Here is a 56,145-nt window from a genome sequence, read left to right as displayed (position 1 = left end):
CGACGATGGTGCGGGCGCTGCTGCTCGAATCCGCCCGTGATGCCACGGGATGGGAACAAGCCCTCGCTGAGGCCATGGATGTGGCCGCAGCGACGTGTCGGGCGGAGGGTGCGCTGCTGCGCCTACCTCGCGCGAACGAGGGTGATGAGGCGCACCGCATCGATACCTGAGACCCGCTCCTGATCTGCCGATTTTTGGTCGGGCCGATGGTCCGGTAGTATCAATACTCGCGCCTCTGGTCGGCTGTACAAGTTGGTCGGGTGCGCACCTGGCGGGTTTCCCAAGCGGCCAAAGGGATCTGACTGTAAATCAGACGCGTAAGCTACGGGGGTTCGAATCCCTCACCCGCCACCAGATTGAAAAATGCCCCGAGACCGGGGCATTTTTTGTTTCCGATGTTGGTGTGAGGCGTTCGCGAGAACTGTTGCTCCTCCAGATCACATCGCTGGGCCAAAGGCTCGCGCCGAGCGGCGGCCTCGCATTGAATAGGTTGCGGCAGGCCCCCACATCAAACCAAGGGCCATGTGTCCGCGGGAGGTGCGACTGCTTGCGATGACAGGCCAGACCCGTCTCTCTTGCGGTACTCACCGTCGAGCCGCGGCGCCGGTGCGATGGTCGGTGTGTGTGTCCGGAGCCCTCAGAGCATCGTCGCGACGCGGGCGTACTCCGATCCGCTTCGCGTTCGCTCGAGCTCGCCGTAGTCGACGAGATACCGTCTCAGCACGGCCACGTCGGGAGAGAATCGCTCGAGCCTCTCGTTGAGCTCCGCCTCCGAGAGCACCTCATCCTCGCGCATGCAGGTCCGAGCGACGAGCGCAAGCAGCTCACCGCGCTCTGTGAGGTTCGCAGGGTAGGTGGCGATGGCACCGTCGGCCGTCAGGAATCGCTCGATGCCCGTCCGAGCGGGCGGAGTCGCCGCGGCACGCAGCGCGCGCGTGAACGCCGCAGGTTCGACGTGCATTTGCCCGTCGCTGTCCTCGCGCACCATCCCGGCGCTGAGAAGTGCCGAGCGCACGTGATTCGCTCGCGACGGGGAGAGCGATTCCAGAAACTCGACCGCACCTGTGTGGCCGTGAAGCACGACATGTGCGAACAGCTCGCGGGCGGCATCATTGGCCATCGCCGCCAGGATAGGGCGCCAGGCGTTCGCGGAATCGTCACTCATCGCTGCTCTCCTTCATGTCGGAGTTCGATCAGTCTGCCATTGACCTGAACGGCCCTCCGACGACTGGCCTTGCGCTATGGGGAAACTGTCGTCTGAGTCGCCGGCCGCTGACCGGGTCGCGGGCGGTGGGACCCCGTTTAGGCTGGCGGCATGAGCGTTGACCTTCGTGACCTGGCTGTTGACATCGCGCACGAAGCCGGCGAGCTTGCCGCCCGCCGACGCGCGGAGGGGGTGCGCATCGCGGCGACGAAGTCCACGCTGGCCGACATCGTCACGGAGGCCGACCGTGAGGTCGAACGGCTCATCCGTGACCGGCTCGCGAGGGAGCGGCCCGCGGACGGCATCATCGGCGAGGAGTACGACCCCGTTCCCGCTGAGGGACTGACCTGGATCGTCGACCCGATCGACGGTACCGTCAACTATGCCCAGGGCCTGCCGTTCTGGGCCGTGAGTATCGCCGTGGTGTCCGGCCCCGCGCGCGTGGGTGAATGGACCGCTCAGGCGGGCGCGGTCTTCGCTCCAGCGACCAACGAGATGTTCAGCGCGGCGCTCGGTGCGGGAGCGCGATTGGACGTGGGGGACGGCACGAGTGTTGCCCTGCAGGTTGCGGAGCCGAGTGCCGCGGGCGAGCTGGTGGCCACAGGCTTCGGATACGACCGGTCGACGCATGCGGCGGATCTCGCGGAGATTGCGCGACTCCTGCCGTTCGCCCGCGATCTGCGTCGCTTCGGTGCCGCATCGCTCGACCTGGCATCGGTGGCTGCGGGGCGTATCGACGCCTATTCCGAACGTGATCTGAAGGCGTGGGATCACGCGGCAGGAGCTCTGTTGGTGACCGAGGCTGGGGGAGCGGTGTCGTTCCTCGACACCATGGGAGCGCGCCCACGAATCGTCGCCGGGTCTCGGCCGGCCCATGATCGAGTGGTCGCCGCGCTGAGGGAGTGAGGCGCTGGATCCTGAACGGGGTTCACCCTTCGGATGGCTTTTTCAGCGGAACGGGGGTAGCCTTTACCTGATCGTTACTTTTGCTGACCCGCAGTTGAAATCGATCCGCCCCCTGAATCTGTACGCGTCGCGGTTGTGCGGCCAACCTGAGGTAACGAGTTCTTGTCGATAGATCACACCCGAGCCGGTGACGGCGTTGTGTCTGAAGCTGACCGCGACGAATCCGCTCCCACCAACTCTGGTGCGCACCTGACGCGCCGTGAACTGCGAGCTCGCGCCGCCGCTGTCACCCTGGCAGCGGCCGCTATCGCTCCCGACGACAACGCTGTCGCGCCGATCGAGCCCACTGTCGAAACCGATCAGCCCACGCTCTCCCACGCTGGGCGACGCGGCGATGCGCGTCGTGCTCAGAAGGCTCGTCCAGCCGGCACGACCGCCACACCGACGGTTCCCCCCGCGCACACGTTCGATGTCATTGCCGATCCCGATGGTGATGCATTCGCCGAGGCATCGCGAGTCTTCGCTGAGGCCGGGCACACCCAGGTGACGTCGATCATCGAGGAGTCGAGCGCCGCCGACACCACGGTTTCGGACCTTCCGGCTTATCTGCACGTTGCGCCGCGTAAGCGTCGGAACGTTCGCCGCATTGCGACAGCTGGCGCCTCGATCGGTGTTATGGGTGCCGCAGCCGCTCTCGTGGTCGCAATGGCGCTGCCGCCGTCGATCGGGGAAAGCTCGGCTGTCGCCTCGGTGGCCAGCTCCGGCCCGACCACCGCGAAGAGCGATATCCAGGCATTCGTCGCCTCGGGTGATGCGCTCACCGATGATCTGGCGCGCAGCGAGAACTACTCCACGATCTCGGGAGCTGAGCTCGCTCAGGAGAGCGGCATACGCAACTATTCGTCGTCGGTCTTCGTGAACAACGTCTCCGCGCCGATTCAGTGGCCCTTCGCCGTCGGCGTTCCTGTGGGAGACGGTTTTGGCATGCGCGATGGGCGTATGCACGAGGGCGCCGACTTCCAGCCGGGTGACGGATCGCCGGTCCAGGCGATCGCCGACGGCACCGTGCGCATCGCCACCGAGAACGGCGGCGCGTACGGCGTGAACGTCTACATCGACCACGAGATCGATGGCGAGATTGTCACGAGCCACTACGCGCACATGCAGTACGGCTCGCTGCGCGTGAAGGCCGGCGACCAGGTCACCGTGGGCACCGTGCTGGGCCTCACGGGCAACACCGGTCGGTCCTTTGGTGCACACATGCACTTCGAGATCATCATCGACGGAAAGACCATCGATCCGATCGCTTGGCTGCGCTCTCACACGGAGTGAGTGTTCAATCGCCGCCTCGATCATCTGGTACGCTGGATGAGTTGCCCCGGTGAGGGTGACAGCGCCCCGATAGCTCAGTGGCAGAGCACTTCCATGGTAAGGAAGGGGTCGTCAGTTCAATCCTGACTCGGGGCTCAAGGCATGAAAATGCCGTGCGGCAGGGTAGCTCAGTTGGTGAGAGCGCACGACTCATAATCGTGAGGTCGCGGGTTCAAGCCCCGCTCCTGCTACAGAAACCCCCGATCAATCGGGGGTTTTCTTGCGTTCGGGCTCCTGTCGTGTCGCTCAACCCCGCATAAACCCCGCACATTCAACGCGAGCCGAGAACGCCATCCAGTGCGGTAGATGCGCGAGTGCCGCCGACCGTCTTCGACATGTAGACACCCATGGTCAGCGATGGGTCAGCGTGCCCCAGGTACTCGGCAACGTCGCGAGGCGAGAGGCCGGCCTGGTCGAGAGCTGTGGCCACGGTCTTGCGGAAGCTGTGGAACGTGTAGTCCGCGATCCCGAGTCGCTTTCGAGCGTCGGCCCAGTCTCGCGCGGTGTTGCGTGGATCGCGGATGTTGCCGAGCGCGGTCGGGAAGACCAAGTTGTGCGTGTTGGGACCGGTGTGCAGCCGTCGATCGCCCAGGACGCCGATGAGCACGCTCGGAAGCGTGATCGTGCGCGTGCCTGCTTCAGTCTTCGAGTGATCCTGCCGGATGACCCCCTTGCCCTTGGCTCGGACCACGTTGGCGCAGATCGTGACCGTTCCAGCGGCTATGTCCACATCGTCCCACGCGAGGGCGACGGCTTCACTGATGCGGGTTCCAGTTCCCGCCACAAACTCCACGAGATCGATCATGTCTAGTTCGCGCAAGCGCTCGTCCGATCGAACCTTCTCAAGAATCGGCCCCAGTTCGTTCAGGGGGATCGGCGTGGCCCCAGTGGCCTTCTTGGTGATGCGTTCGAGTTCGCGCACGGGGTTCTGTTGGATCGCGTCTGAGCGCGTCGCAAGCCCCATCATGCCGGAGAGCACGGCGCGGGCAGTCTTGGCAGTCCCCGCGCCTTTCTCAACACGTACAGCATCGAGGAACCGTTGCAGCCGGTCAGGCGTCGCTTCCCCGATGGTGATGTCTCCGATGCGGGGCTTAATGACGGTGTCGATGCTGTGGGCGTATGCCTCAACCGTGCGAGGGGCGCGGTCGGCTTTCGACGTAAGGAAACGGTCAGCGAGATCCTGCAGGCGCGTTTCGCGCTTCGTGTCGGACCCGCTGGAGGCCTTTATCGTCGTGAGCGCAGACTTCAGCGCGTGTTCCGCAGCGGCCTTGCTGGTCCCCATTCGCTCTACCTGGCGGAGACGCCCATCATCGAAACGGTGCCGGGAACGGGCGCGCCAGAGCGGGTGTTTCCGCGGTGGGTCATCGATGACGATGAGGCGGCGGCGCGCTCCGGCTTCGCCATCCACGTATGCGACGGCTTGTACAAGAATCGAGCCGTGGCTACTGATCGGGGTTCTGGGGCGAGCCATCTCCACCCCCCAGCACGTTCTCGACCCACACCGCATCGAGAAGAGACCGGGGAACCACGCCTTGGTCTTCAAGCGCCATGTGCTCCTGTACGGTCACGAGCGAGGGCTCAATTGCGGCGAGGATAGCGGCGCGCACCCCATCAATGTCGTCATCGGCTGAGTAGATCGCAAAGCGATCCTGCGAGACGCGCTCCCTTTTCAGGTCCCAATACCTCGACCGGAGCAACCGTGAGTACCATGCCGGAACTTCGCGTCCAGTCGCGGGGGCTCCAGCGTCGCCATCCTTCAAAAGGTTCAGCTGCTCTGGAGCGCCTTCGATGAGGTTGGAGAGGCGGAAAATTGACTGGGCGAACTTCGAAGCGGCCTGCGCAAGTTCAGTGGTGCGCATTCCAATCTGGTCGTAGGCCGCGTACACACGCTCCTGTATCGTGCCGGGTTCTTGCAGCAGGTCTGTGAGATCTACCCCAAGGGCAGTAGCTACCGTCGTCGCCTCGGTAAGACGCAACGAACGCTGGCCCTTCTCAATCCGCGATACGGCCGGCGCGTCTACCTTCATCCCGAGCTGAGCCAGCGCTGACGACAGCTCCTTCTGGCTCATCCCGCGTAGTGTCCGGGCCTTGGCGACGGAGGCACCGAACGACTCATCAACAGTTGTCATGAGAAACATCCTATGCCCAGGAGCGCAACCCGTGCTACGCTTGCTTCTGTCAGCATGCAATGCTGATCAGAACAAGTCTCTAGGAGTAGACGGAATGCAGAATACGACGCTTGAACACCTCCCCGACCTCAGCACACGGAAGGAGATCGCGGAGGTCACGCAGTTTTCCATCCCGACGCTGGCCCGGTGGTCCGTCGAAGGCAAGGGGCCGAGGTCCGTCCGAATCGGCCGAGCAATTCGCTATCGAAAGCAGGATGTTCTCGAATGGCTGGACTCCCTCGCGGGATGACGGGCACAACGTCCCTAGCTCGCCTAACTGGAAACAGTGGCGAGGTCCCTGAAACACTGTCGGGCACGCTTCCGTACGCTGACCCCGTTGGAAACGAGGTCGTGCGGCGCATCCTCGCAAGCGTCCGCGGTCGTGACTTCACGGTTAAGGACGCGACCGGCGCGACTGTCTTCACCGTCAATGCGAAGGCACTACTCGATGTGATCGGCCCTGAGTTTCACTTCACGAAGTCTCAGAGCGGGCGTACGATCCGCGCTCACAAAAATGCCCTGCCGCTGGCTGCAACCGGCGGACAGGGCGAATGAATCCATCAAGCTAACGAAGGAATCAACATGAACGATTCTACGTCCACCACCCTCACCGCGTCCAGCACGGAGCGCTGGATCACACCCAACGGTGACATCCGGGATCTCGACCTGAACCAGCCGGCCAGCGCGCTCGATGTGCTGCGTGAGCACTTCACCGCGGCGGGATGGGTCCGTGAGGAACCGGAGGAGCCGGAGACTACACGCATGAGCGCATCGGTAGTCAGTGAAGCAGCGAACGCATGGCTCGACCTGCACCCTGCCGTGCGTGACCTGATCCCGTCCTGGGCGGAGGTCACAGAGACAGAGTTCGAGGACGACATGCTGTACCTCTCGCCAAGGATCATCCGCGGTGAGGTAGAGGTCGAGGCCGGGATCATCGCCTACCCGGACGGCACCGTGAAGGCGGACAGACCCGTGGTGTTCATGCCCGGTGACACTGCAGGGTGGCACAGCTTGACGCCGAGCGAACTCGTGCAGCGCATTCGTGACCTCGGAGCCAGCCTGACAGAGATCGCGGACCTCATGGATAAGGGGATTCCGTCAGGGGCTGCCGCGGACGAGGAGGTGCATGCATGAGCGAGTACGCTGTCTGCTCCCGCTGCTCCGTAGCCGTCCCGGTCACCGTTGAGGACTACCTGGAGGTCCTGGCGGCATGGCTCATCCGATTCGCGAACGGACGCATCGTGGAACTCCTCTGCGATGTGTGCAAGGACGAACCTGCCGAGCCTCATCCCCTTCTGCGCGGAGGTGGCGCGTGAGTATCGGACGCCTCACCACGTGTGTGGAGATCGATCTTCGACAGCGGGAGGCGGGGCAGGCTCGCCAGGTCATGGCCGCGCTCGACGGGCTGGAGCCTGGTGGGGTCGTGAAGCTGCTCGTCAGCCGCTTCTCTGACCCGTGCGCTCTCTCTCACGTGAACCTCGCTGACGCGTACGTGCAGCTCACTGCCGACACGGTGGGCCACCAAACAGGTCTGGGCGGATCTGCTCAGCAACTGACATGAGCGGGAGGGCGGGGAAGCAACTGACGCTTCCTCGCCCTCCGGTATTCACAAGTACATACAGACGGAGGTCGAATGACCGAAACAAGAACCATGCCCGCCACGGCGTCCGGCAAGGGCTACACGCCGAAGCTGTACACCGACGTGGCAGAGCTGATAGCTCGCGGGCCGATCGAGCCGCCTGCACCGACGTGCGGACTGCGACGAGACGGCGTGGGGTTGATCTACCGAGGGCACGTCAACTCCTTCGTGGGCGACCCTGAGTCGGGTAAGACGCTGCTTGCACAGGCGATCGCGGCCGACGAGATGTTCGTCGGAGGGTCAGTACTACTCGTTGATCTCGACCACAACGGCGCTGAAGCCACGATCTCTCGAATGCTGTCGTTCGGCATTAAGCCCGAAGTGCTTTCCGACCCAGCACGCTTCCGGTACACCGAGCCCGAAGATCCGACAGAGATAGCGGGCATCATCGAAGACGCGAAGATCTGGCAGCCCTCGTTCGTGCTCATCGACTCAGTGGGCGAGCTTCTGCCGATCTACGCGGCCAACTCGAACAACCCGGACGACTTCACGCGGGTGCACGCCGCCGCGATCAAGCCGTTTGCCATGGCCGGCGCATGTGTCGTCATCATCGACCACCTCGCGAAAGGGTTGCAATCGCGCAGCTACGGAGCGACCGGGACCGGTGCGAAGAAGCGGGCAATCTCCGGCACGATGCTTCGCATTACGGTCGATGAGGCGTTCACCCCGGGGGCGGGCGGCAAGTCGGAGATCGTGATACTGAAGGACCGGCACGGTGGACTACGAGCGAACTCCCCACGAGGGAAGGAACCGCTCGCAGCACGCTTCCGGCTCGTTGATCGCGAAGGTGCCCTCACCTGGTATCTCGATGCCCCCGGCGAGAACGAGCAGCCGCGGGTCAGTGGCAACACGGGCGGTGAGGACGTGACAGAACTCGTGAGGATCCTGTCTGAACTGACCCCGCCCCCGGCATCGGTTCGGGACGTGAAAGGCCGGTGTAAGTGGGGGACGGAGAAGGCTTCACTCGCGTGGGCCGCATGGCAGACAGCACGGAGCAACGCCGGGATGGAGGTCGCAGCATGAGCGCGTTCCCCGTTCCTCACACAGGGGGTCAGGAACAGGTACAGGCCAAGGATCGGCGTTCCGGGAACGTTCCCGGAACGGGCGCGTTGGGTGTTCCTCGTTCCCGTCCCCCTATCTCAGGAACAGAGGAACGCATCACGGCACTCGCATCCATCGCCCGCTGCCCGGACTGCTCCAGCGAATCCCGCACCGTCGAGATCGCACCCGGCGTCTACGCGATCCAGGTCTTCCACGACGACACCTGCCCGATACTGCACGCCAAAACGCGCACCTAACAACCATCCACCCACCGCCGAAACAGGGCCGGTCACCATCCACGGTGACCGGCCCTCACCATTCCACCGAGAGGAACCACATGACGATGCTCGGACTCGTCGCCTGCGACAAATGCATGCGCACACTCCCACAGCAATACGACGAACAACGCCTCGATCTCATCGACCGAGCCGAACACACCGGATGGGTCAGCATCCGCCGACACGGGCAATGGTCCAACCTCTGCCCCGACTGCGCCACCCCCGACCGAAAGGACAACTCATGACCAACGAAACCACCATCGAGATCCCCAGCTTCACCCTCAACGGATGCGCGCACTGCAACTCCACCATCACCATCCACTACCCTCGCCCCAACCACGTCACCCTCGATGTGATCCACACCGCGGACTGCCCATCCCCGTCACCGGACGAACTGTCGGTATCCAGCAGCGATGCGGAGGTGGCTTGATGGTGAACCGTAAGCGACTAGGGGAAGCGCCGGAGAAGGCCACTGAGCGTCGGTTGCGTCGGGTGGAGTCCGCTGCACCGATCGGGTACTCATCGGTCACTCGTGGCGGCCTGCGTATCGCATCCGCGCAGGGACTCACCGCTCAGTCTGTGCCCGGTGGCGCACCCGCCATCGACGTGACCGGGCGGCAACGAGTGAGCGGCTTGCTCGACGGAGACGGCACCTTCGACTGGGATGGTCCCGCGTTCTTCCGCGACACGCTGGACGTTTCCGCGGAGACCACGCTTCGATCGCTCGTCACATTGATGGCAGATCTCGTGCTCAGCACCGGGGGCAAGATCACATCCGGGAACGTCGTGATCGACCCGTCAGATTCGGGTGGTGTGATCAAGGTCGGGAACCTGAAGATCGTAGTCACAGGCACAGGTGTGAACCTCAGCGCCCACGGTCACCAGATCGTGTTCAACACATCAGGGATCAGCATCGTCACCGCGGGCGGCAAGAGCATCATTATGCAGAACTCACCCGGTGCATTCCAGTTCGGTGGACTCCCCACGATCCCGCGGGCGAACGCCAACAACGCCACGGTGGGCACTGTCTACTCGGACGGCTCGGGAAACCTCAGCCGAGTAGTCCTGTGAGCTAGGAACCGATGAGCTCCCGGCAGTAGAAGTTCAATGCGCCGGTCACTATCGATCCGGAATCTGCGAAGTACCCGCTTGGTTGCGGTTCTTCGCCTTCAACCAGTCGCAAGTCCCCAGCGGCGGCTCCCGCCCAGATCTGATCACAAGCATCATGCCCCGCTGCAATGAGCTGCTCATCTGTCGCGTTTCGGATGCCGGTATTCGGGACCAGGTCGCCACGCACAAAGGCAAGGTAGTCGGCATCCGCGGTGGCGGCACTGGGCGTCTCAGCTACGAGCGGAGGAACCGTCTCCGTTGCGGTGGAGGCTTCTGTTGTCGGCTCTGCGATGGTGATGGGTGTTGCGTCTGCGGTGCCTGCGTTGGCTTCTGGCTCCGTGCCGCCACTGCATGCGGTGAGTGCGAGGACGAGCGCCCCGACCGCCGTCATGTATCCGAGCTTGTGCATGGCCACAAGCATGCCAGCCGGACGGTTGCCGGGGCGAACCATTCTTCTCCCCCCGGCAACCGTTCGCGGCTACGTCCCCACAGTCGCGATCACATCTGCACAACGCACCACTACCCGCAGAACCCGAACAGCGAACTCCACGAGCTTCAGCACACGCCAACAAACCGATTGACCATTCACGGTCGTTCCTTTCTGACGCCTCCTCGAATGAGGCGTCGAAATGTAGACCGCCTCGCCAACACCAACCGCCCAGACGAGAAGGGAGAGAACACATGACGCGCCGCATCGCGAACGCCGTCATCCTCGACGGCCCCGCGGCAGCAATGCTCAGCCAAGCCGCGAACCTCGACCAGCTACGCATCAACGCCCGAGGCAAATCCGAACGCCTCTACCAACTCCTCATGGACATCCAACTCACCCGCATGGCGTACCTCAGTACCTCAGCCGGACAGAGCCCCGAGGAAACACCGGAAACCCGAAAACCTGAGATAGCGGGATACGTGACCACAAAGACCCTCGCGAAACGCGCAGGAGTGGACCCACACACCATCCGCAACCACATCAACAGCAACCTCCTCCAAGCGCAGAAACACGACCGCGCATGGCTCATCCGAACCGAGGACGCAGAACAGTACCTCGCCGGCAGACGCCCGGCCTGACACGAGAGGTGACCACATGGCCCTTCACGTACGACTCGATGACAACTTCACCATCCGCGAGAACGACTCCCCCGACCTCCTCGACGTGGCATCCAAGATCCTCGTCAACCGGGAGAACGCCAAGCGCACCAACCAGCGGTACGCGAACATCGCCGCTGAGATCGACGCGGACCCCGACCTCAGCGACCGTGGCCGTGCGAACCAGCACGCAGAGAACAACGAGAACAAGAAAGCCGCGATGAAGACCCTCCGCGACCAGGAGACCCAGATCATCCGCGACGCAATCGCCAAGCTCGAAGTCCGACTCGACGGGTTTCGTGGCTTCGGCCCAGAGAACCTGATCGTGTTCCGCGACGCACAAGACCGTGCAGAAGCCATCACCACCGCGGACCGGGCCAACGAAGTCATGACCCGCGCACTCCGCAACAACGACCACACCCTTGCGTCCGCAGTGTTCCGCAAGGCTCACCGCAACAACTGGACCGAAGCAGTCCGAGCATTCCAGGCCGCTCGCCCCTCCGAAGCACAGGTCGCCAACGATCTCGACAAGCTCCGCACCATCCGCGACCAGTTCGGCCGCGGGCTCAACTACTTCGCGTGACGAAAGGACAACACATGACCGACACCACGAACACCACCACCGACGCCCCCGACCCGCTCAGCACCATCGAAGAGTGGAAGGGACACGCACGCAAGTGGGAAGACCGAGCGAAGGAAGCGAACGCACGCCTCGCTGACCTTCAGAACAACAGCACGAGCCACGACGACGGCAGCACCAGCTCCCGCATCACGGACCTCGAAGCACAGCTCGCCCACGCCCAGCACCAGCTCCTCGTCCAGCGCATCCAGCACGCACACGGCCTCTCAGACGAAGACGCACAGGTGCTCCTGACCGGAACCGACGAAGCCACCCTCACCGCCCAGGCAACACGCCTCGCAGGGGTCACCATCAACGGCAACGTCGCGACACGTGAAGGCGACGCCCGCACCACCGGCAAGCCCAAGGACAGCGACGTGCGCGAGTTCGCAGCATCACTCTTCACCGACACACTCTGACCCCCTGGGGGGAGAAGGGTCAGCATCCACCCCGGAAAGACCTCCGGGTTTTGCGCTCATCTCTCCCCGACATTTTTTTCCAAACGGCCCGACCGCAGCACGTCACGTGTTGGTCGGGCCGTTTGGTTTTGAAAGGAGGCTCCATGAGCCGAATCGAATCACTCATCGCAGAGGTGAAGAAGGCCCAGTCAGAAGCTCAGGCGGTTGCCGTTGAGCCGCCCGCGGAGAAGACAGAGTCGGCGCGCATTCGCGGTCTGATCGAGGCGCAACGAAAGGCCGTGAAGGCCGCGGGTACTGAGGTTCCTGTGCTGCTCGGTGGTGAAGAGATCGTGGTTGCGTTCTCAGCGCTCACGGGCGAGGACTGGTGCGACATTGTCGATCACCACCCGCCGCGAGCCAACGTCGTCCGCGATGAGACGGCCGGCTTCAACCGCGCCACCCTTCCGCGCGACTTCCCCACGGACCATGTGCTGGTCGGCGGCGAGGAAGTCAGCTCGGACCTGTGGGTGGAGATGCTTGGCGTCCTGGACGGCAAGGGGCGCGAGCTGATCTCCACGGCTCTGTGGGGAATGCAGGTGCTTGAACCGACGCGCGCACTGGATCGCGCGAGGAAGGAACGAAACGATGGCTGAACGAATCACGAAAGTGCGTCTGACCGCACAAGTCGCGGACTACATCAAGAGCATGGATGAAGCCGCCTCGAAGACCAGTGAAGTCGGTGAGGCGCTGAGCAAGCTCGACGCTCAGAAGAAGGTCTTCGACACGCTCGGGAAGGCCGGCATCGCGGCAGGTGGTGGCATCGCTGCTATCGCAACCATCGCGGTTGCGAAGGCGTCGGACTTCAACCAGGCGATGTCGTTTGTGAAGGCGACGGGTGCGGATGCGGTGGAGAACTTCACCGATCTGCGTCAGGCGGCACTGGATGCGGGCGCTGCGACGGTGTTCTCTGCTACGGAGTCCGCGAACGCTATCGAGGAGATGGCGAAGGCCGGTGTTGACGCGAAGGACATCCTCGGCGGTGGCCTTGACGGTGCCCTCGACCTCGCCGCTGCGGGTGGTCTTGGTGTTGCTGACGCTGCGGGTATCGCGGCGGTCGCGTTGAAGACGTTCAAGCTTGAAGGATCCGACATGGCGCATGTCGCTGACCTTCTCGCCGCGGGTGCGGGCAAGGCGATGGGTGACGTTTCGGACCTGTCACAGGCGCTCGCCCAGGGCGGTCAGGTTGCAGCGGCCACAGGGCTGTCGATCGAGGAGACGACCGCGGCACTGTCTGCGTTCGCGTCTCAGGGTCTCCTGGGCTCGGATGCGGGTACGTCGTTGAAGACGATGCTTCAGCGCCTCACTCCGCAGTCGAAGGAGGCAGCGGACAAGTTCAAGGAACTCGGCATCTCCGCGTATGACGCGAACGGCCAGTTTGTAGGGCTCGCGAACTTCTCCGGCCAGTTGAAGGAGCGGATGAAGGATCTGACCCCGGAGGCGCGTAACGCGGCCATGGCGGTCATGTTCGGGTCTGACGCGGTGCGTGGTGCCAATGTCCTCTACAGCGAGGGCGAGAAGGGCATGCTCGCGTGGATCAAGCGCCTCAACGAGCAGGGGTACGCGACGGAGACTGCCCGGACTCGCCTCGACAATCTGAAGGGTGATTGGGAGGCGTTCACGGGCGCTCTGGACACTGCTTTCATCGTCATGGGTGACGGCGTGGACGGCCCGCTCCGCGAGTTCGTGCAGGGCCTCACGGGTCTCGTGGACGGGTACAACGAGCTGCCTCAGTGGGCGCAGCAGCTCATCCAGGTATCGGGTGCCGCGGTCGGCCTGATCGCGGGCGTCGGTGGAGCGAGCTTGCTCGCGATTCCGAAGATCGTGGAGTTCCGGCAGGCGCTGACGGCGATGAACACGAGCTTCAGCCGCGTCACGCTCGTGGGTGGTGGGATCACCGTCGCACTTGCCGCGGTCGCTGGGGTTGTGCTCAGCCTCGCCAACGCGCAGGCCGAGGGGCGTCAGAAGGCTGAGGACTACATGGCGACGCTGGAGGACGGCACCCGTCGTGTCACCTCCGCGACGCGTGACCAGGTGAAGGCCGCACTCGCCGCCCAGTCTGCCCTGGGCTCCTACGGTGGGAAGTCCGCCTACGACGCCGCCGAGAAGCTCGGTCTCGGGCTGGATCTCGTCACCGAGGCGGCACTGGGCAACGCTGACGCTATCGCTCAGGTGCAGGCCGCGACAGAGGAGTACATGGCGTACTCGGGCAGCAAGAGCCCGCAGCGACGGGAACAGCTTCTCGCCGCTCAGCAGATCCGTGACGGTGTGAAGGGTGAAGCTGACTCCATCGAGGAAGCGAAGCGGATGGCTGAGCAGAAGGCTGCCGCTGACGCCAAGCTCACAGAGGCAACCGGCGAAGCCACCGATGCATCCAAGTCCGCCGCTCAGGCGTACATCGATGAGTCCGACGCGGCGAGTGCGCTCAGCTCGGAACTCAACAACCTGCTCGACACGCTCAACAAGGCGAACGGTGTGGGCCAGGACGCGATCTCGCAGAACATCAAGTATCAGGACGCGCTGCGTGGCGTTGAAGAGCGCATGCAACAGGTACATGACGGGGCTGAGGGGTACGGGTACGGGCTGGACGCGAGCACGGATGCCGGGGCGAGGAACATGGAGATGCTGGTCGATCTGGCGCGCACCTCATGGGATGCGGCGGGCGCTCAGTACCAGCTCGACGGCAGCACTGATGGGCTGCGGCAGCGCATGGAAGAGGGCCGTCAGAAGCTCATCGACTACGCCACCGAACTCACCGGGTCCGCAGAGGAGGCCGCGAAGCTCGCGGATGAGATCTACGGCATCCCGGGTGAGAAGGAGTTCGAGCTGATCGCTCAGACCGAACAGGCCCGGTGGACGCTGGACGACTTCATTGCGAACTACGGCACCCTCGCCGGAGTGATCAACTACCGTGCCACCCTCCCCGACCTGAACGGCGACACGTCAGGTAGCGGACGCATGGGCACCTTCTACGACGGTGGAATCCTTGAAGCGTTCGCTGATGGCGGGTTCCCGTCTGGCGTTTACAAGGGCGTCCAGGGTGGCATTCATAAGTTCGCTGAGGCGGAGATGGGTGTTCCGTGGGAGGCGTACATCTCGGGTCGTCCGTCGTCTCGGGACCGGAACGTGGGTGTGTGGATGGATGCGGGGCAGAAGCTCGGTGTCCTCGGCCCCAGTGGCGAGACCAAGAACGTCTCAGTCAGCCAGACCTTCGTACTCCCGCAAGGCATTACACCCGGAGATGTCGAACGCATCTCCGCTGAACGCGCTGCAACCGCCGTGCGGAGCGCGTAACCCCACGCCCCACGAGAGGCCGCGTTTGAAACGCGGCCTCTCGCTTCACGCCGACCTCGGCAACCACAGCACAACCTACGAAGCAGTAAGGAACAACTCAATGGCTACCAAGCACACCATCAACCTCCGCTCCCCGAAGTCGGACGCAGCAACAACCGCCGCCGCCGAACTCGCAGAACTCGAAGCGAACACAGACGCCATCGCAAGCGCAGCACTCGCAGGCAACCTCAGCGCGGACGGACTCGCGAACCACACGAACAACGTCAACCTCGCCCGACTCCGAGCAGACGCCAGCCGAACAGCCGCGGAAGCCGAACTCAACGCGCTCGCACCCGCAAACACCATCGCAGACGCCATCGCAGAACTCCTCGAAGACCCCGACCTCGCCACCACCGGCCTCACAACAGCAGCCGCAGAACTCGCACAGGCCATCATCCGATTCCGAGCAGAGAACGACCGACGCAACACCGCCATCCACGCATGGGCCAACCGGCTCCGCGCCCTCGGAGTACCCGACACCGGCCTCACCGTGAACCAGGACGACATCACCATCCGCGGCACATCCGAAATCGCCATTGGGGCCGGACGAGTCAGCACCCTCACCCAGCCCGACAACTACATCCGCGGCATCGTACGCGCGAACACCAGTCACCTGAGCGACTGGTTCGCACCCGACAGCATCGAACGCCACGACCAGCGCGACGACACGCACACGGAGCACGCCACCGTGAAGCTCACCCGAGACATCGGCGGGCACCAGGCCGGCGACACGCTCACCACCCGCACGCACTCACGCAGCGTCCTCGCCACGATGATCCGAGACGAGAACGCGGAACTCATCGAAGGCTCCCTCCCCACCGCACCCGAACGCACCACCGCTCAGGTGTTCTGGGCAGCACCCGCGAACGACGAGAGCACGCGCATGAGCAGCATCAGTGAGCAGGCCAACGTGGATGCCGCAGTGACCAGCGCCTTCACCAACGACTGACCGCGCAGCACCACAACCAAGATGGGGAACAGGCTGATGACTCCGGGCCTGTTCCCCGTCAAGGGGGGTGCGGGGTACTCCTCTCTCACCCCACCGGACCGCCGGGGATAGCCACTCAGATTGTGCGTGCGCGAAGGTCCGTTTTTTAGCGCGATCCCAGTCATAGCGCGGATCTTCCACCGCAGGAGACCCCCACGCGGAAGTGTCGCGCCAAGCTATAGCCGGCGAGCAACGGGAGGAAAAGTCAACCCCCCCCTATACTTTTTCCTGGTAGTCTGTAGAGCACAGAGGCCCGCTGTCCGAATAGTCACCCTTCCTGGTGCGCGTGCCCCCGACAAACGGGGCTAGGACGCGGGCCGCCTCTGTTTAGGCGAATCGCCACATGCTCCCTCCGGCGCGCGCCCACGTTCGATGCCGAAACACCTCGAAGTGAGCGGCGTTGTGCTTTTCATCCTCGCGCACGAACCGGTGTATCGCTCCAGCAGTCATGTCTGCGAGTTGGACGGGCAGGCTCTGCGCCGAGTTCGCGAACTCAACTGCGCGTACCGTGCCCGGTGCGTCTCGATTGACGTTTGCCTGGAAGTAACGCCGGTCGGTCATGTTGAATGGACGGGAGTCCTGACCGTCGACAACTACCTTCGCTTGCCGGATAGTGCCGGCGTTGTGGGTCAGCAGCTGCTTAATCGCGTAGCTCTTGAGGTCGCTGGGGTTCTCTCGAAGATGCCGGCTCCAGATTCGCGTCTTGTCGATGACGATCGATCTGACTGAGTAGGTTGCGCGGTCGGTGCACTCGAAGAAGCAGGTGCGGATTCTGTCACGGGTCTTGCTGTACTTGAACTCGCGTCGCATGCGATTTCTCTGCGCGCATTCGCGGATGCAGTCCGCTGCGTGTTCGATGTGAAGCGGTTCCGCAAATACGCACGCGGCCATCACTAAATAGCGAGTCGAGCCACCAGCGAAGTCGAATCCAGGGTCCCCAGAGTCGTCAATGAAGACGTGCATCTGGTCAGGCTATTGGCTTGGAGCGCTCCACGCCAACTGGCGACGAACTGCGTGTGGTGCCGTCCCGTCTGAATGCCCCCCTTCACGATGATGGTCACCATCCGAGGAGGTTTGTGTTTCGCCGTGATGTAGCAGTGCGCGTCGTGCGTCTGACGCCTGCGTGACGGCGGAACCCCTTCACAGCTTCCTGCTGAGTGCGCGCACCTGAGCCCTTTCGTCCGCATGCGCACTGCCACTGAATGAGAGGGTCACCTGACGATCGGTCGGTGATCTCGTTGAGGTCGATGAGTTCGTGCATGGGCGTCAGGATACGCGGAGCCTCAGACATCAGAAGGGCGATGGCTGACTCCCGCCACGACCGGACGTAACATCCTCCCCGGCCGGTGATGATCATGTTGGTCAAAGATGAACGATGACGTGTCATTTGTGGTGAACCTCGATCATTCATGCCTGAGGCATTGGTCATGTTCGCTACCCCGCGTGGACTCAGCAGCTACCGTTGCGCCATGCCGAAGGCACTTGGAATCGCCAATGGCGAGCAGTGGGCGTACAAGACCCGCGTTGCGCGTGGCCCGTTGGCCCCTGTGCTGATCCTGAACGCCAGCCCGCCCTACGAGTCTTCGATCATGGTGCGCCGTCTCGACACGGGTGAACAGTTCTGGACACATCGAGCACGATTGCCCTGCCTGTGGGAGGAACGCGAAGCGTGGTACGAGACGCATCCCCAGTTCCGGGGAGGTACGGAATTCCTTCCATCGCCGCCTGACCAAGACGGCCCCACTCGTGTTCCGATGACGCGTCTCCCAATCACGGACATCGAACGCATCCGAAAGGTGGTCCGTTCTGAGCTAGAGGAGCGCCTGAACATCCCACGCTTAGCGTTGACTATTGCCGAACTCGCCGCAGCGATGGGCGTGTCAGATGACCAGCTCTACAAGCATGTCAGGAATGGAGACCTCACGCCCCGCTACTCGGGAACCAGGATGGTGGTTCCCATGGACGAGGCGATCCGGTTCATCAACGAACTCCCCGACGAAGACCTCGGGCCGCTTTGACGCCCCGATAGACACAGCATTGCTACACCGATTGTTCTAGTCGGGTTAGAACAATCCGTGATCCGATTCGGAATCCGAGCTGTCGCTAGACCTGACCAAATGGCTTCGTGATTGGCGTCGGTCAGGTCTAACGCTAATTCGCCGCAGGTCCGCGTTTCAAACGCAATCTCCGGGGGCTTTCGCTCAGAGTTGAGCACAAGTCATCTGACTCATCCTCGTTCTCCGCAACCGTGACGATCGTCTTCATGCGGGAGAACGACGGACCAGACATACCCACCGCCTCAGCGGCGATATCCCGCGACCTCTGCGCCTGCCCTGTGTTCTCGGGAACACAGGGCTCCGAGTACTGGTTGCGCCCTTCGCGCATGCGCTCCATTGCGGCCGGCTTCTCCATCTCTTCAATGGCCATACCGAGCGCGGTCGCCTCAGAGGGGAGCATCGGCTTGCGTGCGGTTCAGGGCATCGGTCGCTCAATCAGCTCCCGAAGCTCAGCGATCAGTGCATCTGCCTTCTTCGTGCGAAGCATTCGCAGTTGGTCGAACACGGGAAGCACGGCGAGCACGAGTTCAACGTGCTGGTCCCGGAGAGCGATGTGACGCTCAGCGAGCCCATCATCCGTGTGCCCAACCCACCCGGCGATTAGCCTCATGGCTCGGTCATTCCGCTGCTGGAAGCCGATGATGCGGCCCGCGAATCGGTTGCCGTCTTTGGCTTCATCCACGTACCAAGGATCGCCCTGTTCCAGCCGCTCCTTCTCCCGCTCGTCAACCTCCCGCTTGTGCTCTGACAGTCGAGACAGAAGCTTCTCCGGGTAGCGCCTCGCCAGCACCTTCACCACTTCCAGCATGGTCGGCCATGGCGCATTCAACTGGTGATGTACGAACGCGTCAGGGTGCTCGCTGAAGGCCTCGACAGGCATACCGGTCATCTCCGCGAGCAGCTCAGGATCGTAGATCTCCAGCACACCAGCCATCGCGGTATCCGGGAAAGCCACGTCCCCCGGAACGATGTCCAGGAAGATACTCTGTGCTGCTTCCGTCATCGCGGCGTCTTCGGGCTGGTGGGATCGGCACCGCGCCCATGCCTCCTCGGTGGCGAAGTAGTCCTCACGCAGCTTCCACGGCACCTTGCATCGCCCGATTGGCACCCATTCTGCGGCGCTCTTCATGTCCCGGTCGAGGTGCTGGATTTTCACACGGTGCGCGCCGTCCGTCACGATTAGCAGTTCCACTCTGAGCCAGCGATCCTTCTTCGGGTCGCGATACAGCCAGTCGCTACCCTCATCAGCCGGCACTGGATGGCGCGCATCTACGAAGCTCATGCAGCGAGTCTCGCAGAGCGCACCTCGTGGGACACATTGGAGACCCCGCATTTACCCCGCACATTGGCTGATCTCTAGTGATACCTCCTGATGCGTGCTGCCCAGTATTTGCATGGGGAGCGATACCTATTGATATGCGCTGAGAACCCCCGAATCCACCGTGCACCTAATCGTGAGGTCGCGGGTTCAAGCCCCGCTCCTGCTACAGATCAAGACCCCCGGTTTTCCGGGGGTTTTCTGATTTGGCAGGCGTGCGACGAGCGCGGCAGCGACCGAAACTCCCCCGCACCGAACTGTTCGGTGCGGGGGAGTTCAGCTCAGTCAGGCCGGGTTACTTGTTCTTGATCTCCATGACGCGAGACCAGATGTTCCCGCTGGTGGTGACGCGAACGCCGTCCGGCCTGTAGCCCTTGCCCTGCGTCGCCATCTGGACGCCGGTCCACGGGATGCCCATCGAGAGCTGAATGGCGTTGAAGCCCTCGTGGTTGACGTCGATGATGGGACCGCCGTTGAGGATGGAAGCCATCGTCTGCGCCTGGGCGGGGCTGGTTTCGTACTTGATGAACTCCTGGCCGACAGTGAAGACCTGTCCACCGTTCGTTGCCCAGCGAATCACTCGCATCTGATCATCCCTCTTTAAGATATGTTCCCATCTTCCCGCCCTTCATTGAATGTTTGTTCTTATCACGCGTAAGTTCATTGCGAAATTGAGGGGAACACAGGTTCGAGGAGGATTACGTGACGACCTTGCGGGTCGGCGACAGTGTGAGGATCATGCTCCTGTGCCATGGAGCACGGCCCGGCTCTCCGGGTAGGATCGCGTCGTGCGCCTCCACGCCTTGCTGCGCGGAGACTCCGCTGCTCGAGGCATATGACGCTGCCGTGATCTGCGAAGAGGACGACGACGGACTTTGGCATCGGACGGCGGGTGACGTGCACGAGTATGTCGCGGTCCGTGGCGCGGTGCTCATTCGTGTGAGTGGCCGCGGCGCTCCGGCCGGTGACCTGCGGGCAGCGGCGCAGGCAGTGCACGTTCCATCGGTCGCTGAACTCGAGCTGCTCTTCTCCGATGCACCCCAACTGCCGTCAGGGTCGCCTGTCGAGCGCGGAGACCTTCCCGAGCACGGAGACGGCGCGCCGATCGACCCGTCTGGCCCGGGCGGCTGATCGCGTCTCTCTTCCGGCATCGCAGACCATCCAGGCTGTTGCATCCTCCACGGTGCTGGTGAGAACGCGACGGCCTACGCTCCCAGCATCGTGCTGAAGGGGAGAGCCATGTGAGGCGCTCGCCTGCAGCACTCGCCCCACGGCTCAGCCTTCGACAGTAGCCAACGCTCGCGCCTGAGCGATCACGGCTGCTCGACGATTCGATGCATCACTGCCCGGTGCCACGAGTGAGGTGAGGTGAGGCAGGCAACGATCGGCGAGCGCGAGCGTGATCACACTCACGAGAAGGTGAGCCGCCTGCGCGCGGTCATGGTTCGGCAGCGCGGCATCTAATGCCGTGACCATGCTCGCGCAATTTTCGGCGCGGCCGTCGGCGGATACGGGTTCGGCGAGCTCCAGGCTCTCCCAGGCCAGGAGGCGGGGGAGGTTGGGGTGTTTCGCGGTGCTGTCGTACAGTGCTCCGGCGAGATGACCCAGCGCATCTGCACCGCTACCCGTCACCGAAACGCCGTCGAGAAGGTGATCGACCTCGGCGGCGAGGACGGCAGCGAAGAGCCCGGCCTTGTCGCCGAAGTACTGGTAGATGCGCTCCTTGTTGACCCCAGCCTCGCGGGAGATCGTGTCCACGCGGGCGCCGGCCAGTCCGGCGCGAGCGAACTGGATCGTGGCAGCCTCCAGGAGCTTGCGACGCGTGGCCTCCGTATCCCATGACATGCACCCAGCCTAACGAATCCAACCGTTTAGTTGCAATTTCTGACGATCGCCTCTAGCGTTGAAATCCAACTAAACGTTTGGATTTCTTATGCGCCCCCTCTCTCGCCCCGTGCAAGCACTGATCACCTGGACAGTGATCCTCCCGCTGGTGCTGATCGTCTCGGCGGTCACTGCTCCACTCACCGCGGAGTGGCCTGATCCGCTCCGCACGGCTCTGACCATCACGGTGGTCGTCCCTCTCGCGGTTTTCTGGGGTGTTCCGACGCTGGCGAAGGCGGTGCAGCGCAGGCGCGGAGTCTCGCGTGACGTGGTGAATGCGGCGTGCTCTGCCCCGCTCTCCGTCGCCGATTCATCGGAGCAGGGCCGATGAGGGCGCTCGTCCTGGGTGCACGCGGAGCGGTCGGCTCTGCCGCGTCGAGCCGGCTGCGCCGCAGCGGGCACGAGGTCATCGGCGCCGGTCGGCAAGCACCAGAGGATGGCGTCGCGATCGACGCGACGACCTCGGCGGGACTCGCGCGGCTGGCACGTGAGGCCGCGCGAGTCGACGTGGTCGTCGACGCCAGCGGACTCGAGACCGCCGCTGTGCAGGCAGCAGTCGGCGCGACGCCACTCGTGGACGTCTCGGCCACGGCGACGCACCTCGAGCGCCTTGCAGCTGGGGTTCCGGACGGCGGCACGGTCCTGCTGGGCGCGGGGATTGCTCCCGGGCTCAGCACGGTCCTCCTTCACGCCCTCGATCCGCAGCCTGGGGAAGAGTTCGACGTCGCGGTGATGCTGGGTGCCGGCGAAGCACACGGTCCGGCAGCGGTGGAATGGACGACGCGGCTCGCTGGCGAAAACGTGTACGCCGCACCCGAGGCGCATCCGATCGCCAATCTGCGCTCACGACGGAAGCTCCCGCTCCTGGACGGCACGTTGCGCGAGCACCTGCGGGCGGACTTTCCCGATGATCTGCTCGTCGGGCGTCCTCTCGGGATCGACGTTCGGAGCTGGCTCGCGCTGGACAGTCAACTCGCGACCGCGGCGCTGCGATTGGTCGGTGCTGTTCCGGCGTTGGCTCCGCTGCTGCGCCACGCGCCGCACGTTGGGGGAGAGGCATGGAGTGTCACCGCCGTGGCGAGAGGGTCGGGACGGACGCTCGCGGGCGCAGGCGAGGGGCAGTCCGGTGCGACGGGTCGACTCGCTGCCATCGCGGCGACCCGACTCGTGGAACGGGGCCTGCGAGGCGCGGTGACAATGGCGGACGCGGTGCGCTTCGACGAACTTGAGGACGCGGGCGGCATCACGATCATCAAGATGTCAGCAGCGCGGGGCTGAGCCCGTCGGACGGGCCCGCGCGCGTCACCGCCAAGTGGCACGGAGCTGAGGTGACGCGTGGGAGGATCGAATGATGAGCTCTGCAGGACCGGCCCCCGTACGTCAGGGGCTGTGGCACCGCCTCACCGCCTCGATGAGTGATCCCGTGCTCCGCGCGCTCGTCACCGCCACCGCGGTGTCCCGCATCGGGCGCGGCGTCTTCCTCACCGTCACAGTGCTCTTCTTCACGCAGATCCTCGGGTTGGGTGCGGGCGAAGCCGCCGTCGTGTTGGCCGTATCGAGTGCGTTCGGGGTCGTCGCGTCGTTGGTCGGCGGATGGCTCGCGGATCGCTGGAGCGCGCGTCGGATCGCCTTCGTCTGCGAGACGCTCGGCGGGCTGCTGCTGGCGTCGTACGCTCTCGCGGGCGACTTCGTCTCCGCGCTCGTGCTGGCGAGCCTGTCCGGATTCTTCGACTCTGTCGGGCACACGGCGCGATCGGCGATCATCGCCCGCGGTCTCGCCCCGGAACGCCGTGTGCACGCTCGCGCTGTGCTGCGCACGGTTACGAACCTGTCTATCGCCCTCGGCTCGGGGATCGCCGCTATCGCGCTCGCGCTCGGCACCGCACCGGCCTACCGGAGCGTGATCCTCTTGGCCGGCGCGCTCTGCGCGATCGGTGCACTGCCATTGCTGCGTATTCCCTCTTCCGCGGATGCCCCCAAGCGCAGCGCCGCTCCGCTTCGAACCACCACAGGATCCATCGATACGGTGGTGCAGCGGGAGCGCAGCGATTGGCGGCGCCGCTCGCCGTGGCGGGATCCGCGTTACCTGCTGCTGACCGTCCTCTCCGCCGTGTTCGGGATGCAGTTCGGTGTCGCCGAACTCGGCGTGCCGCTTTGGATCACCCAGGAGACGAACGCACCCACCATCATCGTGTCCGTGCTTCTAATCCTCAACACCGCCCTCGTCGTGCTGTTCCAGGTGCGCGTGTCCCGAGGCACGCACGATATCCGCGTCGCCGGTCGGGTCACGATGATCGCCGGTTGGCTCATGGCGGCCGCGTGCTTCATCTACGCACTCGCCGCGGGGCTGCCCACCTGGGCTGCGATCGCGGTGCTGATCGCCGCGATGGTCGCGCATACGTTCGCAGAGATCCTGTCGCAGGCCGGAGCCTGGGGCCTGAGTTTCGAACTGGCCGATCCCGTGCGTGCGGGCGCCTACCAGGGTGTGTTCGGCATGGGGTTCTCGCTCGGGGCGCTCGCCTCTCCGATGGTCGTCAACGCCACAGCGATCAGCTTCGGCTTCGCGGGCTGGGCGATGCTCGCTGCGATCTTCCTCGCGGCGGCCGCGGGGATTTTGTGGATCGCTCGGCGCGCAGCCGCAGCCGCAGCAGCTTCCGGGCATACTGCGGCGTAGGAGGATCTCCCCGCGCGGGGAGCGGCGATCGGATCCAACGATGTGCGATGCCACGCACCGCCGGAACGCCGCGCTCTCATTGTGATCCATCTGTAACACTTACGAAACACGTCGTACCGTATCGTTTCTGGCATGACGTCGACCAGTTCTGAGCGCGCCGGCCGCCCGACCGACGAGGACCTCACCCGCCGCATCCTGGAGAGTGCCGGAGCGCTTCTCGGCGAACGGGGCTACGCGGCACTGAGCATGGAGCAGGTCGCGAAGGCCGCCGGATGTGGCAAGACCGCGATCTACCGGCGCTACGCCGACAAGGGAGCGCTGGTCGCAGCCGTGCTGCAGTCGCAGGTCACGATCGGCACGATGCCCGACTCCGGCAACGTGCGCGCCGACCTGCTCGAGCACGCGCTGCAGAACCAGCGAAACCAGGAGCTCTCGCCCGAACAGAGCCATGGGCTACGCGCGATGTTCGAGCCTGACGTCTTCCCGGCCCTCTGGGACGGGTTCTTCCAGCACCGCAGAGCGCAGGGGATCGAGATCATCGACCGCGCCATCGCCCGAGGCGAGCTCCCCGACGACGTCCACCATGACGTCCTTCTCGACACGATCGCCGGGCTCACCCTGTACCGGCAGTCGGTCAAACGCTTTCGCATCGCCGAGCACTCGTACGTCGACATCATCGACGCGCTCGTCTCTCGCCCGCCGCGTCGTTCCGGCGACTCCGACGAACAGGTCCACCATGTCCATTGACGCCCCCGTCACCCAATCCCTGCCGAAGGTCAGCGCTCGCGCGGTCGTCGGATTCCTCATCTTCTGCGAGCTCGCGAGCGGCTTCGTCCAGGGCTTCTACGCTCCGCTGCTCGGTGAGATCGCCGGTCATCTGAAGGTCTCCGACGCCGACATCACCTGGTTCCTCACGGTGCAGACGCTCGCCGCCGCCGTGTGCGTGCCGCTGCTGTCGAAGCTCGGCGACATCTTCGGCCACCGCCGCATGCTGCGCATCGCGGTGATCTCCGTGCTGATCGGCACCGTCGTCACCGCCCTGCTCCCGAACTATCCGCTGGTTCTGGCAGCCCGGATCCTGGTGGGCCCGCTCGCCGTCTGGCTACCGCTGGAGATCGCGCTGGTACACAACCGCATCAAGGGGGAGACCGCCCGCACCTCGATCGGACTGCTGGTCTCGTTCCTCACGGGTGGCGCGATTCTCGGCACCATCGCGGCCGGCGTGTTCTCCGCGCTGCTGCCCAACCTGACGCTGACGCTCTTCATCCCGGTGCTGCTCGTCCTGGTGAGCGTCTATGCGGTGTTCTTCAAAGTGCCCGAGTCGACATCGCGCACCGGAGCGAAGGTCGACGTGCTCGGCTTCGTCGGCATCGGCCTCGCGATGGTGGTCCTGCTGTTCGGCCTCCGACTCGCCTCGAGCGAGGGCTTCGGCTCGGCAGCCACGATCGGAACGCTCGCGGCCGCGGTCGTGATCTTCGCGCTCTGGGTGCTGTGGGAGCTGCGCTCCTCGTCGCCGGCGATCGATGTCCGCCTGATCGTCTCGCCGCGCATGGGCCCGGTGTACCTCACCGCCTTCCTTTTCGGCATGGTCATGTTCGGCGCGCAGTCGCCGTCGACCACCTTCCTCACCGCCGATCCTGCGGTGACGGGATACGGCTTCGCGGCCACTGCGGGCACGGCATCCGCCGTCACCGCCGTCGTCACGATCCTCGCGACCATCGGCGCCGCCACCTTCGCGCCCATCGCTCGCCGGGTGGGCATTCGCTCCGTGCTCGTGACCGGCGCGATCCTGGCGGCTGCGGGATCGCTGGTGCAGATCGCCTTCCACGACCAGCTGTGGCAGATCTTCCTGGTGTCCGCGATCAACGGCATCGGGATGGGTCTGCTGCTCGGCGCGCTGCCCGCCCTGGTGGCGGAGGTCGCACCCAGCGACCAGACGGGCATCGCGACGGGCGTCTACAACTCGCTCCGCACGCTCGGCGGATCCGCCGCGGGTGCGGTGTTCGCCGTGATCCTCGCGGGATTCACCGCCTCCGGCTCACTCTCCTCGTCGATCGGCGGCTATGTCACGATCTGGGCGGTCTGCGCCGGAGCGTTTGTCATCGCCGCCGTGGCGCTGGCATTCATGCGGATGCCGAGCCCGGCCGACACCACCGTCACCACGAAAGGCTGAAACCATGACAGCACCGGACTTCACCGCAGACGCGGTCGACATCCTGCCCGACCTCGTCGCGCTGCGCCGCGCCCTGCACGCCGACCCCGAGCTGGGACTCGATCTGCCCCGCACTCAGCAGAAGGTCCTCGACGCGCTCGCCGACCTCCCCCTGGAGATCAGCACCGGAACGGCGACCACGTCGGTGATCGCCGTGCTCCGCGGCGCGCACCCCGGACCCGCCGTCCTGCTTCGTGGCGACATGGACGCACTGCCCATCGACGAGGCGACCGGTCTCGACTTCGCGTCGCGCAATGGCAACATGCACGCGTGCGGTCATGATCTGCACACGGCGGGACTGGTCGGTGCCGCGAAGCTCCTCTCCGCCCGCCGTGACGAGCTCCACGGCTCCGTCATCTTCATGTTCCAGCCGGGAGAGGAAGGGCACGGCGGAGCCAAGATCATGCTCGACGAGGGGCTGCTGGACGCCGCGGGGGAGCGCCCGGTCGCGGCCTATGCGATCCACGTTGCGCCCGGCCCCCGAGGCATGTTCGCGACCCGACCCGGCGCGGTCGCGGCGGGATCCAACCAGCTCCACGTCACCGTTCGGGGGCGCGGCGGCCACGGATCGCAGCCGCAGCAGACTCTCGATCCGGTGCCGGCTGCCGCGGAGATCGTGCTCGCGCTGCAGAGCTTCGTGACTCGTCGCTTCGATGCGTTCGATCCGATCGTGCTGTCCGTGACCCGTCTGTCCACGGGCGATGGCGCGATCAACGTGATCCCGGAGCAGGTGGAGCTCGCCGCCACCGTGCGCAACATGTCGCCGGCATCGCTGAAGACGCTGCAGGAGGGACTGCCCCGGGTGATCGAGGGTGTCGCGAGTGCGCACGGGCTGACGGTCGAGGTGCAGTTCGAGACGATGTACCCCGTCACCGTCAATGACCCCGCCGAGACGGCCGAGGCGGTCGACGTGCTGCGCGACACCTTCGGGGAGCAGCGCGTGATGATCATGCCGACGCCGATGATGGGCTCGGAGGACTTCGCGTTCGTGCTCAACGAGGTGCCCGGCACGTTCATCGCCCTGATGACCTCTCCGCCGGAGACCGACCTCACCACGGTCGAGTGGAACCACTCACCCCGCGTGCTGTTCGACGACGCCGTGCTCGGCGATCAGGCGGCGGCACTCGCCGCGGTGGCGTTCGCGCGCACTGCTCGCTGATCCTGCGTCAGGGGCGCGTCGTCGAATTCTCGACGGCGCGCCCCTACGGTGTTCGCGACGGTCTGCACCGTCGCCGAGCGCAGCTGCTGCTGCGGCGACGGCGGTCATCGGGCCTAGACTCGCCGAAACGGGGAGGGGACAGTGATGTCGCATCCGGCACAGGCCATGTGGATCTCGGTGGTGCTCGGCGCCTCCGGCGTGATGCTGGGCATCGTCGCGTTCCTCTTCCTCGTTCCCGTGCCCGGGTCGCCGTGGCCTCTGATCACCCTCTGCGCCGGGGGATTCCTGTCAGCCGTGGCGATGTTGTGGGGCGCCATTGTCATCGGGCTCAACACCTCCCGCCGCGCACGAGTGCTTATCGCTCTGCTCGCCGCCCTGGCTGTCGTGGGAGCGGCATCGTGGCTCGCACTCGGGGCGGCTGTCCTCGCGAGCGCGTCGCTGGTGTTCAACCCGTCATTGCTTGAGTTCTTCAGCTTTGCGATGGGTTCAGGACTGTGGGTGTTGCGCGTGCTCGGCGTCTTGGCGATCGGCGCACTCCTGACCCGGGTGGCCCTCATCCCCACGGTGCCGCTTCGATCGCGCGTGTATTTCTTCACCGCGCTGGCATCGGGGGTCGTATCGGTAAGCCTTCAGCTGATTCTCGTCGTCTTGCTGGTCGCGGGGGCGTCGTCGGTGGGCGTCACGCTGTTCGCCGCCACGATGTTGATCGCGCTCATGCCGACATTCGCGGCGTTCGCCCTCCAGAACTGGGCCATCGAATCGCAACGGTGATAGATCGAAAACGCCGCCGCGAACGCGGTGCGGGGTGCGGATTCCAGCTTCCACCGACGCGCGACGGCCCGAGGTGCGACCGAAGTGATCAATAGTGAACACGAACTTTCGTTAATGTTCCTCTCTGTTTAAGACTGTCTCTTGGTGAACAACAGTGTTCACGACTCGCAGTCCGGAGGAACAGACATGCAGAGGGCACGTCACGGACGACGGACGCTGATCGGTGCTGTCATCGCCGTCATTCTTATCGGCGGAGTCTCGGCGGGAGCGTGGGCGATCACGCGCGCGGGCAGCACCGGTGCCGCGATGTGCGGCGACACCTCCGTTGCCGACGCCACAGCCGTCACGTACGGACGCGGTCTGCAGAGCGCGGTCGGCACGGAGTTCGCGACGCAGCACGACATCGCCTCCTACGGCTCGGACTTCTGGGGACAGGACTACGACGGGACACGACCGGTCGACGCCCTCGCCGCGGCCGTGGATTCCGCACTCGCTGCCGACTGCGCGCTGATCCGCCTCGCCGAGGAGGCCGGCGTGGACACGTCGCCGTTTCACGCAGCCGCCGAAGAAGCGGGGGGAGTGGACGCGTATGAGCGCATCCGCTCCCGCGCCGAGGAGCTGAAGGACGCCGTGCGTGCCGCGCTGCTCGAGCAGTCGCCGCCCGATGACGCTGCCCTGCGGGCGGCGTTCGAGCGACTGGGCAACGTGTACAAGGAGTCCGATCTGGCCATCACCGTCTGGCGGGTGCACGGCGGCGACGCGGTGCTCTCGACCGATATCGCGCCCGCTGCTGTTCCGGACACTGCCGAGCTCCGCGATCGCCTCATCGCCGCGGGCGTGAGCATCGACGAACTGCACATCGACTCGCAGGAGATCTCGAAGGAGGACCTGTACTCCGCCCAGATCCTCGACGCGATGCAGCATGCCGAGCCGGGCGCCGTGATCGACGGATTCGCGGGCGGAGAGCGGCTCGTGCTCGTCGACAAGGTCGGCGGTGGACTTCTCACGTTCGAGCAGGCGCCGCAGCTCGCTCGCAACGCCTACGTGAACGATCTGCTTGAGCAGCGACTGGAGGAACGGATCCAGGCCGATCCTCTCCGGGTGACCACCGACCTCGCGCGGCTGCTGCTGGACGCGACTCCCTGACCTGTGGCCGATCCGCACCGCGGCACGACCGCACACGGATCTCGGCACGAACCTCCCCACACAGAAAGGACTGCGTTGGAATGAGAATCTCCCGCGTGGCTCTCGCCGCGGCACTGTCCGCAGCGCTCCTCCTCCCGGGCGTCGCCGCCCCACCGGCCGCGTCCGCCGCCGAGCCAGAACCGGCGGCCTTCACCTCGATCGGCGTATCGACCTCCGGCACCACCTACTACGTGGACGGCGCGTCGGGTGATGACAGCGCCGCGGGCACCAGTCCCACCACCGCGTGGAAGAGCCTCACCAAGGTCTCGGCCACCACGTTCGAGCCGGGCGATCACATCCTGCTCGAATCGGACAGCACCTGGAACGGTCAGATGCTCCACCCGAAGGGCAGCGGCACGTCCCAAGACCCCATCGCCGTCGACTTCTATACCGATGAGGGCGGCGCAGCGTCGTTCACGGCGGACCGTCGCCCCGTGATCAACGGTGGCGGCACCTACGGCACCGGGACCTTCAAGCGCTACATCACGGGTGCCGTGCAGCTGGTCAACCAGGAGAACTGGCAGATCCAGAACCTCGAGGTGACGAACAGTCCCGAGGCGTCCAACCCCGAGGGCTACAAGAAGCCGGGCGACGCGCAGCGAGCCGGCATTCTGGTGATGGGCTACGAGCAGGACCGGACGTTCACGTCCATCCGCGTCGCGAACAACTACGTCCACGACGTGCAGTCGGAGTACTTCCAGCAGCCGGGGCTTCCGCCCGCATCGCAGGGACCGGCGCTGAAGGCGACCGGTGGCATCATCATCCTCGGCCACTGGGTGGATCCGGACGGGAAGGTGCTGTTACCCGCAGGTGAGTGGCGCTCGTCCACCGGCTTCCACGACGTGACCGTCGAGAACAACGTGGTCAAGCGCGTGGGCCTGGAGGGCATCCGCACCAAAGCGGACGCCAACACCGCGGTAAGCAACTCGTTCAAGAAGACGATGTCCGACATCCGCATCAAGAACAACTATCTGGAGGACGTCTCCGGCGACGCGATCGTGCTCAGCGAGGTGGCGTCGGGCGGTCTCGTCGAGGGCAACATCGCCGTTCGTCCCGCCAACGCCGACTACGGAGCACGCAACTTCGCCGGCGTCTGGTCGATGTCCAACAACGACGCGCTGTTCCAGTACAACGAGGTCTACGGCACCACGTTCGGCTACAACGACGCCGAGGCGTACGACATCGATCTCGGCTGCGTGAACGTGGTCTACCAGTACAACTACAGCCACCACAACGCGGGCGGCTTCATGCTGCTGATGTCCGATCAGAAGGACTCCATCGTCCGCTACAACATCTCCGCGAACGATGGCGGTGGAAACCGCGGCACCAACGCGGACAAGGGCGGTGGCGGCGGTTACACCTACAAGGAACAGAGCATCTTCCACTACTGGGTGAAGAACGAGGGCTCCGCGATGCCCCAGATCTACAACAACACCCTGTACGTGGGCGACGGCATCTCCACCGCGCTGTTCGGTGAGGGCAACTCGGGCGACAACTCGGGCACGAACGCATACTTCTGGAACAACATCCTGCTCAAGGAGGGTGCCGGATCACTCAAGTTCCTGACCGCGCACCCCTCCGACGGCAAGGATGCGATCGAACGCGCCCTCGGTTCGCCCGACAAGCTGATGAAGAACAACATCTTCTGGCCGCAGAGTCTGGCGAGCGCCGCGAGTGGCGTCGACGTCGCCAAGATGGAGGCCGCGGGCAACATCTTCGCGAAACCTCAGCTGGTCATCGAGGGTGACGCGCAGCTGGTCGCCCGCCTGGCATCTCAGGCGACCACCACGTTCGATGACGCCACCGACCGCATCGCGGACTTCACGTCGCGTGAGCGGCTGCGCGAGCGGGCCTCACTGTTCCAGCTCGCGGACACCAGCCCGGGTGTCACGGCGGGAACCGCGATCACGGGTGGGCCGTCCGAGGACTTCTTCGGCGCGAACACCGCCGGCGTCGGCCTCGACATCGGAGCGCACCAGGTGTCGCAGATGAAGACCGTGACGACGCTCGTGCTTCCCGAGGTCTCCGTGCGCACGGCCGCCGGCGTCTATCCCAGGCTGCCCGAGGTGCTGCAGGTCACCGTGCGCGAGACGGCGGGCGCCAACACCACCGAGCGCACCGAGAAGCGACCCGTGACGTGGAACCTCGTCTCCAGCGACAGCTATCGCGCCGCCGGCACCATCACGGCGACCGGAACCGTGGGCGGAACGCCCAGCGCGGCGATCGAGGCCACCGTGACGGTGGTCGGCGACCTCGGTGGCGGAACCGCACAGGGCGATTCCACCGCTCTGGACGCGGCGTTCGTGCAGCGCGGTTCCGGAACCACCGCGATGGGCACGCAGGCCGGGACGAGCACCGCGCCCGCGGCTGCCGACAGGTACAAGTTCCCGTTCGGCGTGTCGATGTCCAACAACTTGGTGCTGAAGCTGAAGAACGCGGCATCGGCGGGCTTCACCCGTCGCATCTACGTGCAGTTCGATCCGTCCTCCTATGAGGGCGACCTGTCCGCGGTGAAGGACGCGTCGATCCGGCTCTACGTCTCGCGCTACGACGCGTGGACCGGAGCGGGCGGCAGCGACGCGGAGCGCCTGCGCAACACCGCGTTCACGGCGGACGTGTATGCCACCGAGCCCACCTGGAACTCGTCGACGCTCACGTGGAACAACGCGCCCCTCGGCGCGGAGATCTCCCGCTACGCGCACGCCGACTACTCGAAGGATGAGGGAATCCCCACCTACGACCAGCTGGTCCCGGTATCGCACCAGGCCTTCACCAACGGTCAGATCATCGACAACGGCAACGCCATCGATCTGGACGTCGCGGACTACATCCGCTCCCTCCCGGCTGATGCGGGCCCGATCAGCTTCGCGATCGACATTCCCGCCAGCGCCATCCCGAACTACAACCGGGACAACGCCGGATTCGACGCCTTCTCGATCCTCGGGGCAAAGCAGGCCTTCGCCGACTACGGCGCGGGCAAGCTCACCCTGCCGACGAACCTGCCCGCAGGCTTCGCGATGTCCGAGACTGCGCTGGCGCCGTCGTTGCGACTGTCGGAGGTGTTCCTGTCCTCGGTCAGTCCGGTGGCGGTGGACGTCGCGCCCGGGCAGGTGCCGACCCTGCCGGGCACGGTCACGGTGACCTACTCGAACGGGGAGACCGCCGAGGTCGCGGTGACCTGGCCCGAGATCACGGGCGACCAGCTGCAGAACGAGGGAGAGCACACCTTCCTCGGTCGGGCCGCGGGCGTGTCCGCCCCGGTGGTCGCGGTGGTTCGCGTGATCGCGTTGCACGTGGTGAGCCTCGCCGACCTCGCGCCGATGGACGTGCCCGTGGGCCTGTCCCGCAGCGAGCTGGGTATGCCCGCTGCCGTGACCGCGACGCTGGACGACGGATCGACGGTCGACCTGGTTGTCACGGGGTGGGACGACGACCCCCGCAATTACGGGCCCACCAGCCCGCCCGACACCTACCGGTTCCCCGGTGGCATCCAGTTGCCGAGCGGCATCACCAACCCGAGCGAGTTTCGTCCGGAACAGGTGGTGACCACGCACCCGCGACCGGCGTCGATCGAGCTGTCGATGGCGGAGTCCGAGCTCGCGCCGGGTGCTTCCGCTCCCATCACGGTGGATGTCATCGGTGCCGCGCCGTACTCGGAGACGGATGAGTGGGGTCGCGACGTCACCTGGAGCGTCGCTGAGGCGAGCGCCGGGATCGCGCGCGTCGCTCTGCGGGCAGACGTCGCGCCGGCGCTCGCGGTCGACGACTCGGGTGTGCTTCACGTGGCGGCCGACGCCGTTCCGGGGGACTACCGGATCACCGCCCACAGCACGCGGGTCGACGGTGTCTCGGCCAGCCTCACGGTCACCGTGGCGCTCGCGGCGACGCCGACCCCGACGCCGACGTCGACATCTACGCCGACCCCGACGCCGACGTCGACATCTACGCCGGAGCCGACGGTGACGCCGACATCTACGCCGGAGCCGACGGTGACGCCGACATCCACGCCGGAGCCGACCGCGTCGCCGACGTCGACACCCGAGCCGACCCCGAGTGCAACGGTGACGCCGGAGCCGACGCCGACTATGACGGTGTCCCCGGAGCCGACGCCGAGCGCAACGGTGACGCCGGAGCCGACGCCGACCATGACGGTGTCCCCGGAGCCGACGCCGAGCGCAACGGTGTCCCCGGAGCCGACTGTCTCCCCGGAGCCGACGTCCACGCCGGAGCCGACTGCCTCGCCGGAGCCGACTGCTACGCCGGAGCCGACTGCCTCCCCGGAGCCGACCGCTACGCCTGACCCGAGCGCGACGTCCGCGCCGAGCGAGACCTCGGCCCCCAGCACGCCCGTGCCGGGGGGGACCGGCGGCGCGACGCCGGGCGGCTCGGCACCCGTGGCGACCCCGCCGGCCGGCGGACTTCCCTCCACGGGCACCGACGGATCGTCGTGGGCCGCCGCCGGCATGATCTCCCTGCTGCTGACCGCCGCCGGAGTCGTGCTGCTGGCACGCCGCCGGGCACGGGCGGTGCGCGACTGATGTCCCGCACCGTCTGAGCGGACAGACGATGGCCGCAGCGTCCTGACGGGCGCTGCGGCCATCGTCGTCTCAGCGAGCAGCGGCCTCGCTGATGAGCTCCTGCAGGATGGCGCGGAGCCGTTCCACCGCCGGCAGCAGCGGTCCCGGTCGGGTCGCGAACAGAATGCGCCGGAAGCCGAGGTCCTGTACTGCGGGCCGCAGAGCCACATCGAAACGCGGATCCACGGCGATCTCGGTGGCCAGGGCGATGCCCAGTCCCTGCGCCACCAGGCCGTGGATCATCGCGAGATCGTCCGTGCGCATCAGCTCGCGTGGCTCATATCCCGCCGAGCGGCAGGCACGACGAATCGTGCGTCCGGAAGCTTCGTCATCGCTGCGGCTGGAGACCCAGGCCACCGTGCGCAGGTCCCGCAGGTCGAGCATCTCCTGTGCGGCGAGCGGGCCGTGCGATGCCACCATGACGCGGAACGGCTCGTCGAGGAGTCGGGTCAGCCGCAGGCCGCCGCCGCCGAAGAGCGGGTCATCGGCGAAGTCGTAGATGAGTGCCGCATCCACCTCGCCGTCCTCCACGAGATGCACCAGCCGGGTCGGCTCCGCCTCGCTGATCTCGACAGCGATGGGAAATGCGGCGCGCAGTCGGTCGATCGCGGCAGGGAGGAAGCGCGCGCCGAATGAGGCGAAGGTTCCCACGCGGAGGGTCGCGACCCCGGCTTCGCGCTGGCGCGCCACCATGCGCTCGGCCTGTTCCACTCGACGCAGGATGTGCTGGGCCTCGCGGGCGAACAGCTCTCCCAGCGGGGTGAGAACCGTGCCGCGGGGCGTGCGTTCCACCAGTCGAGCGCCCAAATGACCCTCCAACGCATCGAGGTGATGGGCCACCGTGGGTACGCCGTAGCGCAGCTCGGCGGCGGCGCGCGACAGGCTCCCCTGATCGCGGATCGCCAGGAGGACGCGCAGCTGCTGAATCGTGAGCATGCTAGCGAGTATGACGCTCTGGAAGATTATTTGATATTCAGTAGCAGGCCAGTCAGTCGCTAGGTTGAGGCCACAGGGTCGCCCGGGGACGAGACGGCCCGCCTATTCCGAGGGAGTGATGGGTATGTCGCAGGGCACATTACCGGCGCAGGGCGAGGAGCTCGCGCGCGGGCTGAAGAACCGGCACCTTCAATTGATCGCGATCGGCGGCGCCATCGGCACGGGCCTGTTCATGGGGTCCGGGAAGATGATCAGCGTCACGGGTCCGGCCGTGATCTTCGTCTACATGATCATCGGGTTCATGATCTTCTTCGTCATGCGGGCGCTCGGCGAGCTGCTGCTGTCGAACCTGCACTACAAGACCTTCGGCGACATCGCGAAGGACATGATCGGGCCGTGGGCCGGGTTCTTCGTCTCGTGGACCTACTGGTTCTCCTGGATCGTGGCGTGTGTGGCGGACATCGTCGCGATCACCGGCTACGTCTCCTACTTCAACGCCGGCATCCCGCACTGGATGCCGGCGCTGATCGCTGCTCTCGCCCTGACCCTGCTGAACCTGCAGCCGGTGAAGTACTTCGGCGAGGTGGAGTTCTGGTTCGCGTTCATCAAGATCGTCGCGATCCTGGGACTCATCGCTACGGGCATCGTGATGGTGGTCATCGGCTTCCAGAACCCCGACACCGGCACCACCGCCTCTCTCTCGCACCTCTGGGATCACGGCGGGATGTTCCCGTTCGGGCTGAGTGGCTTCATCCTCGGCTTCCAGATGGGCATCTTCTCGTTCATCGGCGTGGAACTGGTGGGAACGGCGTCCGCGGAGACGCAGAATCCGCGCAAGACACTGCCGAAGGCGATCAACTCCATCGTGGTGCGCATCCTGCTCTTCTACGTCGGCGCGCTGGCGATCATCATGAGCATCACCCCGTGGGACAAGATCGATCCGAACGCGAGCCCCTTCGTCACGACGCTCGCCTATGCCGGTTTCGGCATCGCCGCCCTCGCGATCAACCTCGTGGTGCTGACATCGGCGGCCTCCAGCGCCAACTCGGGACTGTATTCCGGGACGCGCATGCTGTTCGGGCTCTCGAAGGACGGCCACGCACCGACCCAGTTCTCGCACGCCACCTCGCGCGGAGTTCCGCGCAATGCCGCACTGTTCACGTGCGTCTTCCTGTTCGCGGCGGTGCCGCTGCTGCTGCTCGGCAACAGCGTGTCTGCGGCCTTCACGTTCGTGTCGTCGGTGTGCGCCACCCTTGTGCTGTTCACGTGGGGAAGCATCGTGGTGAGCTTCATCATCTACCGGCGTCGCTTCCCCGAGCGCCACGCCGCCTCGAAGTTCAAGATGCCGTTCGCCGCGGTCACCCCGTGGATGGTACTGGTGTTCTTCGTGTTCATCGCCGCCACACTGCTGTACGGCGAGGACACACGACTGCCGTTCCTGGCCACACCCGTGTGGTTCGCGATTCTCGCCGTGCTGTGGCAGCTGCGCAAGCGCCGGCTGCTGCGCGAGGGCCGACCCCTGACTGCGCCGATCCCGGTCGTGCGCCACCCGCTGGATGAGGATGACGATGTCATCGGAATGGAGGGACGCCGATGAGTGGCGCCATGGTACGGATGATCGATGTGCCCGCGATGGCCGCCTGGATCGCGGAGCACGGTGTGGAGACGCTCATCGAGCGGCTGGTGTCACGCCTGCGGGACGACTTCCTGCGGTGGGAGGACTTCGACAAGACGGCGCGGGTGGCCAGCCACTCGGAGCGCGGTGTGATCGAGCTGATGCCGGTGAGCGACGGGCGTCGCTACACGTTCAAGTACGTCAACGGCCACCCCGACAACCCGCGCGCCGGGCTGCAGACCGTGACGGCGTTCGGTGTGCTGGCCGACGTCGCAACCGGCTACCCGGTGTTGATCGCCGAGATGACTCTGCTGACGGCGCTGCGCACCGCGGCGACGTCGGCGCTCGCGGCCTCCGTGCTGGCGCGCCCGGACTCACGGGTGCTCGCCCTGATCGGAACCGGGAGCCAGGCCGAGTTCCAGGCGCTCGCCTTCCGGCGGGTGCTGGGAATCGAGAGGCTGCGCGTGTGGGACACCGATCCGGCCGCGATGGACAAGTTCGAGCGCAATGCCCGCGCGCTCGGGTTCGATGTGGTGCGAGCCGGCAGCGCGGCGGAGGCGGTCGCCGGGGCGGACATCGTGACTACCTGCACCGCCGACAAGGCGCTGGCCACGGTGCTCACCGACGATCTCGTCACCGCGGGGATGCACCTGAACGCGATCGGCGGCGACTGCCCCGGCAAGACCGAGCTGGATCCGGCGATCCTCCGCCGCGCGGCGGTGTTCGCGGAGTACCTGCCGCAGAGTCGGATCGAGGGGGAGATCCAGCACCTCGAGGACGACTTCCCCGCCGTCGAGCTGTGGCAGGTGCTGTCGGCCTCGGCCCCGGGACGCACCGCCCCGGAGCAGGTGACGGTGTTCGACTCCGTGGGTTTCGCGGTGGAGGACTTCTCCGCACTGTGCCTGCTGGCTGACGAGTTCGACGGCGCCGAGGCCACGGTGGACCTCGTGGCCGACCCCCGCGATCCCAAGGACCTGTTCTCGCTGATCGCGGCTGCCGGGACCGAGAGGTGACGGGCTTCTCCGCGCAGGCACCGGCCGCGGTGGTGATGATCCGGCCGCATCATTTCCGCCCGAACCCGCAGACCGCGATCGACAACGCCTTCCAGTCCGCGCCGGAGACGGATGTCTCGCGGCAGGCGCGGGCCACCGTGACGAAGGCCGCCGAACAGCTGCGCGATGCCGGGGTGGAGGTGGTGCTGTTCGATGATCGCACCAGCTCGCATCCCGACAGCGTCTTTCCCAACAACTGGTTCTCCACGCATGCGGGCGGCCGGGTCGCGGTGTATCCGATGCGTGCGGCGAACCGTCGCGGTGAACGTCGCAGCGACGTGATCGAGTTCCTGAAGCGGGCGTATCGGGTGCAGGAGGTGATCGACTACTCAGGGCTCGAGCCGGACGAGCTGTTCCTGGAGGGCACCGGCGCGATGGTGCTCGATCACGTCGCTCGCATCGCGTATGTGGCCCGATCGGCGCGCGCTGATCCCTTCCTCCTCGAGCGCTTCTGCACCACGTTCGGCTATGAGCCGATGCTCTTCGACGCCGCCGACCAGCACGGCACGCCGATCTATCACACCAACGTCATGATGTGCGTGGCCACCGATTTCGCCCTGATCGGGTCCGCGGCCATCGCGGATGACCGGCGCCGGGCGGCCGTGCTGCAGCGTCTGGTCGACGGCGGTCACGAGGTGATCGATCTGTCGTTCGATCAGCTCGGCGCGTTCGCGGGCAACGCCATCGAGCTACGCTCGCGCGATGGCTCGCGCTTGCTCGCGATGTCCACCACGGCAGAGCGCGCTCTCACCGCGGCGCAGCGCTTCGTCATCGAGAGCTCGTGCCGGATCCTTCCGCTGGAAGTCGGACCCATCGAGCTGGCGGGCGGCTCGGTGCGGTGCATGCTCGCGGGGATTCATCTGGATCCGCGACCCATCGACTGATCCCCCGGGCACCGTTCTTGCCGGAACGTCACCGGGGCTCCGTCCGCAACGTCGCCGGCAGCGCATCCTGCACGCAGAACGGCTCCGACGCACCCCTTTCGCGGGGTGCGCCGGAGCCGTTTGCGCGCGGAGGACTCAGCGGCGGCGAGTGCGCACGCGGGCTCGCAACGCCACGGCTCCCATCGCGACGAGCATCGCACCGAGCAGGGCGGGGAGCACGAGCGAGGATGCATCCGATCCGGTCGACGGCAGATCCGACGTCGCGCTCGGCGAACCAGACGCTGACGGGTTCGCCGTCGGCTGCCCGGTGGGCTGAGCTGTCGGCTCACCCGTGGGCTGGGCAGTGGGTTCGCCGGTGGGCTGCGCCGTGGGTTCGCCCGTCGGCTCACTCGTCGGCTGTCCCGTGGGCTGCCCGGTGGGCTGTCCCGTGGGTTCGCCCGTTGGTTCTCCGGTCGGCTGCGAGGTCGGCTGTCCCGTGGGCTCTCCGGTCGGCTGCGAGGTCGGCTCTCCCGTCGGCTGCCCGGTGGGCTGCGAGGTCGGCTCTCCCGTCGGCGTCGGCGTCGGCGTCGGCTCTCCTGTCGGTTCGCCTGTCGGCTGTCCCGTGGGCTCTCCCGTCGGGCTCGTCGAGGGCGAGGGTGACGCCGTCACCGAACCGATGCGCACCGTCGCGGTGCTCGCCGCGGTCGTGCCGTTCGACGAGTTCACCGTGAAGGTCGCCGTCGCGGTCGTGTCGGCGACACCATCCGCGGGCGTGAACACGGCCACTCGCGATGCGAGTTCCGGACCGCCGGCGCGAGTGACGAGGGCGAACAGCTGTGCGAGGGGCCCGGTGGGTGCCTGACCGCTGAGATCCCAGGCTCCCAACGTCGGATCGTCGGGCACCAGCTCCACTGTGGCCGTGGCGGGCGTGCCGCCCGCGAGCGTGCCGGCCGAGTAGGTCAGCACGACGCGGACCGCGCGTCCCGGATCAGTGACGGCTGAACTCGCGCTCGCGGTGGCCGGTACGGCGGGCGAGGTGACCACCACGGTGAGCGTCGCGCTCGCAGTGGTGCCGTTGCTGGAGCCCACGGTGTACGTCGCCGTCACCGTCTCGTCGGAGGCGGCCGCCGAGGGCGTGAACGTGATGTCGCTACCGGACACGGTCCACGTTCCCTGCGCGGGGGCGGTCGGGGTCACCGTGATCTCGCCGGTGGCCAGCTGGCCGCCGATCTCGGTTCCCGCCGAGAACGTCGGCGACAGCGTGACCGCTACACCGGCATCCGTGGCCGCCTGCGCGTCCTCCGCGGTGGCGGCGACAGCGGCGACCGGCGCGCCGAGCCGGAAGGACCCCACCACAGCACGGTGGTTGCTGGCCCACGCGTTGCCCATGATGTTCGTCTTCGAGGGCCATCCGGCGACCACCGTGTTCGCGCCGTCCAGGGTGAGTGGCGCGCCGGCGAAGTGGACGTAGTCGATGCGGTCCTGCGGCTGAGGAGAGCCATCGGGGCGAGTGGCGATGATCGGCGACCACGTGTCGCCGCGGTCGGCGAGGTCGGGATTGGCTACGCGGAACGCGTCCGTCAGTCCCACCGCCGCGAAGGCCGCGGGCACGGGCCAGTCGACGGCTCCGGTTGTGCATCGTGCTGCCGCGGTGTCTGCCGTCCAATCGGTGCCGGCGGGAGTTTGGAGGTCGCCGAGCACGATCACCGCGGTGCGTCCGGCGGCCGCTACGTCGTCGTGAAGGGAACGGACCACGGCCTCGGCCTGTGCGAAGCGGAGCGTAGCCCGCTCGGTCTCGATCAGTGTCGCCGGTTCGGCGGGGTCGGCGTCGCAGGCCGCGTCCGGCCCGTAATCGCCCGAGTCCAGCGCCACGCTCCACACGCGGATGTCCTGTCCCCAGACGTCAGCGGTGGCGCCGAACGCGGGTGCCCCGTCCTGAGCATCCCGGCGCGCCGTGAGGGGATAGGGGGACACGATGCCAGTGCCGTCGGGGCCTTCGACAGCGTGCCAGCCGAGTGCGGCAGCGAGCTGGTCGGCCCCGGTGCCGCCGTCGTGCTGCACGCCGATCACGTCGAAGCCGTTCTCGGCGATGACGGCGAGGTTCTTCAGACGAGCGTCGTCGACGTGTGATCCGCCGTCCCAGAGATCCCACGTGACGGCGTCCAGGGGCACGGGTGCGCCCGTCGCCACGCCCGGCACCTCCACGCTGATCAACGAGGTGGTGGTTCCGTTCGTCGCGGACACGTCGATCCAGCCGGGGAACTCGGTTGCCGCCTCCGGCACCGTCCCGGTGACCACGCCATCCGCGCTCACAGTCAGCCAGTCATCGCCGTCCGTCTTCGTGAACGAGGTTGGGGCGGCACCGTTCCAGAGACCGGCGAGGGACTGGGAGACCGTCTCGCCGACGCGACCGCTGGGGGCACGCAGCACACCGGAGACGAAGCCTGGCGCGAGCGTCGACCCGTCGGTGGTGGCCGGTCGCGCGGCCCAGACCGCGTAGAGGGTGACCGTCGCATCGGGAGTGATCGCCAGGTCGGTGACGCTCTGCGCGTCGGTGTACACGATCGGCCCGGTGGGGCTGGCCGCCCACCCCTGGAACAGGAATCCGTTGCGCGTGAAGCCGTTCTTGCGCAGTGTCGTCGTCTGCCCGCCCACGAGCAGCTGCGATGCCGTGCCGCCTCCGGTCGCACCGTTCCCGTCGAACGCGATCGTGTACTGGAGCGGCTTCTGCGCGGCGTAGTCGGCCGCCACCTGCGTCGCCGGGACCACGTCGTTGTAGAAGCTGAGCGTGTCGATGAGCGCGTTGGTGTAGCCGTCCGCGGAGTCGGTCTCGCTGCCGCTGAATCCGCCGATGTTGAAGGCGAGTCCGCTGGCGAACCGGGTGTTCGCGTTCACGTATCCGGCAGGCGAGGTCGCCGTGAGGGTGCCGTCTGTGTAGATCTTCACCTGGTTGGCGGTGCGATCCACCGTGACGGCGATGTGGTGCCAGGTGCCCTGGATGTTCGGCGTCGCGCCGTTCAGGTACTCCTTGGTGCCCCCGGCCGTCTGACCCCAGCAGGCCTGCAGCACGCCGGGCGTGGTCTGGTTGTAGAGGGTGATTCCGGCGTTGTTGCAGGAGACGAAGTTCTGGTTGCTCATCAGCGTGCCGTAGGACGTTCGGCTCTGCAGTTGCATCCAGAACTCGTAGGAGAAGCTCGCCGACGCATCGGTCTTGCCCGCCACCAGCGGCAGCTTCACGTAGTTCTTGCCGGAGGAGACGGCTACCGCCGACCCGGTGACGCCTGAGACGTAGGCGGGCGTGCCGATCCAGGCGGCGTTCAGGCCGTTGCCCGAGGTGTCGGTCACCGTGGCGCCGCTGTCACCGTCGAAGGTGTAGGTGGCTACGGGAGTGACAGTTGCTGCGGCTGCGGCTGCGGCTGCGGCTTCGGCAGGCGCCGCGGACGGTCCCGCCAGGCCGATCAGCGTAGTCAGGCTCATCGCGGCCAACACGGTGAGCGCCCATCGGCGGATGCCGGTGCGTTTCTCGTTCATAGCTGTGTTCTCCGATTCGGGTCAGAATCCGAGCTGGGCGACGCGGCCGGCATAGCGGTGCTCCCACCCGGTGCTCGTGTCGGCAGTGATGACGATGTCGTAGTAGCCGTTGTCGGTGGGCCACATCAGATCCGCGGTCTCGCCGGGCTTGACCCACACGCGCCGAGCCTCACCGGCGAAGTCGTGGGGGACCACGTTGTAGTGCACCGGCTGGCGGCCGTCATTGCGCAGGTGCAGGGCGACCGCGGGCTCCGATCCGCCGATCAGGTCCACGTCGACGCGCGGTACTCCCGCGTTGTTCTGACCGGCCGGGATCACCGTTCCCGCGTGCGATCGGACGAACCCGTCCGGTCCATACACCGAGAACGCGTAGCGGCCTTCCGTGGACGTGGCATCCCAGGTGTGGGTGCGCGGGTTCGCCGCGGAGACCGTGTACGGAGTGTTGGCGAAGGGAAGATACCGATCCGGGAAGGCCTGCAGGCTCACCGCCTTGCCGTCCGGGCCGCCCGTGAGGCTCAACGACGCCGTGACGGTTCCGGTGGCCCGGTCCTCGGCGAACGTGCCATGCGGGTGGTAGGACAGCGGACGCGCCGTGAGCGTGCCGCCGTCCCACTTGTCCGCCTCCGGCACCTGGGTGCTGATGGTGCCGCCGGCGCGCGCGATCTGCACGAGCGCATCCGAGTCGGGCAGCGCCGGAATGTCGAAGATCGGGTTCTCGAAGTCCATCGCGCTGGTCAGATCGCCGCTGATGGCGCGTCGCCAGTCGGTGATCGTCGTCGACAGCGCCGGGGTGCCGATGGCGGTGGTCCACGTCTCCAGGAATCGGATGATCGACGTGTGGTCGAACGTCTCCGTTCCCACCCAGCCGCCGCGCGTCCAGGGCGAAACCAGGATCGTCGGGATGCGTGCGCCGTACCCGAGCGGGGTCGATCCCGAATACTCTCCCTCGGTGCCCGGTTCTGCGAACGGGGGAAGCACGTGGTCGAAGTAGCCGTCGTTCTCGTCGAAGGTCATGATCAGCAGGGTGCTGTTCCAGATCTCCTCGTTGCTCTGCAGCGTGGAGATCACGCGGTTGCAGAAGTGCGCTCCGTGCTCCGGGTTGGCGGAGGGGTGTTCGGACCAGCTGTATGGTGCCACCACCCAGCTCACCTGCGGCAGCGGGAACTCCGCACCCGGCTGACAGGCGGCGATGAAGTCGCGCAGGACGCCGTTGAGGTTCGTGTCGCTGTCGTTGTTCGGCACGCCGGTGCTCTTGTACGGAGCGGACCCGGCACGCCAGACCAGACCCGTACCTGGGGCGTTCTTCACGGGGTCGTTGCGGTTGGCGATGTCGGTGGCCGTCGACCCCGACGTGGTGAACGTGGCGAATCCCCGAATCGGGTTGTCGGTGTAATCGCCCACCCAGCTGGAGCCGTTGTTGGTGTTGTCGACGTAGATGCGCCAGGAGACTCCGGCATCCTGCAGCGCCTCGGGGTAAGTCTGCCAGCCGCGGGTGCCGTTGGATTCGCCGCCGTTGCCGCTGGTCCCACCCGAGGTGCCCGTCCATGCATAGAGCCGGTTGGGCGTGGTGGGGCCCATCACGGAGCAGTGCCAGTTGTCGCAGATCGTGTAGGCGCTGGCCAGGGAGTACTGCCAGGGCAGCTCCTCGCCGCTGAGATAGTTCATGGTGCTCGCACCCTTGGCGCCGATCCAGTTGTCGTAGCGTCCGCCCGCCCACGCTCCGGTGCCTCCGGAGTAGGAGTGATCCAGACCGGTGGTGGATCCGGCGACCGTGGTGACGCGGTTCGGACGCACGAAGGAACTGCCCGACGGCTGGGAGAACACGTCGGTGCCGTTCTGGAACCGCAGCGCCTGCTTGTCGTTGTGGCCGCGTACGCCAGGCAGCACGCCGTAGTAGTGATCGAAGGAGCGGTTCTCCTGCATCAGGACGACCACGTGCTTGATGTCGGTGATGTCGCCGGCGAATCCCTCCGGAAGGACGGCGCGCATGCGGGGAGCGGACGCCGGAGCGATTCGTGCCCCCGTTGCCGCGGATGCCGGAGCGCTCGCGGTGACGGATCCGGTGATTCCCATCGCGGCTGCGGCACCCATGAGGCCGAGAGCTTTGAGCATCCCGCGTCGAGAAAGCCCGGAGCGGATGATCTCTTCGGGCACGGTCTTCGCGCGTTCGTACGGGTCGGGGGTGAAGGGGGTGGGCTCGCTGGACATCCGAACTCCTGAATCGCGGGCGTGAGGGGGTACTCCCCGACACCAGCAACCGAATTCGAACGCCCGGTGAACGTGCACGGTCGTCCGTATGGCGCACGGCGAGTCCGTTCGCCGAGTGCGCACACTGGGCTGCCTCTGGGCGGTGGGATCAGATCGCGCTGCGCACCGGGGTGCCCGCGTCGATCTCGAAGGCGATCACGCCCGCGCGATAGCGATCAACCCCGATCTCGACCAGCCGTCCCTCGGCGGTGACCGTCGTGCGAGCCACCTGCAGCAGCGGGCTCGAACGACGCACGCCCAACAGCGCGGCCTCCTCGGTGGAGGCGGCGGACACCTCAATGCGATGGTTGGTCGCGGCGACGACGATGCCGGCCTCCGCCAGCGCGGCGGTGGTGGAGACGACATCATCGGGCAGGCTGGCCACCACCGGCGTCAGCCACGGTGCCCACACCGATCGCTCCACCATCACCGGACGCTCATCGAGCGTGCGCACGCGCACGAAGCGGGGGAGTGGTTCCCCCAGCCGGATTCCGAATCGCTGTGCCTCGCGCGCCGTGGCCGGTCCGACCTGCCGCGTGGTGATGCGGCCACCAGGAACGCGGCCACCGGCGAGGGCCCACTCGGCAAAGGACTGCATGCGCGCGAACCCCTGTGTGCGGCGGGCATCGAGCACGATCCAGCCGTCGCGGGGCCGAGCCTCGACGAGGGACAGGCGAGCAAGGCGCGCGAGCGCCCCGCGAATCACGCTGCGGGTGGCGGTGTACTCAGCGCCGAGTGCGGCCTCGCTGGGCAGGCGTTCACCCATCGGGAACTCCCCGGCGAGGATGCGGTGCCGCAGGTCGGCGCTGATCTGCGCGGTTCGCGAAGGGGCCGCCTCACCGCCCGCGCTCTCCGATCCCACGTTGGGATGCTACTCGCTGCCCACCCGCCGGCGGGCGTGGCGGAATCAGGGAGCGTCGGGGGAGTACGGCGCTGGGGTTGTTGTGGCCTCCGCCGCCTGCCGCGCCGCCTGCTGCTGTGCGGCGTCCACCTGGAAGCGGTCGGCGACCTCGCGGGGCAGCTCAGACTGCTCGCCGCAGTTGGCGCACTGCATCACGTACTTGCCGTGCCCGAACGGGAAGATCGGGATGAAGAACAGCGTGAACCACGTGCGCCGGCGATACAGGCGCTGCGCGGCGGTCGCGCGACAGAAGCCGCAGACGGTGAACAGCGCGGCGAGGAACTTCGCAGTGCCCCGCGTTCCGAAGATGATCATGATGCCCCCTCAGACGTCGTGAGGGGCCAGCCTATAGCGTCCGATCGCGGACGATAGGCTCGATCAGTGATGACCCCCGACGCCGCACCGCGCTCCGCGCGATCGATCATCCTGTATCTCGTCATCGGCCTCGCGGCCGGTCTCCTGTCGGGTCTGTTCGGTGTGGGCGGCGGAACGGTGATCGTGCCGATGCTGGTGATGCTGCTCGCCTTCGACCAGCGCATCGCCGCGGGAACGTCGCTCGCGGCGATCGTTCCCACCGCAGCCGTGGGCGTGATCTCCTACGCCGTCGGCGGCAATGTCGCCTGGATCCCCGCCCTGATCCTGGCAGCCGGCTCCGTGGTGGGCGCGCAGATCGGCACCGCCCTCCTGCCGCGCATCTCCCAGACGGCGCTGCGCTGGGGCTTCGTCGCGTTCGTGGTGCTGGTGATCATCAGCCTGTTCTTCGTGGTGCCCTCTCGCGATGCCGAGCTCCATGTCACGTGGCTGACCGGCCCCGGACTCGTGCTTCTCGGCCTGGTGACCGGTGTGCTGGCGGGCCTACTGGGCGTGGGTGGCGGCGTGGTCGTGGTGCCGCTGCTGATGCTGCTGTTCGGCGCCAGCGACCTGATCGCCAAGGGAACGTCGCTGCTGATGATGATCCCGACCGCCCTCTCCGGCACGATCGGCAACATCCGCCGCGGCAACGTGGACCTGCTCGGAGGCGCGCTCATCGGTCTGGCCGCGTGCAGCACCACAGCGGTGGGGGCGTACTTCGCGACGAGCATCGAGCCGTGGCTGGGGAACATCCTCTTCGCCGCGTTCATGGTGTACATCGGCGCGCAGATGGCGATCAAGGCCATTCACGGACGGAAGAAGGACTGACAGATGGCCCGGACCGCCGACGCGGTGGAGGGCACCGCCGCGGGCGTGACCGACCTCGTTCCCTCGATCCTCGATCACGCCTGATCTTTTCTCCGGCTCCCCACGGAGGCCCCCCAGAAGCCGGGTCGATAGGATGGCGGGGTGAGTGTGAATCCGGATCTGGTCGGGCGTGTATTCCCGCCGACCGCCCCTTATCTCGTCGCCCGTGAGAAGGTGCGCGAGTTCGCGCGCGCCACGTTCGCCACCGCATCGCAGCACATCGATCCCGATGCGGCGCGTGCGCTGGGTTACGCGGATATCGTCGCTCCGCCGACGTTCGCGATGGTGATCCAGGACCGCACCATGCAGCAGCTGCTCCAGCTGGAGGACTCCGGCATCGAGCTGCACCGACTGGTGCACGCCGAGCAGCGCTTCACCTACTCACGCCCGATCGTCGCCGGCGACGAGCTGGTGGCGCAGCTGGCCGTCACCGGCATCCGCACCCTCGGCGGCAACGCCATGGTCACGAGCGAAGCCACCATCACGGATGCGGACGGCGCTCACGTCGTCACCGCGACGTCCGTGCTGCTGGTGGGAGGAGGAGCGGAATGAGCGCGTTCGAGAAGGGCGACGTCGTCGCACAGCGCAGCGTCCACCTCACCCGCGACAGCCTGGTGAAGTACGCCGGGGCATCTGGTGACTTCAACCCCATTCACTACCGCGACGACATCGCCGCGGAGGTCGGGCTGCCTGGAGTGCTCGCGCACGGCATGCTCACCATGGGCGTGGGCGTGAACACCGTGGCGGAGGCCATCGGCGACACCGGACGCATCACTGAGTACGGCGTGCGATTCACCCGACCGGTCGTTGTGGACGCCGCGGAGGGCGCGCAGCTTGATATCACCGCCGTTGTCGGCGCGGTGCTGGAGGGAAGCGTGCGCATCGACCTCACGGTCAAGCACGGCGAGACAACCGTGCTGGGCAAAGCACAGCTCACGGTTCGCACGGACGCCTGAGCATGGCGGAGATCACCCCGATCCCGCTCAGCGAGCTCACCACCCTGCGTTCCGGTGGTGTGCCCGCGCGCATGATCGACGCGCACACGCGCGAGGAGCTCATCGACGCGCTGCGCGACACTTGGGCCACCGGCGAACCGTGGCTGGTGTTGGGCGGCGGGTCGAATCTCTTCGCCGGCGACGGCGAGCTGGAGCACACCGTGATCCGCGTCCGCACCACGGGCATCGAACGCCTGGACGATCCGGCCGAGGGCGTCGCGCGGATCCGCGCGCAGGCCGGCCACAGCTGGGATGAGCTCGTGGCCTGGACCGTCCAACACGGACTGGCCGGCATCGAGGCTCTCTCCGGAGTGCCAGGAACGGTGGGTGCCGCCCCGGTGCAGAACATCGGCGCGTACGGACAGGAGATCGTCCAGACGCTGGTCGGTGTGGAGCTGATCGACGAGTCCACCGGCGACGTTCTGGATGTGCCCGCCGCGGAGCTCGGACTGGGTTTCCGCACGTCGGTGTTGAAGACCCACTACGGCTCGGTGGCCGAGCGCGACGCCGTGATCTTGAGCGTCACGCTGGATCTCGGCATCGTCGGCGACGCTGCGCTGTCGATCCCGCCCGGACAGCTGCGCACGGCGTTGGGACTGGCCGATCACGAGTCGATGACACTGGCCGAGGTGCGCCGCACGATCGTTTCGATTCGCGCACGCAAGGGCATGGTGCTGGATCCGACGGATCCAGACACGAACAGCGCCGGATCGTTCTTCCAGAACGCCATCGTTCCGGAGGACTTCGCCCGCACCCTGCCCGCCGACTGCCCCCGCTGGCCCGTGGCCGCCGACAGCGGCACCGCGACCGCCATTCCGCTCGCGGCATATGACGGCACGGTGCCTCCGATCGTGGCAGCGACCCCGGACGTCAAGGTGAGCGCTGGTTGGCTCATCGAGCACGCGGGCGTGGCGAAGGGCTTCCGTCTGCCGGGTTCGCGCGCCGCACTCTCCACCAAGCACACTCTCGCGCTCACCAACCGCGGTGGCGCGTCCGCAGAGGAGATCGCCGAGCTGGCGCGCTTCGTGCGTGCCCGCGTGCAGTCGGAGTTCGGTCTCACGCTGCAACCCGAGCCCATCCTCGTCGGCGTCGAGATCTAGACCCCGCTCATCCGGGCGCGACCAGGATCTCCTCGGGACCTGGTGCGGCGTCGCCGCAGGGGAATCACAGATCACCCGTGGCGGGTGGCGCCCACCATCGCGGCGATGAGGTCGGCCTGCGCGACGTCGGCGCCGAAGCTGCCGTTGTTGCGACCGTGACGCAGCACCTCGACGCGGTCGGAGATCGCCTGCACGTCCGCGAGGTTGTGGCTGATGAAGACCACGCCGAGGCCGAGTTCGCGCAGCCGTTCGATGTGGGTCAGCACCTCGGCGGTCTGTGCCACGCTGAGCGATGCCGTGGGCTCGTCCAAGATCACCAGGCGGGGATGACCGATCAGGGTGCGGGCGATCGCCACGGCCTGTCGCTGGCCGCCGGACAGCTCACGAAGCGGGCTGCGGATGGACGGGATGTGAGCGGCGAGGTCGTTGAGGGCGGCACGCGTGGCCACCTCCATCTCGCCCTGCTGCATCCATCCGCCGCTGCCGCGCAGCTCGCGACCCAGGAACACGTTTGCCGTGACGTCGAGGTTCTCGCAGATCGCGAGGTCTTGGAACACGGTCGCGATCCCGAGGGCATGCGCGTCGGAGGGCGAGGCGATCTCGCGCGCATCGCCGTCGATCGTGATCTCGCCGGACGTGGGCGTCAGTGCCCCGGCGATGATCTTCGCCAGCGTCGACTTTCCCGCGGCGTTGTCGCCGATGAGGCCGACCACCTCGCGCGCATGCACGGTGAAGTTGATGTCCTTGAGAGCCTCAACGGCACCGAACTGCTTGGAGACGGCACGCATGCTCAGCAGTGGCGGTGCCGGCTGCGCTGCCGACATCGGAACGGGGAGGCTCATGCTCGCTCCTCGAGAAGGGATGTGGAATCCGTGGACTGCAACACCATGATGGTGGCACCGACCAGTTCGGCGTCGGTGCCGAACGCGGAGGAAACGGGATCCTGGAAGGAATGCAGTCCCGCGGGCGTATGCGCGCGCAGCGCATTGGTGAAGGGAACCATGAAGATCGGGCCAGCCTCGGTGAGCTCCCCGCCCACGCTGACGACGGCGGGGGAGATGGCGCGACCGAGACCGGCCACGACCGTGCCGATGGCGGAGGCGGCGTCGGCGATCACGCGTGCGCAGCCGGGATCGCCCGCCGCCGCCTGCACGATGACATCGCGGAAGCTGAGCTGACCGTAGGTGGCGCGCAGCGGCTCGAGGATCGCGTCAGCACCGGCGACGGTGTCCAGGCATCCCCGCTGGCCGCAGCGGCAGATCGCACCGGCCGGATCCACCTGCACATGCCCGATCTCACCGGCGGCCCCGTCGTGTCCGCGGTGGATGCGACGGTTGATCATGATCCCCGCGCTGGTGGAGTGCGAGGCCCGCACGAAGACGCTCTCCGCGACATCGCGGGCAGCACCCCGGACCGATTCGGCGAGGGCGGCGAGGTTCGCGTCCTTCTCGACGAACACCGGACAGGCGAGTCGCCGGCTCATCACCTCGGCGAGCGGCTCGCCCTCCCACCGGCGCATGATGCCGCGCAGCGCCACGTGACCCGTGGCCGGGTCGACCGGGACGGGAACGGCGATGCAGACGCCGATGAGGTCTTCGGCCTCCGCGGCGATCATCCCCAGCATGTCCACGATGAGCAGGGCGATCCGGTCGAGGACCGTGTCCTCCGCGTGATCGGCCGCGAGGGGCATGGATCGCTCGGCGAGCGAGGTCTGATTGACGTCGCTGAGTCGCACCCGCATCGAGCGATTTCCGACGTGCACGGCGCCGACCACGCCGGTGCGGCGGGCGATCGTGACTAGTTGTGCCCGCCGGCCACTGCGCGATGTGGGGTGCGTCTCCACCATGCCGGACAGAGACAGGTCCTTCACGATGGCCGAGACGGTGGCCGCGGAAAGACCGGTCGCTTCGGCGAGCTCAACCTGAGTGAGCCCGCCGAAGCGCTTGATCGTGTCAATGATCTTCGCGGCGTTCGCCTCGCGAAGTCCTGACTGGGATCCGGCCGGCCATCTGCTCACAGCGCGAGCCTATCGCGGCCACCGGTGCGAACCCGGATCAGCGTGCGGCCCCCGCGCGACGCTTGTTCCAGACGTCGAACGCCACGGCGATGAGGAGCACGAGCCCCTTGACCACCTGCTGCGTGGCCTGGTCCAGGCCCATCAGCTGCATGCCGTTGCTCATGACAGCCATGATCAGACCACCGATGATGGCGCCGCCCACGCGACCCACACCACCCGTGACCGCCGCGCCGCCGATGAAGCAGGCCGCGATGGCGTCGAGCTCGAACATGTTTCCGGCACCGGGCTGGGAGCCGTTGGTGCGGGCGGAGAACACGATGCCGGCGATGCTGGCCAGCAGACCCATGTTGACGAAGATCCAGAAGTTGACCTTCTTCACCTTCACACCGCTGAGCAGCGCCGCGTTGAGGTTGCCGCCGATGGCGTAGACGTGACGACCGAACACCGTCTTCTGCGTGACGATCGAGTACACGATGATCAGGACGGCCAGGATGATCAGCACGAACGGCAGACCACGGCTGCTGGCCAGCTGGAAGCCGAACCACATGACCACCGCGGCGACAGCGACGAGCTTCACGATGAACCAGGGCAGACCCTCCACCGTCTGCTGGTAGGAGATCTTGCCGCGGCGGGCGCGGATCTGCGAGACCACGTAACCCAGCACGCCGATGCCGAAGATCACCAGCGTGAACGTATCCACCCCGTACCCGCCGAACAGTCCATTGAAGAAGCCGTTCGCGATCTGGTAGTACTCACCGCCGAACGGCGACAGCGACACGTTGTTGAGCACCAGGAAGGTGAGACCACGGAACAGCAGCATGCCGGCCAGCGTGACGATGAAGGCGGGGATGCCCACATACGCCACCCAGAAGCCCTGCCACGCGCCCACGACGATGCCGACGGCGAGGGCGGCGAGCACGCCGACCCACCACGGCTGCTGGCCCTTGATCACCACGACGGCGGCCACCGCTCCGGTGAGCGCCACCACCGATCCCACCGACAGGTCGATGTGACCGGCGATGATCACGATCACCATGCCGATCGCGAGGATCAGGATGTAGGAGTACTGCAGGACGATGTTGGTGAGGTTTCCCGGCGAGAGGAAGGTCGGGTTCAGGATCGCGAAGAAGATCACGATCGCCACGAACGCGACGACGATGCCGCTCTGGCGGAGGTTCCGCGTCACGAGGCTCGCGAGATTGTTGACGGCGGTCATCGCTCGTTTGTCCTTTCGAGGGTCATCAGGGTCATGAGGTTCTCCTGGTCGGCGTCCGCGATGGGCACATCACCGGTGATGCGTCCGAACGCCAGGGTGTAGATGCGGTCACAGATTCCGAGCAGCTCGGGAAGCTCCGAGGAGATCACGAGCACGCCCTTGCCTGCGGCGACGAGCCTGTTGATGATCGTATAGATCTCATACTTCGCGCCGACGTCGATTCCGCGCGTGGGCTCGTCGAGGATCAGCACATCAGGCTCCGTCTGGATCCATTTGCTGAGCACCACCTTCTGTTGGTTGCCGCCGGAGAGGTTTCCGACGGTGGCCAGCACGGTGGGCGTCTTGATGTTCATGTCGGCGCGGTAGCGCTCCGCGACAACCAGCTCCTCGTTTCCTTCGATCCACCCACCGCGGGAGATGCGTCCGAGGGACGCGGCCGAGATGTTGTGGCGGATGTCGTCGATGAGGTTCAGGCCGTAGTGCTTGCGATCCTCGGTGGCGTACGCGATGCCCGCGGCGATCGCCTTAGACGGGGTGGAGGTGTCAACCTCACGTCCTCGAACGAACACCTTGCCGCTGGCACCGCGACCGTAGGTCTGACCGAAGACGCTCATGGCCAGCTCGGTGCGTCCGGCACCCATGAGGCCGGCGATGCCGACCACTTCGCCGGCGCGCACGGTGAGGTTCGCTCCCTCGACCACCACCCGCCCGGGCTGGGTGGGGTGATTCACCGACCAGTTCTCGATGCGGAAGACCTCGTCGCCGATGTCAGGCGTGCGCTCGGGATAGCGGTGCTCCAGATCGCGCCCCACCATGCCACGGATGATCCGCTCCTGCGTTGAGGTGGGATCGTGCATGTCGAGGGTCTCGATCGTGCGCCCGTCGCGGATGATGGTGGTGCTGTCGGCGATGGCGGCGATCTCGTTGAGCTTGTGCGAGATGATGATCGACGTCATCCCGTCCTCGCGGAGCCGGCGCAGCAGATCGAGCAGCTGCGCGGAGTCGGTGTCGTTGAGCGCCGCTGTCGGCTCATCGAGAATCAGCAGGCGGACGTTCTTGGAGAGCGCCTTGGCGATCTCCACCAGCTGCTGCTTGCCGACGCCCAGCTGCCCGACAGCGCTCGTCGGGTTCTCATCCAGACCCACCTGCGCCAGCAGCTTCGCCGCCTCGGCGTTGGTGCGGTCCCAGTCGATGAGGCCGCCGCGTCCGCGACGCTCATTGCCGAGGAAGATGTTCTCCGCGACGCTGAGGTAGGGCACCAGGGCAAGCTCCTGGTGGATGATGACGATGCCGACGTGCTCGGAATCGTTGATTGACGAGAAGCGCGCCTCCTCGCCCTCGTAGACGATCTCTCCCTCGTACGTGCCGTGCGGGTAGACCCCGGACAGCACCTTCATGAGAGTGGACTTGCCAGCGCCGTTCTCGCCGCAGATCGCGTGGATCTCTCCGGTCGCGACTTGCAGATCGACGCCCTGGAGCGCCTTGACGCCCGGGAACGTCTTGGTGATGTCGCGCATCTGCAGGATGGGTGCGTTCATGCCGATTCCTCCTTTCACCTGTGCGGATGCAATGGCCTGAGCGGGGGTGCGCCGCGTGTGCGACGCACCCCCGTCTGAGGCGTGCTTACTCCGCGACGCCCTTGTCGACCTCGGCCTGAGTCCAGTAGCCGGAGTCGATGAGCAGCTTCTGGATGTTGTCCTTGTAGACCACATCCGACTGCAGCAGGTAGCTCGGGACCACCTTGACGCCGTTGTCGTACGTCTCGGTGTCGTTCGCCTCGGGCTCCTTGCCTGCGAGGATGTCCTCGGCGACCACCACGGACTGCTCGGCGAGCTTGCGGGTGTCCTTGAAGATCGTCGCGAACTGGACGTCCTTGTTGATCAGGCTGACCGAGGCGATCTCGGCGTCCTGACCGGTGACGATCGGCAGGCCGTCCGCGACGGTCGGGCCCATGCCGACGCCCTGCAGCGCCGTGATGATGCCGCGGGAGATGCCGTCATAGGGCGAGAGCACACCGTTGAGCTTGGTGCCGCTGCTGTACGTGGAGGTCAGCAGGTCCTCCATGCGCTTCTGCGCCGTCTCCTGCTGCCAGCGCAGCGTAGCCGCCTGCTCGATCTTGGTCTGACCCGAGGGGACTGTGATCGTGCCCTTGTCGATGAACGGCTGCAGCGTGTCGATCGCGCCCTGCCAGAAGAAGTGGGCGTTGTTGTCGTCCAGCGAACCGGCGAACAGCTCGATGTTGAACGGGCCGGTGGCCGTGCCTGCCGAGCCGTCCTCCTTCAGCAGGCCGAGGCCCACGAGCAGGGACGTGGCCTGCTGGACGCCGACCTTGTAGTTGTCGAACGTGACATAGAAGTCGACGTTCTTGTTGTCGCGGATGAGGCGGTCATAGGAGACCACCGGGATGTTGGCCGCCGCTGCGGCGTCGAGCTGCGTGGACAGCGCGGTGCCGTCGATGGCGGCGACGATCAGGATGTCTGCACCCTTGGTGATCATCTGGTCGATCTGCTGGCCCTGCGTGGGGATGTCATCGCCCGCGTACTGCAGTTCCACCTGGTAGCCCGCATCCTCCAGGCCCTTCTTCACGGCGTCGCCATCGGCGATCCAGCGCTCGGAGGTCTGCGTGGGCATCGAGACGCCGACGAGGACGTCGCCCTTGTCCGCTGCGCCGCCCGTGGCACCCGAGGTCGCGTTGCCGCCACCTGCACCCGCGCCGCCGCCGGCACCGCCACCGCCGCAACCGGCGAGGGTGAGCATCGCGGCGAGGCCGAATGCGGCCACTGCGTACTTCTTCTTCATTCTGTGAGCTCCTTTGCTGTGAACGTCACGCCGGTCGGCGTCCTCCGATGAAGACTCGAAGGGTCTTCATCGACGGTGATTACTCTGTTGGGTTCGAGACTCGAAGTCAAGTCGTCGATATCGTTTCGTGACTCAAACTCAAGAAAAACTGGGTCTGCGACGCGCACATGGCCCCGATCCACGAGGGACCGGAGCCATGTGCGTACTGCGAAACGGGTTAGCCGAAGAGCTCCTGCAGGCGGTGGACGCCCTCCAGCAGCGCCTCATCGCTGAGGGCGTAGGACAGGCGCAGGTAGCCAGACGGACCGAATGCCTCGCCGGGCACCACGGCCACCTCGACCTCCTCCAGGATCAGATCCGCGAGCTCGAGGCTGGTGATGGGGGTCTTGCCGCGCCAGGTGCGACCGAGGAGGCCGGTGACGTCGGGGTACACGTAGAACGCGCCCTGCGGGGTCGGCACGGTCATCCCGTCGATCTTCGACAGCTCCGACACGATCAGCTGGCGACGGCGGTCGAAGGCCCGACGGAACTGCTCGGCTTCGTCCTGTGGACCGGTGAGGGCCGTGGCGGCAGCGATCTGGGCGATGTTGTTGACGTTGCTGGACAGATGTGACTGCAAGTTGCCGGCCACCTTGATCGCGTCCGCGGGACCCACCATCCAGCCCACACGCCATCCGGTCATCGCGTAGGTCTTCGCGACGCCGTTGACGAGGATGGTCTGGCCTGCGAGCTCCGGCACGGCCTCGACGATCGAGAGCGCCGTGACGCCGTCGTAGGTGAGGTTCTGATAGATCTCGTCGGAGATGACCCAGATGCCGTTCTCCAACGCCCACTCGCCGATGGCGCGGGTCTCCTCCGGCGTGTAGACGGCGCCGGTGGGGTTGGAGGGGGAGACGAACACGAGCACCGTGGTCTTGTCGGTGCGGGCGGCCTCCAGCTGTTCGACGGTGACCTTGTACTCCTGGTCGGAGCCGGCGAAGACCTCGACGGGGATGCCGTCGGCCAGCTGGATGGCCTCGGGGTAGGTGGTCCAGTACGGTGCCGGCAGCAGCACCTCGTCGCCCGGGTTCACCACGGCCTGGAAGGCCTGGTAGACGGACTGCTTGCCGCCGTTGGTGACGATCACCTGGCTCGGCGCGACCTCGAGACCCGAGTCGCGCAGCGTCTTCGCCGCGATCGCCTCGCGCAGCAGCGGAAGGCCGGCGGCGGGGGTGTAGCGGAAGTTCTTCGGATCCTTCAGAGCCTCGGCCGCTGCGTCCACGATGAACTGCGGCGTGGCGAAATCGGGCTCGCCCGCGGCATAGGAGATCACCGGTCTGCCCGCTGCCTGCAGCGACTTGGCCTTGGCGTCGACCTTGAGGGTCGCGGACTCGGCGATGGCGGAAAGTTTGCGGGAGAGGGGAGCGCGCTCAGTCACCCCCCGAGCGTACCGCGCAGCGCGATTCTCGTGCTCCCGTTCGTCACACAGTTCTCCGAAGAACACACCACGCAGGCCCCGCGAGAATGCCACCCAGGCCCCGTGAGAATGCCAAATGTGGGCGAGAATCGACGCGTTGCGCGGATTCTCGCCCACAGAGGGAAGTCTCGCGGGATCAGGAGGCGGGATCAGGGGTGCAGGTC

Annotated in this window: 54 protein-coding genes and 3 tRNA genes (1 of these 57 only partly in view); 38 read left to right on the top strand and 19 right to left on the bottom strand. The window is 66.2% G+C overall.

Annotated features, from left to right (window positions below; translation table 11 throughout):
- On the top strand, positions 1 to 170 hold the 3' end of the coding sequence (locus ACI3KU_RS08715) for a PfkB family carbohydrate kinase (protein WP_404921921.1). The gene continues 751 nt to the left of window position 1, outside the view; only the last 170 of its 921 coding nucleotides appear in the window; its start codon lies off the left edge, out of view; its stop codon occupies positions 168 to 170.
- Between the two features lie 100 nt (positions 171 to 270).
- Positions 271 to 354, top strand: a tRNA-Tyr gene (locus tag ACI3KU_RS08710).
- Positions 355 to 637: 283 nt separating this feature from the next.
- Here ACI3KU_RS08710 and ACI3KU_RS08705 read toward each other — a convergent pair.
- Positions 638 to 1,165, bottom strand: coding sequence for a DUF2087 domain-containing protein (locus ACI3KU_RS08705; RefSeq protein ID WP_404921920.1), 528 nt, complete (start codon positions 1,163 to 1,165; stop codon positions 638 to 640).
- 150 nt (positions 1,166 to 1,315) lie between these two features.
- Here ACI3KU_RS08705 and ACI3KU_RS08700 point away from each other — a divergent pair, with 150 nt between their 5' ends.
- From ACI3KU_RS08700 to ACI3KU_RS08685, 4 genes are all read left to right on the top strand, one after another.
- The gene (locus ACI3KU_RS08700; protein WP_404921919.1) at positions 1,316 to 2,110 is read left to right on the top strand and encodes an inositol monophosphatase family protein; all 795 of its coding nucleotides are present in this window, start codon (positions 1,316 to 1,318) and stop codon (positions 2,108 to 2,110) included.
- A 198-nt stretch (positions 2,111 to 2,308) separates the two neighbouring features.
- A complete protein-coding gene (locus ACI3KU_RS08695) occupies positions 2,309 to 3,442 on the top strand; it encodes a M23 family metallopeptidase (RefSeq protein ID WP_404921918.1) in 1,134 nt (377 codons plus the stop codon).
- A 63-nt stretch (positions 3,443 to 3,505) separates the two neighbouring features.
- Positions 3,506 to 3,577: transfer RNA gene (locus ACI3KU_RS08690), tRNA-Thr, on the top strand.
- Between the two features lie 21 nt (positions 3,578 to 3,598).
- Positions 3,599 to 3,672: transfer RNA gene (locus ACI3KU_RS08685), tRNA-Met, on the top strand.
- Positions 3,673 to 3,752: 80 nt separating this feature from the next.
- Here the strand turns inward: ACI3KU_RS08685 and ACI3KU_RS08680 are convergent.
- Complete coding sequence (locus tag ACI3KU_RS08680) at positions 3,753 to 4,763, bottom strand: tyrosine-type recombinase/integrase (RefSeq protein WP_404921917.1); 1,011 nt, start codon at positions 4,761 to 4,763, stop codon at positions 3,753 to 3,755.
- A 160-nt stretch (positions 4,764 to 4,923) separates the two neighbouring features.
- On the bottom strand, positions 4,924 to 5,610 hold the full coding sequence (locus tag ACI3KU_RS08675; protein ID WP_404921916.1) for a helix-turn-helix domain-containing protein: 687 nt from the start codon (positions 5,608 to 5,610) through the stop codon (positions 4,924 to 4,926).
- On the opposite strand from ACI3KU_RS08675, the gene ACI3KU_RS08670 reads away from it, so the two are divergent.
- The 8 genes from ACI3KU_RS08670 to ACI3KU_RS08635 all read left to right on the top strand — a co-directional run bounded on the left by ACI3KU_RS08670 (position 5,609) and on the right by ACI3KU_RS08635 (position 9,678).
- Positions 5,609 to 5,899 (top strand): helix-turn-helix transcriptional regulator, encoded by a 291-nt coding sequence (locus ACI3KU_RS08670; protein ID WP_404921915.1) that lies wholly within the window; start codon positions 5,609 to 5,611, stop codon positions 5,897 to 5,899. The two genes, ACI3KU_RS08675 and ACI3KU_RS08670, sit on opposite strands and share 2 nt — an antisense overlap.
- Positions 5,900 to 6,000: 101 nt before the next feature.
- On the top strand, positions 6,001 to 6,204 hold the full coding sequence (locus ACI3KU_RS08665; protein WP_404921914.1) for a hypothetical protein: 204 nt from the start codon (positions 6,001 to 6,003) through the stop codon (positions 6,202 to 6,204).
- Between the two features lie 27 nt (positions 6,205 to 6,231).
- On the top strand, positions 6,232 to 6,783 hold the full coding sequence (locus ACI3KU_RS08660; RefSeq protein WP_404921913.1) for a hypothetical protein: 552 nt from the start codon (positions 6,232 to 6,234) through the stop codon (positions 6,781 to 6,783).
- Entirely contained in the window at positions 6,780 to 6,965 is a 186-nt protein-coding gene (locus ACI3KU_RS08655) for a hypothetical protein (protein WP_404921912.1), read from the top strand. The genes ACI3KU_RS08660 and ACI3KU_RS08655 overlap by 4 nt, the downstream gene beginning before the upstream one ends.
- Entirely contained in the window at positions 6,962 to 7,210 is a 249-nt protein-coding gene (locus ACI3KU_RS08650; protein WP_404921911.1) for a hypothetical protein, read from the top strand. Before ACI3KU_RS08655 ends, ACI3KU_RS08650 begins: the two co-directional genes overlap by 4 nt.
- Positions 7,211 to 7,282: 72 nt before the next feature.
- Positions 7,283 to 8,311: a hypothetical protein gene (locus tag ACI3KU_RS08645; RefSeq protein ID WP_404921910.1), complete on the top strand. Its 1,029-nt coding sequence runs from the start codon at positions 7,283 to 7,285 to the stop codon at positions 8,309 to 8,311.
- A gap of 537 nt (positions 8,312 to 8,848) precedes the next feature.
- Complete coding sequence (locus tag ACI3KU_RS08640) at positions 8,849 to 9,037, top strand: hypothetical protein (RefSeq protein ID WP_404921909.1); 189 nt, start codon at positions 8,849 to 8,851, stop codon at positions 9,035 to 9,037.
- Entirely contained in the window at positions 9,037 to 9,678 is a 642-nt protein-coding gene (locus ACI3KU_RS08635) for a hypothetical protein (RefSeq protein WP_404921908.1), read from the top strand. Before ACI3KU_RS08640 ends, ACI3KU_RS08635 begins: the two co-directional genes overlap by 1 nt.
- A gap of 1 nt (position 9,679) precedes the next feature.
- On the opposite strand, the gene ACI3KU_RS08630 is transcribed toward ACI3KU_RS08635, so the two are convergent.
- Entirely contained in the window at positions 9,680 to 10,126 is a 447-nt protein-coding gene (locus ACI3KU_RS08630) for a DUF732 domain-containing protein (protein WP_404921907.1), read from the bottom strand.
- Between the two features lie 272 nt (positions 10,127 to 10,398).
- On the opposite strand from ACI3KU_RS08630, the gene ACI3KU_RS08625 reads away from it, so the two are divergent.
- The 6 genes from ACI3KU_RS08625 (at position 10,399) to ACI3KU_RS08600 (ending at position 16,159) form a co-directional block, all read left to right on the top strand.
- Positions 10,399 to 10,785 (top strand): helix-turn-helix domain-containing protein, encoded by a 387-nt coding sequence (locus ACI3KU_RS08625; protein WP_404921906.1) that lies wholly within the window; start codon positions 10,399 to 10,401, stop codon positions 10,783 to 10,785.
- Between the two features lie 16 nt (positions 10,786 to 10,801).
- On the top strand, positions 10,802 to 11,386 hold the full coding sequence (locus tag ACI3KU_RS08620; RefSeq protein WP_404921905.1) for a hypothetical protein: 585 nt from the start codon (positions 10,802 to 10,804) through the stop codon (positions 11,384 to 11,386).
- A gap of 14 nt (positions 11,387 to 11,400) precedes the next feature.
- On the top strand, positions 11,401 to 11,841 hold the full coding sequence (locus ACI3KU_RS08615; RefSeq protein WP_404921904.1) for a hypothetical protein: 441 nt from the start codon (positions 11,401 to 11,403) through the stop codon (positions 11,839 to 11,841).
- Positions 11,842 to 11,984: 143 nt separating this feature from the next.
- Positions 11,985 to 12,473 (top strand): hypothetical protein, encoded by a 489-nt coding sequence (locus tag ACI3KU_RS08610; RefSeq protein ID WP_404921903.1) that lies wholly within the window; start codon positions 11,985 to 11,987, stop codon positions 12,471 to 12,473.
- Positions 12,466 to 15,171 (top strand): phage tail tape measure protein, encoded by a 2,706-nt coding sequence (locus ACI3KU_RS08605; RefSeq protein WP_404921902.1) that lies wholly within the window; start codon positions 12,466 to 12,468, stop codon positions 15,169 to 15,171. The genes ACI3KU_RS08610 and ACI3KU_RS08605 overlap by 8 nt, the downstream gene beginning before the upstream one ends.
- Positions 15,172 to 15,271: 100 nt before the next feature.
- Positions 15,272 to 16,159, top strand: coding sequence for a hypothetical protein (locus tag ACI3KU_RS08600; RefSeq protein WP_404921901.1), 888 nt, complete (start codon positions 15,272 to 15,274; stop codon positions 16,157 to 16,159).
- 366 nt (positions 16,160 to 16,525) lie between these two features.
- Here ACI3KU_RS08600 and ACI3KU_RS08595 read toward each other — a convergent pair whose 3' ends face one another.
- The gene (locus ACI3KU_RS08595) at positions 16,526 to 17,161 is read right to left on the bottom strand and encodes a DUF3800 domain-containing protein (RefSeq protein WP_404921900.1); all 636 of its coding nucleotides are present in this window, start codon (positions 17,159 to 17,161) and stop codon (positions 16,526 to 16,528) included.
- A 506-nt stretch (positions 17,162 to 17,667) separates the two neighbouring features.
- On the opposite strand from ACI3KU_RS08595, the gene ACI3KU_RS08590 reads away from it, so the two are divergent.
- Positions 17,668 to 18,216: a helix-turn-helix domain-containing protein gene (locus ACI3KU_RS08590; RefSeq protein WP_404921899.1), complete on the top strand. Its 549-nt coding sequence runs from the start codon at positions 17,668 to 17,670 to the stop codon at positions 18,214 to 18,216.
- Between the two features lie 454 nt (positions 18,217 to 18,670).
- Here the strand turns inward: ACI3KU_RS08590 and ACI3KU_RS08585 are convergent, their stop codons facing one another.
- A complete protein-coding gene (locus ACI3KU_RS08585) occupies positions 18,671 to 19,537 on the bottom strand; it encodes a hypothetical protein (protein WP_404921898.1) in 867 nt (288 codons plus the stop codon).
- 331 nt (positions 19,538 to 19,868) lie between these two features.
- Positions 19,869 to 20,159 carry a hypothetical protein gene (locus tag ACI3KU_RS08580; RefSeq protein WP_404921897.1) on the bottom strand — a complete coding sequence of 97 codons (291 nt, stop codon included), beginning with the start codon at positions 20,157 to 20,159 and terminating at the stop codon, positions 19,869 to 19,871.
- A 116-nt stretch (positions 20,160 to 20,275) separates the two neighbouring features.
- Between ACI3KU_RS08580 and ACI3KU_RS08575 the strand changes: the two genes are divergently transcribed.
- Complete coding sequence (locus ACI3KU_RS08575) at positions 20,276 to 20,704, top strand: hypothetical protein (RefSeq protein ID WP_404921896.1); 429 nt, start codon at positions 20,276 to 20,278, stop codon at positions 20,702 to 20,704.
- 144 nt (positions 20,705 to 20,848) lie between these two features.
- Here ACI3KU_RS08575 and ACI3KU_RS08570 read toward each other — a convergent pair whose 3' ends face one another.
- The gene (locus ACI3KU_RS08570; protein WP_404921895.1) at positions 20,849 to 21,418 is read right to left on the bottom strand and encodes a TetR/AcrR family transcriptional regulator; all 570 of its coding nucleotides are present in this window, start codon (positions 21,416 to 21,418) and stop codon (positions 20,849 to 20,851) included.
- Between the two features lie 88 nt (positions 21,419 to 21,506).
- On the opposite strand from ACI3KU_RS08570, the gene ACI3KU_RS08565 reads away from it, so the two are divergent.
- The 9 genes from ACI3KU_RS08565 to ACI3KU_RS08525 all read left to right on the top strand — a co-directional run bounded on the left by ACI3KU_RS08565 (position 21,507) and on the right by ACI3KU_RS08525 (position 33,996).
- The gene (locus tag ACI3KU_RS08565; RefSeq protein ID WP_404921894.1) at positions 21,507 to 21,788 is read left to right on the top strand and encodes a hypothetical protein; all 282 of its coding nucleotides are present in this window, start codon (positions 21,507 to 21,509) and stop codon (positions 21,786 to 21,788) included.
- Positions 21,785 to 22,735 carry an NAD-dependent epimerase/dehydratase family protein gene (locus ACI3KU_RS08560; protein ID WP_404921893.1) on the top strand — a complete coding sequence of 317 codons (951 nt, stop codon included), beginning with the start codon at positions 21,785 to 21,787 and terminating at the stop codon, positions 22,733 to 22,735. Before ACI3KU_RS08565 ends, ACI3KU_RS08560 begins: the two co-directional genes overlap by 4 nt.
- Positions 22,736 to 22,808: 73 nt before the next feature.
- A complete protein-coding gene (locus ACI3KU_RS08555) occupies positions 22,809 to 24,131 on the top strand; it encodes an MFS transporter (RefSeq protein WP_404921892.1) in 1,323 nt (440 codons plus the stop codon).
- Between the two features lie 132 nt (positions 24,132 to 24,263).
- The gene (locus ACI3KU_RS08550) at positions 24,264 to 24,878 is read left to right on the top strand and encodes a TetR/AcrR family transcriptional regulator (RefSeq protein WP_404921891.1); all 615 of its coding nucleotides are present in this window, start codon (positions 24,264 to 24,266) and stop codon (positions 24,876 to 24,878) included.
- On the top strand, positions 24,868 to 26,304 hold the full coding sequence (locus tag ACI3KU_RS08545) for an MFS transporter (protein ID WP_404921890.1): 1,437 nt from the start codon (positions 24,868 to 24,870) through the stop codon (positions 26,302 to 26,304). The genes ACI3KU_RS08550 and ACI3KU_RS08545 overlap by 11 nt, the downstream gene beginning before the upstream one ends.
- A 4-nt stretch (positions 26,305 to 26,308) precedes the next feature.
- Positions 26,309 to 27,502, top strand: a complete 1,194-nt coding sequence (locus ACI3KU_RS08540; protein ID WP_404921889.1) for a M20 family metallopeptidase — start codon at positions 26,309 to 26,311, stop codon at positions 27,500 to 27,502.
- A 144-nt stretch (positions 27,503 to 27,646) separates the two neighbouring features.
- The gene (locus ACI3KU_RS08535) at positions 27,647 to 28,273 is read left to right on the top strand and encodes a hypothetical protein (protein WP_404921888.1); all 627 of its coding nucleotides are present in this window, start codon (positions 27,647 to 27,649) and stop codon (positions 28,271 to 28,273) included.
- A gap of 186 nt (positions 28,274 to 28,459) precedes the next feature.
- Positions 28,460 to 29,419: a hypothetical protein gene (locus tag ACI3KU_RS08530; protein WP_404921887.1), complete on the top strand. Its 960-nt coding sequence runs from the start codon at positions 28,460 to 28,462 to the stop codon at positions 29,417 to 29,419.
- Between the two features lie 80 nt (positions 29,420 to 29,499).
- Positions 29,500 to 33,996 carry an Ig-like domain-containing protein gene (locus tag ACI3KU_RS08525; protein WP_404921886.1) on the top strand — a complete coding sequence of 1,499 codons (4,497 nt, stop codon included), beginning with the start codon at positions 29,500 to 29,502 and terminating at the stop codon, positions 33,994 to 33,996.
- Between the two features lie 69 nt (positions 33,997 to 34,065).
- On the opposite strand, the gene ACI3KU_RS08520 is transcribed toward ACI3KU_RS08525, so the two are convergent.
- The gene (locus ACI3KU_RS08520) at positions 34,066 to 34,971 is read right to left on the bottom strand and encodes a LysR family transcriptional regulator (protein ID WP_404921885.1); all 906 of its coding nucleotides are present in this window, start codon (positions 34,969 to 34,971) and stop codon (positions 34,066 to 34,068) included.
- A 124-nt stretch (positions 34,972 to 35,095) separates the two neighbouring features.
- Between ACI3KU_RS08520 and ACI3KU_RS08515 the strand changes: the two genes are divergently transcribed.
- Genes ACI3KU_RS08515 through ctlX form a run of 3 tightly spaced genes read left to right on the top strand, consistent with a single transcriptional unit; the run spans position 35,096 to position 38,522 of the window.
- Positions 35,096 to 36,568 (top strand): amino acid permease, encoded by a 1,473-nt coding sequence (locus tag ACI3KU_RS08515; protein WP_404921884.1) that lies wholly within the window; start codon positions 35,096 to 35,098, stop codon positions 36,566 to 36,568.
- Positions 36,565 to 37,599, top strand: a complete 1,035-nt coding sequence (locus tag ACI3KU_RS08510; RefSeq protein WP_404921883.1) for an ornithine cyclodeaminase — start codon at positions 36,565 to 36,567, stop codon at positions 37,597 to 37,599. The genes ACI3KU_RS08515 and ACI3KU_RS08510 overlap by 4 nt, the downstream gene beginning before the upstream one ends.
- Complete coding sequence (gene ctlX / locus ACI3KU_RS08505; RefSeq protein ID WP_404921882.1) at positions 37,596 to 38,522, top strand: citrulline utilization hydrolase CtlX; 927 nt, start codon at positions 37,596 to 37,598, stop codon at positions 38,520 to 38,522. The genes ACI3KU_RS08510 and ctlX overlap by 4 nt, the downstream gene beginning before the upstream one ends.
- A gap of 135 nt (positions 38,523 to 38,657) precedes the next feature.
- On the opposite strand, the gene ACI3KU_RS08500 is transcribed toward ctlX, so the two are convergent.
- From ACI3KU_RS08500 to ACI3KU_RS08485, 4 genes are all read right to left on the bottom strand, one after another.
- Positions 38,658 to 42,032 (bottom strand): LamG-like jellyroll fold domain-containing protein, encoded by a 3,375-nt coding sequence (locus ACI3KU_RS08500; protein ID WP_404921881.1) that lies wholly within the window; start codon positions 42,030 to 42,032, stop codon positions 38,658 to 38,660.
- 21 nt (positions 42,033 to 42,053) lie between these two features.
- A complete protein-coding gene (locus ACI3KU_RS08495) occupies positions 42,054 to 44,240 on the bottom strand; it encodes an alkaline phosphatase family protein (protein ID WP_404921880.1) in 2,187 nt (728 codons plus the stop codon).
- A 148-nt stretch (positions 44,241 to 44,388) separates the two neighbouring features.
- On the bottom strand, positions 44,389 to 45,141 hold the full coding sequence (locus ACI3KU_RS08490) for a GntR family transcriptional regulator (protein WP_404921879.1): 753 nt from the start codon (positions 45,139 to 45,141) through the stop codon (positions 44,389 to 44,391).
- A 45-nt stretch (positions 45,142 to 45,186) separates the two neighbouring features.
- Positions 45,187 to 45,495 carry a zinc-ribbon domain-containing protein gene (locus tag ACI3KU_RS08485; protein ID WP_404921878.1) on the bottom strand — a complete coding sequence of 103 codons (309 nt, stop codon included), beginning with the start codon at positions 45,493 to 45,495 and terminating at the stop codon, positions 45,187 to 45,189.
- A 69-nt stretch (positions 45,496 to 45,564) separates the two neighbouring features.
- Between ACI3KU_RS08485 and ACI3KU_RS08480 the strand changes: the two genes are divergently transcribed.
- From ACI3KU_RS08480 to ACI3KU_RS08465, 4 genes are all read left to right on the top strand, one after another.
- Entirely contained in the window at positions 45,565 to 46,359 is a 795-nt protein-coding gene (locus tag ACI3KU_RS08480) for a sulfite exporter TauE/SafE family protein (RefSeq protein WP_404921965.1), read from the top strand.
- A 141-nt stretch (positions 46,360 to 46,500) separates the two neighbouring features.
- Positions 46,501 to 46,950, top strand: a complete 450-nt coding sequence (locus ACI3KU_RS08475; RefSeq protein WP_404921877.1) for a MaoC family dehydratase N-terminal domain-containing protein — start codon at positions 46,501 to 46,503, stop codon at positions 46,948 to 46,950.
- Entirely contained in the window at positions 46,947 to 47,354 is a 408-nt protein-coding gene (locus tag ACI3KU_RS08470; RefSeq protein WP_404921876.1) for a MaoC/PaaZ C-terminal domain-containing protein, read from the top strand. Before ACI3KU_RS08475 ends, ACI3KU_RS08470 begins: the two co-directional genes overlap by 4 nt.
- Before the next feature lie 2 nt (positions 47,355 to 47,356).
- Positions 47,357 to 48,493 carry a UDP-N-acetylmuramate dehydrogenase gene (locus ACI3KU_RS08465; protein ID WP_404921875.1) on the top strand — a complete coding sequence of 379 codons (1,137 nt, stop codon included), beginning with the start codon at positions 47,357 to 47,359 and terminating at the stop codon, positions 48,491 to 48,493.
- A 71-nt stretch (positions 48,494 to 48,564) separates the two neighbouring features.
- Here ACI3KU_RS08465 and ACI3KU_RS08460 read toward each other — a convergent pair whose 3' ends face one another.
- The 6 genes from ACI3KU_RS08460 to ACI3KU_RS08435 form a co-directional block, all read right to left on the bottom strand.
- Positions 48,565 to 49,335 carry an ATP-binding cassette domain-containing protein gene (locus tag ACI3KU_RS08460; protein WP_404921874.1) on the bottom strand — a complete coding sequence of 257 codons (771 nt, stop codon included), beginning with the start codon at positions 49,333 to 49,335 and terminating at the stop codon, positions 48,565 to 48,567.
- Positions 49,332 to 50,510 carry an ROK family transcriptional regulator gene (locus ACI3KU_RS08455; RefSeq protein ID WP_404921873.1) on the bottom strand — a complete coding sequence of 393 codons (1,179 nt, stop codon included), beginning with the start codon at positions 50,508 to 50,510 and terminating at the stop codon, positions 49,332 to 49,334. Before ACI3KU_RS08455 ends, ACI3KU_RS08460 begins: the two co-directional genes overlap by 4 nt.
- 37 nt (positions 50,511 to 50,547) lie before the next feature.
- A complete protein-coding gene (mmsB, locus tag ACI3KU_RS08450) occupies positions 50,548 to 51,726 on the bottom strand; it encodes a multiple monosaccharide ABC transporter permease (RefSeq protein ID WP_404921872.1) in 1,179 nt (392 codons plus the stop codon).
- Positions 51,723 to 53,264 carry a multiple monosaccharide ABC transporter ATP-binding protein gene (mmsA, locus tag ACI3KU_RS08445; RefSeq protein ID WP_404921871.1) on the bottom strand — a complete coding sequence of 514 codons (1,542 nt, stop codon included), beginning with the start codon at positions 53,262 to 53,264 and terminating at the stop codon, positions 51,723 to 51,725. The genes mmsB and mmsA overlap by 4 nt, the downstream gene beginning before the upstream one ends.
- A gap of 85 nt (positions 53,265 to 53,349) precedes the next feature.
- Positions 53,350 to 54,525: a multiple monosaccharide ABC transporter substrate-binding protein gene (gene chvE / locus ACI3KU_RS08440; protein ID WP_404921870.1), complete on the bottom strand. Its 1,176-nt coding sequence runs from the start codon at positions 54,523 to 54,525 to the stop codon at positions 53,350 to 53,352.
- Between the two features lie 217 nt (positions 54,526 to 54,742).
- Entirely contained in the window at positions 54,743 to 55,942 is a 1,200-nt protein-coding gene (locus tag ACI3KU_RS08435) for a pyridoxal phosphate-dependent aminotransferase (RefSeq protein WP_404921869.1), read from the bottom strand.
- Positions 55,943 to 56,145 lie beyond the last annotated feature (203 nt).

This window comes from Microbacterium sp. ZW T5_56 (assembly GCF_044987425.1).
In the GTDB taxonomy this organism is placed as follows: Bacteria; Actinomycetota; Actinomycetes; order Actinomycetales; family Microbacteriaceae; genus Microbacterium.
The sequence above is the reverse complement of the archived record's forward strand: the minus strand, read 5'-3'. Positions and strand labels throughout refer to the sequence as shown.

Coding starts and splice junctions, on each gene's coding strand:
- ACI3KU_RS08705 (WP_404921920.1), bottom strand. CDS start 1,165: ATGAGTGACGATTCCGCGAACGCCTGGCGCCCTATCCTGGCGGCGATG.
- ACI3KU_RS08700 (WP_404921919.1), top strand. CDS start 1,316: ATGAGCGTTGACCTTCGTGACCTGGCTGTTGACATCGCGCACGAAGCC.
- ACI3KU_RS08680 (WP_404921917.1), bottom strand. CDS start 4,763: ATGGGGACCAGCAAGGCCGCTGCGGAACACGCGCTGAAGTCTGCGCTC.
- ACI3KU_RS08670 (WP_404921915.1), top strand. CDS start 5,609: ATGAGAAACATCCTATGCCCAGGAGCGCAACCCGTGCTACGCTTGCTT.
- ACI3KU_RS08675 (WP_404921916.1), bottom strand. CDS start 5,610: ATGACAACTGTTGATGAGTCGTTCGGTGCCTCCGTCGCCAAGGCCCGG.
- ACI3KU_RS08660 (WP_404921913.1), top strand. CDS start 6,232: ATGAACGATTCTACGTCCACCACCCTCACCGCGTCCAGCACGGAGCGC.
- ACI3KU_RS08655 (WP_404921912.1), top strand. CDS start 6,780: ATGAGCGAGTACGCTGTCTGCTCCCGCTGCTCCGTAGCCGTCCCGGTC.
- ACI3KU_RS08645 (WP_404921910.1), top strand. CDS start 7,283: ATGACCGAAACAAGAACCATGCCCGCCACGGCGTCCGGCAAGGGCTAC.
- ACI3KU_RS08640 (WP_404921909.1), top strand. CDS start 8,849: ATGACCAACGAAACCACCATCGAGATCCCCAGCTTCACCCTCAACGGA.
- ACI3KU_RS08635 (WP_404921908.1), top strand. CDS start 9,037: ATGGTGAACCGTAAGCGACTAGGGGAAGCGCCGGAGAAGGCCACTGAG.
- ACI3KU_RS08630 (WP_404921907.1), bottom strand. CDS start 10,126: ATGCACAAGCTCGGATACATGACGGCGGTCGGGGCGCTCGTCCTCGCA.
- ACI3KU_RS08625 (WP_404921906.1), top strand. CDS start 10,399: ATGACGCGCCGCATCGCGAACGCCGTCATCCTCGACGGCCCCGCGGCA.
- ACI3KU_RS08620 (WP_404921905.1), top strand. CDS start 10,802: ATGGCCCTTCACGTACGACTCGATGACAACTTCACCATCCGCGAGAAC.
- ACI3KU_RS08615 (WP_404921904.1), top strand. CDS start 11,401: ATGACCGACACCACGAACACCACCACCGACGCCCCCGACCCGCTCAGC.
- ACI3KU_RS08610 (WP_404921903.1), top strand. CDS start 11,985: ATGAGCCGAATCGAATCACTCATCGCAGAGGTGAAGAAGGCCCAGTCA.
- ACI3KU_RS08605 (WP_404921902.1), top strand. CDS start 12,466: ATGGCTGAACGAATCACGAAAGTGCGTCTGACCGCACAAGTCGCGGAC.
- ACI3KU_RS08600 (WP_404921901.1), top strand. CDS start 15,272: ATGGCTACCAAGCACACCATCAACCTCCGCTCCCCGAAGTCGGACGCA.
- ACI3KU_RS08595 (WP_404921900.1), bottom strand. CDS start 17,161: ATGCACGTCTTCATTGACGACTCTGGGGACCCTGGATTCGACTTCGCT.
- ACI3KU_RS08590 (WP_404921899.1), top strand. CDS start 17,668: ATGCCGAAGGCACTTGGAATCGCCAATGGCGAGCAGTGGGCGTACAAG.
- ACI3KU_RS08585 (WP_404921898.1), bottom strand. CDS start 19,537: ATGAGCTTCGTAGATGCGCGCCATCCAGTGCCGGCTGATGAGGGTAGC.
- ACI3KU_RS08580 (WP_404921897.1), bottom strand. CDS start 20,159: ATGCGAGTGATTCGCTGGGCAACGAACGGTGGACAGGTCTTCACTGTC.
- ACI3KU_RS08570 (WP_404921895.1), bottom strand. CDS start 21,418: ATGTCATGGGATACGGAGGCCACGCGTCGCAAGCTCCTGGAGGCTGCC.
- ACI3KU_RS08565 (WP_404921894.1), top strand. CDS start 21,507: ATGCGCCCCCTCTCTCGCCCCGTGCAAGCACTGATCACCTGGACAGTG.
- ACI3KU_RS08560 (WP_404921893.1), top strand. CDS start 21,785: ATGAGGGCGCTCGTCCTGGGTGCACGCGGAGCGGTCGGCTCTGCCGCG.
- ACI3KU_RS08555 (WP_404921892.1), top strand. CDS start 22,809: ATGAGCTCTGCAGGACCGGCCCCCGTACGTCAGGGGCTGTGGCACCGC.
- ACI3KU_RS08550 (WP_404921891.1), top strand. CDS start 24,264: ATGACGTCGACCAGTTCTGAGCGCGCCGGCCGCCCGACCGACGAGGAC.
- ACI3KU_RS08545 (WP_404921890.1), top strand. CDS start 24,868: ATGTCCATTGACGCCCCCGTCACCCAATCCCTGCCGAAGGTCAGCGCT.
- ACI3KU_RS08540 (WP_404921889.1), top strand. CDS start 26,309: ATGACAGCACCGGACTTCACCGCAGACGCGGTCGACATCCTGCCCGAC.
- ACI3KU_RS08535 (WP_404921888.1), top strand. CDS start 27,647: ATGTCGCATCCGGCACAGGCCATGTGGATCTCGGTGGTGCTCGGCGCC.
- ACI3KU_RS08530 (WP_404921887.1), top strand. CDS start 28,460: ATGCAGAGGGCACGTCACGGACGACGGACGCTGATCGGTGCTGTCATC.
- ACI3KU_RS08525 (WP_404921886.1), top strand. CDS start 29,500: ATGAGAATCTCCCGCGTGGCTCTCGCCGCGGCACTGTCCGCAGCGCTC.
- ACI3KU_RS08520 (WP_404921885.1), bottom strand. CDS start 34,971: ATGCTCACGATTCAGCAGCTGCGCGTCCTCCTGGCGATCCGCGATCAG.
- ACI3KU_RS08515 (WP_404921884.1), top strand. CDS start 35,096: ATGTCGCAGGGCACATTACCGGCGCAGGGCGAGGAGCTCGCGCGCGGG.
- ACI3KU_RS08510 (WP_404921883.1), top strand. CDS start 36,565: ATGAGTGGCGCCATGGTACGGATGATCGATGTGCCCGCGATGGCCGCC.
- ACI3KU_RS08500 (WP_404921881.1), bottom strand. CDS start 42,032: ATGAACGAGAAACGCACCGGCATCCGCCGATGGGCGCTCACCGTGTTG.
- ACI3KU_RS08495 (WP_404921880.1), bottom strand. CDS start 44,240: ATGTCCAGCGAGCCCACCCCCTTCACCCCCGACCCGTACGAACGCGCG.
- ACI3KU_RS08485 (WP_404921878.1), bottom strand. CDS start 45,495: ATGATCATCTTCGGAACGCGGGGCACTGCGAAGTTCCTCGCCGCGCTG.
- ACI3KU_RS08480 (WP_404921965.1), top strand. CDS start 45,565: ATGACCCCCGACGCCGCACCGCGCTCCGCGCGATCGATCATCCTGTAT.
- ACI3KU_RS08470 (WP_404921876.1), top strand. CDS start 46,947: ATGAGCGCGTTCGAGAAGGGCGACGTCGTCGCACAGCGCAGCGTCCAC.
- ACI3KU_RS08465 (WP_404921875.1), top strand. CDS start 47,357: ATGGCGGAGATCACCCCGATCCCGCTCAGCGAGCTCACCACCCTGCGT.
- ACI3KU_RS08460 (WP_404921874.1), bottom strand. CDS start 49,335: ATGAGCCTCCCCGTTCCGATGTCGGCAGCGCAGCCGGCACCGCCACTG.
- mmsB (WP_404921872.1), bottom strand. CDS start 51,726: ATGACCGCCGTCAACAATCTCGCGAGCCTCGTGACGCGGAACCTCCGC.
- mmsA (WP_404921871.1), bottom strand. CDS start 53,264: ATGAACGCACCCATCCTGCAGATGCGCGACATCACCAAGACGTTCCCG.
- chvE (WP_404921870.1), bottom strand. CDS start 54,525: ATGAAGAAGAAGTACGCAGTGGCCGCATTCGGCCTCGCCGCGATGCTC.